The 55740-nt window shown below is 66.2% G+C and carries 53 protein-coding genes, 2 tRNA genes and 1 pseudogene (2 of these 56 running past the window's edge); 37 read left to right on the top strand and 19 right to left on the bottom strand.

The window, feature by feature from the left end:
* The 6 genes and pseudogenes from ACO2RV_RS11190 to ACO2RV_RS11165 form a co-directional block, all read left to right on the top strand.
* Positions 1-424: the 3' portion of a ubiquinol-cytochrome C chaperone family protein gene (locus ACO2RV_RS11190; protein WP_423292865.1), read on the top strand. Its footprint begins 140 nt before the window's first position; 424 of the gene's 564 nt are visible here — the last part of the coding sequence; its start codon lies beyond the left edge, outside the window; the stop codon is at positions 422-424.
* A complete protein-coding gene (locus tag ACO2RV_RS11185; RefSeq protein WP_423292863.1) occupies positions 421-960 on the top strand; it encodes a YceD family protein in 540 nt (179 codons plus the stop codon). The genes ACO2RV_RS11190 and ACO2RV_RS11185 overlap by 4 nt, the downstream gene beginning before the upstream one ends.
* A gap of 121 nt (positions 961-1081) precedes the next feature.
* Complete coding sequence (gene plsX, locus ACO2RV_RS11180; RefSeq protein WP_423292861.1) at positions 1082-2161, top strand: phosphate acyltransferase PlsX; 1080 nt, start codon at positions 1082-1084, stop codon at positions 2159-2161.
* On the top strand, positions 2158-3129 hold the full coding sequence (locus ACO2RV_RS11175; RefSeq protein WP_423292859.1) for a beta-ketoacyl-ACP synthase III: 972 nt from the start codon (positions 2158-2160) through the stop codon (positions 3127-3129). Before plsX ends, ACO2RV_RS11175 begins: the two co-directional genes overlap by 4 nt.
* Positions 3130-3226: 97 nt before the next feature.
* A complete protein-coding gene (locus ACO2RV_RS11170) occupies positions 3227-3538 on the top strand; it encodes an integration host factor subunit alpha (protein ID WP_423292857.1) in 312 nt (103 codons plus the stop codon).
* 23 nt (positions 3539-3561) lie between these two features.
* A pseudogene (locus tag ACO2RV_RS11165) lies at positions 3562-3802 on the top strand (MerR family transcriptional regulator); the annotation flags it as partial.
* An 817-nt stretch (positions 3803-4619) separates the two neighbouring features.
* Here ACO2RV_RS11165 and ACO2RV_RS11160 read toward each other — a convergent pair.
* The gene (locus tag ACO2RV_RS11160; RefSeq protein ID WP_423292855.1) at positions 4620-4958 is read right to left on the bottom strand and encodes a septal ring lytic transglycosylase RlpA family protein; all 339 of its coding nucleotides are present in this window, start codon (positions 4956-4958) and stop codon (positions 4620-4622) included.
* 382 nt (positions 4959-5340) lie between these two features.
* Positions 5341-5991: a nitroreductase family protein gene (locus tag ACO2RV_RS11155; protein ID WP_423292853.1), complete on the bottom strand. Its 651-nt coding sequence runs from the start codon at positions 5989-5991 to the stop codon at positions 5341-5343.
* A 117-nt stretch (positions 5992-6108) separates the two neighbouring features.
* Here ACO2RV_RS11155 and ACO2RV_RS11150 point away from each other — a divergent pair, with 117 nt between their 5' ends.
* The 3 genes from ACO2RV_RS11150 to ACO2RV_RS11140 all read left to right on the top strand — a co-directional run bounded on the left by ACO2RV_RS11150 (position 6109) and on the right by ACO2RV_RS11140 (position 8278).
* Positions 6109-6648 (top strand): GNAT family acetyltransferase, encoded by a 540-nt coding sequence (locus tag ACO2RV_RS11150; RefSeq protein ID WP_423292851.1) that lies wholly within the window; start codon positions 6109-6111, stop codon positions 6646-6648.
* Positions 6649-6669: 21 nt separating this feature from the next.
* Positions 6670-6747, top strand: a tRNA-Pro gene (locus tag ACO2RV_RS11145).
* 127 nt (positions 6748-6874) lie between these two features.
* The gene (locus ACO2RV_RS11140) at positions 6875-8278 is read left to right on the top strand and encodes a lipopolysaccharide biosynthesis protein (RefSeq protein ID WP_423292849.1); all 1404 of its coding nucleotides are present in this window, start codon (positions 6875-6877) and stop codon (positions 8276-8278) included.
* Positions 8279-8290: 12 nt separating this feature from the next.
* Here the strand turns inward: ACO2RV_RS11140 and ACO2RV_RS11135 are convergent, their stop codons facing one another.
* Positions 8291-8533 carry a DUF2842 domain-containing protein gene (locus ACO2RV_RS11135; RefSeq protein ID WP_423292847.1) on the bottom strand — a complete coding sequence of 81 codons (243 nt, stop codon included), beginning with the start codon at positions 8531-8533 and terminating at the stop codon, positions 8291-8293.
* Positions 8534-8747: 214 nt separating this feature from the next.
* Here ACO2RV_RS11135 and ACO2RV_RS11130 point away from each other — a divergent pair, with 214 nt between their 5' ends.
* The gene (locus ACO2RV_RS11130) at positions 8748-9812 is read left to right on the top strand and encodes a COX15/CtaA family protein (protein WP_423292845.1); all 1065 of its coding nucleotides are present in this window, start codon (positions 8748-8750) and stop codon (positions 9810-9812) included.
* 36 nt (positions 9813-9848) lie between these two features.
* Here ACO2RV_RS11130 and uvrA read toward each other — a convergent pair whose 3' ends face one another.
* Together uvrA and ACO2RV_RS11120 are read right to left on the bottom strand one after the other, a co-directional pair.
* Positions 9849-12752 (bottom strand): excinuclease ABC subunit UvrA, encoded by a 2904-nt coding sequence (uvrA, locus tag ACO2RV_RS11125; protein ID WP_423292843.1) that lies wholly within the window; start codon positions 12750-12752, stop codon positions 9849-9851.
* Positions 12753-12836: 84 nt separating this feature from the next.
* A complete protein-coding gene (locus ACO2RV_RS11120) occupies positions 12837-13004 on the bottom strand; it encodes a hypothetical protein (RefSeq protein WP_423292841.1) in 168 nt (55 codons plus the stop codon).
* Positions 13005-13284: 280 nt separating this feature from the next.
* Here ACO2RV_RS11120 and ssb point away from each other — a divergent pair, with 280 nt between their 5' ends.
* Positions 13285-13851 carry a single-stranded DNA-binding protein gene (gene ssb / locus ACO2RV_RS11115; protein ID WP_423292839.1) on the top strand — a complete coding sequence of 189 codons (567 nt, stop codon included), beginning with the start codon at positions 13285-13287 and terminating at the stop codon, positions 13849-13851.
* Between the two features lie 142 nt (positions 13852-13993).
* Here the strand turns inward: ssb and ACO2RV_RS11110 are convergent, their stop codons facing one another.
* A complete protein-coding gene (locus ACO2RV_RS11110) occupies positions 13994-14620 on the bottom strand; it encodes a MarC family protein (protein ID WP_423292837.1) in 627 nt (208 codons plus the stop codon).
* Positions 14621-14913: 293 nt separating this feature from the next.
* Here ACO2RV_RS11110 and gyrA point away from each other — a divergent pair, with 293 nt between their 5' ends.
* The 7 genes from gyrA to tgt all read left to right on the top strand — a co-directional run bounded on the left by gyrA (position 14914) and on the right by tgt (position 22364).
* Positions 14914-17667 carry a DNA gyrase subunit A gene (gene gyrA, locus ACO2RV_RS11105; protein WP_423292835.1) on the top strand — a complete coding sequence of 918 codons (2754 nt, stop codon included), beginning with the start codon at positions 14914-14916 and terminating at the stop codon, positions 17665-17667.
* Between the two features lie 123 nt (positions 17668-17790).
* On the top strand, positions 17791-18372 hold the full coding sequence (locus ACO2RV_RS11100; protein ID WP_423292833.1) for a TIGR00730 family Rossman fold protein: 582 nt from the start codon (positions 17791-17793) through the stop codon (positions 18370-18372).
* Between the two features lie 76 nt (positions 18373-18448).
* Positions 18449-18958 (top strand): pantetheine-phosphate adenylyltransferase, encoded by a 510-nt coding sequence (gene coaD / locus ACO2RV_RS11095; protein ID WP_423292831.1) that lies wholly within the window; start codon positions 18449-18451, stop codon positions 18956-18958.
* A 42-nt stretch (positions 18959-19000) separates the two neighbouring features.
* Positions 19001-19552 carry a peptidylprolyl isomerase gene (locus ACO2RV_RS11090; protein ID WP_423292829.1) on the top strand — a complete coding sequence of 184 codons (552 nt, stop codon included), beginning with the start codon at positions 19001-19003 and terminating at the stop codon, positions 19550-19552.
* A 45-nt stretch (positions 19553-19597) separates the two neighbouring features.
* Positions 19598-20056, top strand: coding sequence for a peptidylprolyl isomerase (locus tag ACO2RV_RS11085; RefSeq protein WP_423292827.1), 459 nt, complete (start codon positions 19598-19600; stop codon positions 20054-20056).
* Between the two features lie 80 nt (positions 20057-20136).
* Entirely contained in the window at positions 20137-21222 is a 1086-nt protein-coding gene (gene queA, locus ACO2RV_RS11080) for a tRNA preQ1(34) S-adenosylmethionine ribosyltransferase-isomerase QueA (RefSeq protein ID WP_423292825.1), read from the top strand.
* Entirely contained in the window at positions 21219-22364 is a 1146-nt protein-coding gene (gene tgt / locus ACO2RV_RS11075) for a tRNA guanosine(34) transglycosylase Tgt (RefSeq protein WP_423292823.1), read from the top strand. Before queA ends, tgt begins: the two co-directional genes overlap by 4 nt.
* A gap of 131 nt (positions 22365-22495) precedes the next feature.
* Here the strand turns inward: tgt and wrbA are convergent, their stop codons facing one another.
* Positions 22496-23095 carry an NAD(P)H:quinone oxidoreductase gene (gene wrbA / locus ACO2RV_RS11070; protein ID WP_423292821.1) on the bottom strand — a complete coding sequence of 200 codons (600 nt, stop codon included), beginning with the start codon at positions 23093-23095 and terminating at the stop codon, positions 22496-22498.
* A 271-nt stretch (positions 23096-23366) separates the two neighbouring features.
* Between wrbA and ACO2RV_RS11065 the strand changes: the two genes are divergently transcribed.
* Together ACO2RV_RS11065 and ACO2RV_RS11060 are read left to right on the top strand one after the other, a co-directional pair.
* Positions 23367-23442 (top strand) — tRNA-Lys (locus ACO2RV_RS11065).
* Positions 23443-23872: 430 nt separating this feature from the next.
* Positions 23873-25762: an acyltransferase family protein gene (locus tag ACO2RV_RS11060; protein WP_423292819.1), complete on the top strand. Its 1890-nt coding sequence runs from the start codon at positions 23873-23875 to the stop codon at positions 25760-25762.
* 293 nt (positions 25763-26055) lie between these two features.
* On the opposite strand, the gene ACO2RV_RS11055 is transcribed toward ACO2RV_RS11060, so the two are convergent.
* Positions 26056-26703, bottom strand: coding sequence for an alpha/beta fold hydrolase (locus ACO2RV_RS11055; RefSeq protein ID WP_423292817.1), 648 nt, complete (start codon positions 26701-26703; stop codon positions 26056-26058).
* Positions 26704-26830: 127 nt separating this feature from the next.
* On the opposite strand from ACO2RV_RS11055, the gene ACO2RV_RS11050 reads away from it, so the two are divergent.
* Positions 26831-27124, top strand: a complete 294-nt coding sequence (locus tag ACO2RV_RS11050; RefSeq protein WP_423292815.1) for a DUF2218 domain-containing protein — start codon at positions 26831-26833, stop codon at positions 27122-27124.
* Here the strand turns inward: ACO2RV_RS11050 and ACO2RV_RS11045 are convergent.
* A complete protein-coding gene (locus ACO2RV_RS11045; protein WP_423292813.1) occupies positions 27121-27381 on the bottom strand; it encodes a sulfurtransferase TusA family protein in 261 nt (86 codons plus the stop codon). The genes ACO2RV_RS11050 and ACO2RV_RS11045 overlap by 4 nt on opposite strands.
* Positions 27382-27519: 138 nt before the next feature.
* Here ACO2RV_RS11045 and mobB point away from each other — a divergent pair, with 138 nt between their 5' ends.
* Positions 27520-28056: a molybdopterin-guanine dinucleotide biosynthesis protein B gene (gene mobB, locus ACO2RV_RS11040; RefSeq protein WP_423292811.1), complete on the top strand. Its 537-nt coding sequence runs from the start codon at positions 27520-27522 to the stop codon at positions 28054-28056.
* Here the strand turns inward: mobB and mobA are convergent.
* The 3 genes from mobA to recG form a co-directional block, all read right to left on the bottom strand.
* On the bottom strand, positions 28041-28655 hold the full coding sequence (gene mobA / locus ACO2RV_RS11035) for a molybdenum cofactor guanylyltransferase MobA (RefSeq protein ID WP_423292809.1): 615 nt from the start codon (positions 28653-28655) through the stop codon (positions 28041-28043). The two genes, mobB and mobA, sit on opposite strands and share 16 nt — an antisense overlap.
* Positions 28652-29029 (bottom strand): YbaN family protein, encoded by a 378-nt coding sequence (locus ACO2RV_RS11030; RefSeq protein WP_423292807.1) that lies wholly within the window; start codon positions 29027-29029, stop codon positions 28652-28654. Before ACO2RV_RS11030 ends, mobA begins: the two co-directional genes overlap by 4 nt.
* A 70-nt stretch (positions 29030-29099) precedes the next feature.
* On the bottom strand, positions 29100-31181 hold the full coding sequence (recG, locus tag ACO2RV_RS11025) for an ATP-dependent DNA helicase RecG (protein WP_423293002.1): 2082 nt from the start codon (positions 31179-31181) through the stop codon (positions 29100-29102).
* Between the two features lie 193 nt (positions 31182-31374).
* On the opposite strand from recG, the gene ACO2RV_RS11020 reads away from it, so the two are divergent.
* On the top strand, positions 31375-31671 hold the full coding sequence (locus tag ACO2RV_RS11020) for a succinate dehydrogenase assembly factor 2 (protein ID WP_423292805.1): 297 nt from the start codon (positions 31375-31377) through the stop codon (positions 31669-31671).
* A gap of 13 nt (positions 31672-31684) precedes the next feature.
* Positions 31685-35200 (top strand): transcription-repair coupling factor, encoded by a 3516-nt coding sequence (gene mfd, locus ACO2RV_RS11015; RefSeq protein WP_423292803.1) that lies wholly within the window; start codon positions 31685-31687, stop codon positions 35198-35200.
* An 80-nt stretch (positions 35201-35280) separates the two neighbouring features.
* On the opposite strand, the gene ACO2RV_RS11010 is transcribed toward mfd, so the two are convergent.
* The gene (locus ACO2RV_RS11010) at positions 35281-35613 is read right to left on the bottom strand and encodes a hypothetical protein (RefSeq protein ID WP_423292801.1); all 333 of its coding nucleotides are present in this window, start codon (positions 35611-35613) and stop codon (positions 35281-35283) included.
* Between the two features lie 176 nt (positions 35614-35789).
* Positions 35790-37490 carry an extracellular solute-binding protein gene (locus tag ACO2RV_RS11005; RefSeq protein WP_423293000.1) on the bottom strand — a complete coding sequence of 567 codons (1701 nt, stop codon included), beginning with the start codon at positions 37488-37490 and terminating at the stop codon, positions 35790-35792.
* A gap of 320 nt (positions 37491-37810) precedes the next feature.
* On the opposite strand from ACO2RV_RS11005, the gene ACO2RV_RS11000 reads away from it, so the two are divergent.
* The gene (locus tag ACO2RV_RS11000; RefSeq protein WP_423292799.1) at positions 37811-38578 is read left to right on the top strand and encodes an invasion associated locus B family protein; all 768 of its coding nucleotides are present in this window, start codon (positions 37811-37813) and stop codon (positions 38576-38578) included.
* Positions 38579-38658: 80 nt separating this feature from the next.
* On the opposite strand, the gene hspQ is transcribed toward ACO2RV_RS11000, so the two are convergent.
* Positions 38659-38994 carry a heat shock protein HspQ gene (hspQ, locus tag ACO2RV_RS10995; protein ID WP_423292797.1) on the bottom strand — a complete coding sequence of 112 codons (336 nt, stop codon included), beginning with the start codon at positions 38992-38994 and terminating at the stop codon, positions 38659-38661.
* A 187-nt stretch (positions 38995-39181) separates the two neighbouring features.
* Between hspQ and ACO2RV_RS10990 the strand changes: the two genes are divergently transcribed.
* A complete protein-coding gene (locus ACO2RV_RS10990) occupies positions 39182-40141 on the top strand; it encodes an AEC family transporter (protein ID WP_423292795.1) in 960 nt (319 codons plus the stop codon).
* Positions 40142-40144: 3 nt separating this feature from the next.
* Here ACO2RV_RS10990 and ACO2RV_RS10985 read toward each other — a convergent pair whose 3' ends face one another.
* Positions 40145-41356, bottom strand: coding sequence for a UbiH/UbiF family hydroxylase (locus ACO2RV_RS10985; RefSeq protein ID WP_423292793.1), 1212 nt, complete (start codon positions 41354-41356; stop codon positions 40145-40147).
* 204 nt (positions 41357-41560) lie between these two features.
* Between ACO2RV_RS10985 and ACO2RV_RS10980 the strand changes: the two genes are divergently transcribed.
* The 8 genes from ACO2RV_RS10980 (at position 41561) to ACO2RV_RS10945 (ending at position 50897) form a co-directional block, all read left to right on the top strand.
* On the top strand, positions 41561-42310 hold the full coding sequence (locus ACO2RV_RS10980; RefSeq protein WP_423292791.1) for a CDP-alcohol phosphatidyltransferase family protein: 750 nt from the start codon (positions 41561-41563) through the stop codon (positions 42308-42310).
* Between the two features lie 32 nt (positions 42311-42342).
* Positions 42343-43320 (top strand): quinone oxidoreductase family protein, encoded by a 978-nt coding sequence (locus ACO2RV_RS10975; RefSeq protein WP_423292789.1) that lies wholly within the window; start codon positions 42343-42345, stop codon positions 43318-43320.
* Positions 43321-43505: 185 nt separating this feature from the next.
* Entirely contained in the window at positions 43506-45056 is a 1551-nt protein-coding gene (locus ACO2RV_RS10970) for an ABC transporter ATP-binding protein (RefSeq protein ID WP_423292787.1), read from the top strand.
* Entirely contained in the window at positions 45046-46122 is a 1077-nt protein-coding gene (locus tag ACO2RV_RS10965; protein ID WP_423292785.1) for an ABC transporter permease, read from the top strand. Before ACO2RV_RS10970 ends, ACO2RV_RS10965 begins: the two co-directional genes overlap by 11 nt.
* Positions 46115-47038, top strand: coding sequence for an ABC transporter permease (locus ACO2RV_RS10960; RefSeq protein WP_423292783.1), 924 nt, complete (start codon positions 46115-46117; stop codon positions 47036-47038). The genes ACO2RV_RS10965 and ACO2RV_RS10960 overlap by 8 nt, the downstream gene beginning before the upstream one ends.
* 102 nt (positions 47039-47140) lie before the next feature.
* Positions 47141-48223 carry a BMP family ABC transporter substrate-binding protein gene (locus ACO2RV_RS10955; protein ID WP_423292781.1) on the top strand — a complete coding sequence of 361 codons (1083 nt, stop codon included), beginning with the start codon at positions 47141-47143 and terminating at the stop codon, positions 48221-48223.
* Between the two features lie 176 nt (positions 48224-48399).
* Entirely contained in the window at positions 48400-49680 is a 1281-nt protein-coding gene (locus tag ACO2RV_RS10950) for an allantoate amidohydrolase (protein WP_423292779.1), read from the top strand.
* Positions 49680-50897 carry a M20/M25/M40 family metallo-hydrolase gene (locus ACO2RV_RS10945; RefSeq protein WP_423292998.1) on the top strand — a complete coding sequence of 406 codons (1218 nt, stop codon included), beginning with the start codon at positions 49680-49682 and terminating at the stop codon, positions 50895-50897. The genes ACO2RV_RS10950 and ACO2RV_RS10945 overlap by 1 nt, the downstream gene beginning before the upstream one ends.
* Positions 50898-50947: 50 nt before the next feature.
* Here ACO2RV_RS10945 and rimO read toward each other — a convergent pair whose 3' ends face one another.
* The 3 genes from rimO to ACO2RV_RS10930 form a co-directional block, all read right to left on the bottom strand.
* On the bottom strand, positions 50948-52306 hold the full coding sequence (rimO, locus tag ACO2RV_RS10940; protein ID WP_423292777.1) for a 30S ribosomal protein S12 methylthiotransferase RimO: 1359 nt from the start codon (positions 52304-52306) through the stop codon (positions 50948-50950).
* A gap of 119 nt (positions 52307-52425) precedes the next feature.
* Complete coding sequence (locus ACO2RV_RS10935; RefSeq protein WP_423292775.1) at positions 52426-52755, bottom strand: antibiotic biosynthesis monooxygenase family protein; 330 nt, start codon at positions 52753-52755, stop codon at positions 52426-52428.
* Positions 52756-52911: 156 nt separating this feature from the next.
* Positions 52912-53481 carry a hypothetical protein gene (locus ACO2RV_RS10930; protein ID WP_423292773.1) on the bottom strand — a complete coding sequence of 190 codons (570 nt, stop codon included), beginning with the start codon at positions 53479-53481 and terminating at the stop codon, positions 52912-52914.
* Positions 53482-54050: 569 nt separating this feature from the next.
* Here ACO2RV_RS10930 and ACO2RV_RS10925 point away from each other — a divergent pair.
* The 3 genes from ACO2RV_RS10925 to ACO2RV_RS10915 form a co-directional block, all read left to right on the top strand.
* Entirely contained in the window at positions 54051-54320 is a 270-nt protein-coding gene (locus ACO2RV_RS10925) for a hypothetical protein (protein ID WP_423292771.1), read from the top strand.
* Positions 54321-54522: 202 nt separating this feature from the next.
* A complete protein-coding gene (locus ACO2RV_RS10920; RefSeq protein WP_423292769.1) occupies positions 54523-55233 on the top strand; it encodes a hypothetical protein in 711 nt (236 codons plus the stop codon).
* 400 nt (positions 55234-55633) lie between these two features.
* Positions 55634-55740, top strand: partial view of a metal ABC transporter substrate-binding protein gene (locus tag ACO2RV_RS10915; protein ID WP_423292767.1) — the 5' end (the start) only. The gene runs 850 nt beyond the window's last position; 107 of the gene's 957 nt are visible here — the first part of the coding sequence; the start codon lies at positions 55634-55636; its stop codon lies off the right edge, out of view.

Below are 55740 nucleotides of genomic sequence, written 5' to 3'. Positions count from 1 at the left end.
GATCATCCTGCATGCCTTTCTGCTGTTTCATCGGCTGAAAGAGGAGGGCGACGAGCGGCGCCAGCTCGGCCAGCGCGTCTTCGATGCGTTCTGCATCGACATGGATGCCAACCTTCGGGAGATGGGTGTGGGAGACCTCTCCGTGCCGAAGAAGATGAAACGTGTCGCCGAAGCGTTTTATGGGCGCGTTGGCAGCTACGATGCGGCCCTCTCCGTACTGGACGACAGCGAGCTTACCGAGGCTGTGTTGCGCAACGTCTATGGGTCCAATCCGGGCCGTGCCGTGGAAGCGCAGGCCCTTGCGACCTATATCCGTAGCGCCGTCTCGGCGCTGAAGGCGGTTCCATTCGAAACATTCGCCAGGGGAGAATTCCCCCTGCCGCCGGCGAAAGATTCCACATTTGAGGAGAGCGTCGCACCATGAGTGATGTGCTGCCCCTGAGCCACCCAGTGCTGGTGGCGAGCCTGCCCGACACCGGCACGACCGTAAAACTGGCCCCCGATGCGGCGACGCGCGCCGCGCTGGCGGCCGATTTCGGCATTCCCGGCATTCCCGCGCTGACGGCCACCGTTAAACTTGTGCCGGGAAGCGGAGGAAGTGTTCGCGTCGAAGGGCATGTCGACGCCGTGGTGACGCAGAACTGCGTCGTCTCGCTGGAGGACTTCGACGCGCCGGTGTCCGAGGACATCGACATGCATTTCGTGCCGGGCGCCGAGTTGCCGGAAATCCGTCCGGGTGCCGAGATCGATGTGAGCGAGCTCGATCTGCCCGATCCGCTCATTGACGGTACGGTCGATGTCGGCGCGGTAGTGGCGGAGTTCCTTGCCCTCGGCCTTGATCCTTATCCGCGTAAGCCTGGTGTAGCGTTCAAGGGCGTCGAGGAACTGCCGGATAGCGAGGCATCGCCCTTTGCCGGGCTCGCGAAGCTGCGCGGGGATAGCGACAAGGGTGGTAACTAGGCGCGGCATTTTCGGCGAAAGCACACGACGCTATTGTCATCACCGCGTATCTGGGGCATGCCCTCTGCGCCCTGGCGGCCCGTTTCGGACCGCGCTCCCGAGTGAGAGACCGCACCACTAGATGTCTTCGACCGTCCGCATAGCGCTCGACGTCATGGGCGGCGACCATGGGCCGGACATCGTTCTGCCGGGAGCCGAGATCGCCCTCATTCGCCATCCGGACATCCAGTATGTCCTGTTCGGCGACGAGGCGCGTATCCGGGAGATTCTGGCGCGTCATCCACGGCTCGCCGCCGCAAGCCGCATCGTTCACACCGATGTGGTCGTGCGCATGGACGACAAGCCAAGTCAGGCACTGCGGCGTGGGCGTCGCGTCTCCTCCATGTGGCGGGCCATCGACGCGGTGCGCCTCGGCGACGCCGACTGCGCGGTCTCGGCGGGCAATACCGGCGCGCTGATGGCCATGGCCAAGGTCAACCTCAAGACCATGGCGGGAATCGATCGCCCGGCGATCGCCTGCCTGTGGCCGACCATGCGCGGCGAGAGCGTCGTGCTCGACGTCGGCGCGTCGATCGGAGCCAGCGCCCAGCACCTCGTCGATATGGCGGTGATGGGCGCGGCGATGGCACGTATCGTATTCGACATCGAACAGCCGACGGTTGGCCTGCTCAATATCGGCGTCGAGGAGATCAAGGGCGTCGAGGAGGTCAAGGACGCCGCGACGGCGCTGCGCGAGGCGTCCCATCCGGGGCTCGCCTATCACGGCTTCGTCGAAGGCGACGACATCGGCCGTGGCACGGTCGACGTGGTCGTCACCGAGGGGTTCTCCGGCAACATCGCGCTCAAGACCGCCGAGGGCACCGCCAAGCAGGTGGCGGACTATCTCAGGGCTGCCATCAATCGCAGTTTCATGGCCAAGATCGGCTACGTCCTCGCTCGCGGCGCATTCCGTGCGCTGCGCGAGAAGCTCGACCCGCGCAAGTCGAACGGTGGCGTCTTCCTCGGCCTCAATGGCGTGGTGATCAAGAGCCATGGCGGTACCGACGCCGAAGGCTTCGCCTCGGCGGTGGATATCGGCTACGACATGGTGCGCTATCAACTGCTCTCGCGCATTGCCGCGGGCATGAACAACCGTCCGCAAGTCGGCGCTGGCGTCGGCCGGGCGGTTCCCGTTACGGACGAAATGCAGGTTTCATCGTGAGTGCTATCCGTTCCGTGGTGCGCGGCGTCGGCGCCTATCTGCCAGCTCGCACCCTGACCAATGCCGATCTCGCCCTGATGGTCGACACTTCGGACGAATGGATCGTCCAGCGGACAGGCATCCGCGAGCGCCACATCGCCGCCGACGACGAGGTGACGTCCGATCTCGCGGTGAAGGCGGCCAAGGCGGCTCTTGCCGATGCGGGCCTGGAGCCCGGCGATATCGACCTGATCGTGGTAGCGACCTCGACGCCCGACAACACCTTCCCGGCGACGGCGGTGAGCGTGCAGGCGGCCCTCGGCATCACGCACGGGGCGGCCTTCGATCTTCAGGCGGTGTGCTCCGGCTTCGTCTTCGCGCTCGCCACCGCTGACAATTTCCTGAAGTCCGGCTCGTTCAAGCGTGCGCTGGTCATCGGCGCCGAGACCTTCTCGCGCATTCTCGACTGGTCCGATCGCACCACCTGCGTGCTTTTCGGCGACGGCGCCGGAGCCCTTGTCCTGGAGGCTGTCGAAGACGGCGAGGACAGGCGCGGGGTACTGACCACGCATCTGCGCTCCGACGGGCGCCACAAGAACAAGCTCTATGTCGACGGCGGCGTTTCCTCCACCCGGAGCGTGGGTTATCTGCGCATGGAGGGCCGCGAGGTCTTCCGCTATGCCGTCGGGATGATCACCGACGTCATCGAGGACGCCTTCAAGGCCACGGGCGAGACCGCCGAGACGATCGACTGGTTCGTGCCGCATCAGGCCAATCGCCGCATCATCGACGCCAGCGCGGTCAAGCTCGGCATTGCACCGGAGAAGGTGGTGATCACGGTCGACGGGCACGGAAATACGTCGGCCGCGTCCATCCCGCTGGCGCTGGCCTCGGCACGGACGGATGGGCGGATCAAGCGCGGTGATCTGGTGCTCCTGGAGGCCATGGGCGGTGGCTTCACATGGGGATCGGCGCTCATCCGCTGGTAGGGCATTCGATTGCAGCGATGCGCCGTTGACCGCGGCCGGTCGGGGCGCCTAGGCTTGCGGCTTGAAACAGAAAAAGTGACAGAGCAGGAGGCGGGCAATGGCGGGGCGCACCATAACGCGTGCGGATCTTTGCGAGGCGGTCTACCAGCGTGTCGGCCTGTCGCGAACCGAATCGGCCGCGCTGGTGGAAACCGTCCTGTCGGAGATCGCCGACTGCGTCGCGCGCGGGGAAACGGTAAAGCTCTCTTCCTTCGGCTCCTTCCTGGTGCGTCAGAAGGGCGAGCGTGTCGGCCGCAATCCGAAGACCGGCGAAGAGGTGCCTATCGCACCGCGGCGGGTGATGGTGTTCAAGCCGTCCAATATTCTGAAGCAGCAGATCAACGGCGACGCGGACGCCTCCGAGGCGTGAGCCGTCGCGAGGAGTAGCCGAGCGTGGAGAAGGGTCCCGACGCCTTCCGCACGATCAGTGAGGTCGCCGAAGATCTCGACCTGCCGCAGCACGTGCTGCGGTTCTGGGAGACGCGGTTCCCGCAGATCCGCCCGCTCAAACGGGGCGGTGGACGGCGTTACTACCGGCCGGACGATGTCGAGTTGCTCCGCGGCATCCGGCATTTGCTCTATTCCGAGGGCTACACGATCCGAGGCGTGCAGCGCATCCTCAAGGATGAGGGGCCGCGCTATGTGCAGGCCATCTGGCGCGATGTTGAAGCCGAGGAGTTTGGCGCTGCCGAATTCGACGAGGCCGAACGTCCCGCCGGCCGTCGCCCCGCGCGCGAGCCGGTCGATGCCGGGCATCCCGGAAGCGGCCGGGAGACGGAGGCCGTCCCGCGTTCAGGACCGCTCAGTGGTCTCCTGAATCTTCTGCCGTCGCGCCAGCGTGACGCGGCCGAGGAGCCCGCTCAGGCGCGTCGGGCGGCCACCAATCCCAAGCTGCGCCGGCCAGCCGACAGCGAGCCCGGCTTCATGGAGTTGCCGCTCTTGCCGGATCTCGCACCACAATCGCGACCGGCACGCAATGAGCCCTCGCGCGGTGAACTCCCGCGAGGGGAGCCTGCCCGTCGCCGTGAACCCGACGTGGCGCCTGCGGAAAGCCGGCGTGTGGATGTACCACCCGTGCCGCTCCGCCCCGCCGAGCCCCGTCCGAATTTCCCGTTCCGTGCGGTGACGCCGGAACCGGAGCCGGACGAGGAATATGAGGGGTATGAGGACGAGCCGGTGTCGGAGCCGCCGCGTTCGCGCGGTCCGGACGTGCCCCCGCCCGCTCGCCCGGTCGTGCTGCGTCCTGTCGAGGAGCCGGGAGCCCGCGTGACGGAACCGCTGCCGCCGGCGGGGTCACGCGCCCAGATTTCACCGAACGACGTCCAGCGCCTGCAGGCGACCCTGTACGAGTTGCAGGAGTGCCGGCGCCTTCTCGACGCCGCGCGCGAATAGTCGGTGCAGAGATTGGAGGGGACGGCCCAGTCGTGCCGGGCCGTACTCCTTGAGCCGTGTCAATCGACGACGGCGATCTCGACCTTTGCCACACCGCGCTTGCGAAAGCCGAGGCTGTCGGCGGCGGCGGTCGATACATCGATGATGCGACCGCGCACGAACGGGCCGCGATCATTCACGCGCAACACGATCGAGCGACCGTTCGACGCGTTGGTAACACGCACCCTGGTGCCAAAGGGCAGGGTACGATGAGCAGCCGTCATGGCCTGCGCATTATGTCGTTCGCCGTTCGCGGTGCGGCCGCCATAACCATAATACGACGCCATTCCGGTCGTCGCGAAACTCTTCTTCTGTTCAGCTAGCGCAGGTTTGCCGCCGGCGGCGAAGATGATCCCCATCGCGAGAGCCGCGGTGGCAATCCGTCCCGATCCCCAAGCCGTCAATACCTCTGTCCTTCTCCTGTTGCATCCTGCGAATCTGGATGGAAAGGAAATGTGGCGAGGGGATCACGGTTCAATGGCTAGAATGGGGATTCGACGTGTGCCGCATGTTATAATTCATAAGACATACGCCTCTGTCAGGATGCAGCTCGGCCACCTACACTGCAAGATGAAATGTCAACAATACTCACATTTTTACGTCTATACCCATGCCCGGACTGATTTTTCATCATCGACCCTGGAAGCCATTGGGGAATGTCAGGGGCTGATGCCGGCGGGCACGCCGTGGCGGGCTCAGGGGCGCGTCGTCCGCCATCGAAGGACGTCGACTGCAGGGCCTCTACGGCCTCCAGTGGCTGACGACGTTTTCAAGCGCTGGGCGCGGCCGGTCCTCGTTGATGCGATCCGGTCGACCGATATGAATGAACCCGGCAACCCTCTCGCCCGCCGTCACGCCCAGTAGCGCCGCGGCATCCGGATCGCGGCCGGGCCATTTCAGCAGCCACTGCGTAGCGAAGCCGAGCGCCGCTGCCGCCGCGGTGAGCGCCATCCCTGCGGCGCCCACGGAGAGAACCTGATTCCATTCCGGCACCTTGGCGGCGGGATCGGGACGGCTGACCAGCACGATGGTCAGTGGCGCGCGGCGCATGTAGAGCGTCCACATATCCGCCTTGGAATCCGGCAGGCTCGGATTCTGTAGTGCGTAGAGTGCGTCCAGTCGCTCGCCTAAGGCGCCGCGCGCCTCGCCCTCGATGACGACGAAGCGCCAAGGCACGAGCCTGCCGTGGTCGGGCACGCGCGTGGCAAGGCGCAGCAGGCAATCAAGTTCTTCCCGGTTCGGCCCCGGCTCGACGAGGCCGCGTAACGGCGCGGACCGGCGTGTCTCCAGTCGAGCCAGCATCTCCTGCAATGGCGGGATGATCCTTACCGACACCCCACCGGGCTCGAGGGCGGCACCGTGCGTGTGGTGGCCGTTAGAATGCTGGGTCATCACATCTCTCCACGACGGGACCGTAACTATAGTTCGAAGCCACGCAACATGCGGCGGCCTCGCTCTCTTGTCGGGCGCACGGCGCGACCTAGTTACCTCCCGGTCGTTTTCCACCGGGTGCCCCGCATGAGCTTTGTCATCCGCCTCGTCTTCGCCGTCGCCGCCTGTGCGATTATGGCCGTCGCCGCCGTGCTTCTCGTCTACGCGCCCTATGTCGTGCTGACCAAGGGGTTGGGTGAGGGCATGCCGCTGCATCAGGCGCTCCTTGAAATCGTCGGCTATCTCATCGTCGCCATCGCGCTTTTCGATGTGGCCAAATATTTCTTCGAGGAGGAGGTTCCCGCCGGCCGCGAGAAACGCACAGCTGCCGACACGCGGCGTGGGCTGACCAAGTTCGTCTCCACCATCATCATCGCATTGTTCCTTGAAGCACTGGTGCTGGTGTTCGAGACCGCGCGCGAAGACGCCGCCCATGTGGCCTATCCAGCGATTCTGGTTGCGGCGGCGTGCCTCACGCTGGTCGTGCTCGGCCTGTTCCAGCGCCTGAGCGCGTCGACAGAGAAAGAGATCGGCCCGGAGCCGGAAGGCGAACAAGAAAGTGGATTGCCGGAAAAGAGCCTAAAGCAGCGGCTTGCGTCGCGCGGCGCAAATGGCTAGACAAGCGACGCCTCACGGCGTCGGAGCGTAGCGCAGTCCGGTTAGCGCACTAGTCTGGGGGACTAGGGGTCGGAGGTTCAAATCCTCTCGCTCCGACCATTTCGAGCCTTCGCAAATTGCCGCTTTAACGCCGTGGAAACCACATTGAGCGCCTAATGGCGCCATGGTGCACGAGAGCAACATAGCGGTAGAGGTTTCTTCGGTCGTCGGGACTGAAACGGCATCGGTGCGCCAACGGGCACGCGCGCTGCTGGTCCGAAGCGGCCCCTATATGCGGCGCAACCTGCTGCTTCCCGCCTTCGCCGCGCTTCTCGCCAGTGGTGTCGCTCTCCAGATGGCCCCGCCGCGTTACGCAGCCGAGGCCCTCCTGCTCGCCGAGGGGCGCGGGGCCGGGGCGATGAGCAGCCGGTCGCAGATCATCTCCTCGCGCGAGTTTGCCCGACAGGTGTTGGAGGGCCGGGACCTGGGCGCTCGCCTGCTGTCGCCCCGACCCGATGCCAGCGGACGCTTCGCGTCGCTGTTCGGCTTGCCGGCTGCGGCGCCGGGCTCGGTCGATTCGCAGACCCTGCGGGCCGTCGAGAAGGGGTTGACGGTAACGGAGCGCCGCGATGGGCAGACCGCGATCAGTTTCATTGCCCCCGACCCGAAGCTCTCCGCCGATATCGCCAACGCCTTCGCCGACAGCTACCTGCGGCTGAGGCAGGAGAAAGGCGCTTTCAACATGGACCCTGCCGGCCCGATCGCGATGGCCGCGCGACCGGCCATGCGGGCGGTGCCTGCCGAGGCGCCGCTGGCGCCATCCCCCCGGGTGATCGGCCTAGCCGCCGCCGCCGCCGCTTTCGGGCTGGTGCTGGCGCTGCAGGCATTCGCCCGGCGCCGGCGCAATAGTGAGCCGGAAGCCTCGGCGACGCCGGCGGTGCCGCAACTGGCGTCCAACGAGCCGACGCAGCATCTTCCGTGGATCGGCGGTGCCAGTAACGACATCGTCAGTGACGAGGAGGCCGCTCCTGCGCCGCGCCGGCGAGTAGCGAGCGATGCCGAACTCGCTGACTTGTCGCGGTTGATCGAGCTGAGGGGCGATGCGGCACGGCTGGTCGTGGTGACGGGGCCCACATCCGACGAGGGAATTGCGCGCTGTGCGCTGTCACTCGGCCGTTCGCTTGCTTCGGTCGAGCGGCGCGTGGTGATCGTCTGTCTCGATATGCTGTCGCCACTCCTGGAGGAACTGACCGCAGATCCTCGCGCGCCGGGCCTCACCGATCTGCTGTTCGGCGTCGCAAGCTTCTCCGACGCCATTCACCGTGAAGCCGCCTCGCGCTGCCATGTCATACCGCCCGGGCGCGGCGCGCGCGACGCGAATGGGCTCATCGCCACGGATCGGCTGACGCTCATCCTCAGCGCGCTGGAGCAGACCTACGACCATGTCGTGGTCGCGGCGCCACCGCTCGGCGGTGCCGAGGGGGCGGAACGGCTGGCCAGTCTCAAGCCGACACTTATTCTGGTGACGCAACCCGGCATGCCGGCCACCGATGCAGTCGAGGCGTTCGACGAACTGGCGGCGGCAGGCTTCAGCGACATCGCCATGGTGACGCTGGCCCCGCCGGATGCCGCGCTTCCCCGCGCGGCCTGACCGACCCGCAATTCAGAGGTTTTCCGGCTTGCGGTCGTATTTCTGCATCCATCGGATCAGCACGCCCGCCGGCAGGATCCAGCCCACGCCCAGCACCACATAGGCGAAGAACTGCCAGGTCGCGGGCAGGGTGGTGACACGCCCCTGCGCCAGCGCCATGGCGCCGAGCGCCCAGCAGATGACCAGCACGAACATCGCGACCGTGCCGATGAACTTGCGCAGGCGCGGGGACAGGCCGGGGCGGGAACTCTTCACGGGCGAACTCCGACAGATGTCGCGGGGCGGTGCTATCCGGTCACGGGACAAAGAGTCTCGTTGCACCCGGCGCCCGGCCTCTATATCGCTCGCCGCGCCGGCACGGAAGCCGACCGGCGCACGGTGCCCGAGGCTGCGGCGTTTCCGGCCGCTGGGGGGCTAGGGATACCGTCACAACGGACGCCCGTGACGGGCGCCTCTGGGAAACGCATTCATGGCCCTCGATCGACTTGCCCTGCCGGACGACGGCATTGCCCACACCGCCGACCACCTCCGGCCGGTGCGGCTGTGGCTCTATGTGGTGGCCGCGATGATCGTGCTCATGGTGGTGGTGGGCGGCGCCACGCGCCTGACCGAATCCGGCCTCTCCATCACCGAATGGAAGCCGGTGACCGGCACATTGCCGCCGCTGAGCGAGCAGGCTTGGCAGGTGGAATTCGAGAAGTACCGCCAGATTCCGCAATACCAGCAGATCAACCGGGGGATGAGCCTCGGCGAGTTCAAGCACATCTTCTGGTGGGAATGGGGCCACCGGCTGCTGGGACGGCTGATCGGCTTCGTCTTCCTGCTGCCCTTCCTGTTCTTCCTCTGGCGCGGCCTGATCGACCGGCCGCTCGGCTGGAAACTGGCGGGATTGTTTGCCCTGGGCGGGTTGCAGGGCGCGGTCGGCTGGTGGATGGTCGCCTCGGGGCTGGTGAACCGGGTCGATGTCAGCCAGTACCGGCTGGCGACACATCTTACGCTGGCTTGCATCATCCTCGCCGCGACCGTGGCGGTCGCCGTGACGCTGAAGCCGACGCAGGATCGGCGGGCGGCACCGCAATGGCTGCGCGGCCACGCCCGCCTGCTCTTTGCCCTCGTGTTGATCCAGATTTTCCTCGGGGGGCTGGTGGCCGGCCTCGATGCCGGGCTGACCTACACGACCTGGCCGCTGATGGACGGGCACCTTGTGCCGCCAGTGGCGGATTTGCTTGTGCAGCAGCCGGTTTGGCGGAATTTCTTCGAGAATGTTCTCACCGTCCAGTTCAACCACCGGCTCGGCGCCTATGTGCTGCTGGCCTTCGCACTGGGGCACTGGCTGAGCGCACGGCGGCTGCGTGGCGCGGTCAGCCGGCGAGCCCTGCTTATCCTGGCGCTGGTCTCGGCGCAGGCCTCGCTAGGGATCATGACGCTGGTGCACCAGGTGCCGATCGACATCGCGCTGGCGCATCAATTCGGCGCCACGCTCGTCTTGATCGCGGTAACGGTACATCTGGTGCGGCTGCGTCAGGAGGCTTGAACCCCGCTCCGCCCCCCCCTTCAATGGGGGCGGAGCCTATTCCGCCGCGCTGCGCGGCTTGAGAGGGCGGCGGGCCAGCACCTCGGCAAGGAAGCGGCCGGTGTGGCTGCGCTCGGCCTTGGCGACCACCTCCGGCGGGCCGGCCGCGACGATCTCGCCGCCGCCGTCGCCGCCTTCCGGACCGAGATCGATCACCCAGTCCGCAGTCTTGATGACCTCGAGATTGTGCTCGATCACCACCACCGTGTTGCCCTGCTCGACCAGTTCGTGCAGCACTTCGAGCAGCTTGGCGACATCGGCGAAATGCAGGCCGGTGGTCGGCTCGTCGAGGATGTAGAGCGTGCGCCCGGTCGCCCGGCGCGACAGCTCCTTGGAGAGCTTTACGCGCTGCGCCTCGCCGCCAGAGAGCGTGTTCGCCTGCTGACCGACCTTGATGTAGTCGAGACCGACGCGCGACAGCGTCTCCAGCTTCTCGCGCACTGCCGGCACCGCCTTGAAGAACTCCGCACCTTCCTCGACCGTCATGTCGAGCACGTCGGCGATGGATTTGTTCTTGAAGGTGACATCCAGCGTCTCGCGATTGTAGCGCTTGCCCTTGCAGACATCGCAGGTGACGTAGACGTCGGGCAGGAAGTGCATCTCGATCTTGATGACGCCGTCGCCCTGGCAGGCCTCGCAGCGCCCGCCCTTCACGTTGAAGGAGAAGCGGCCCGGCCCATAGCCGCGCGCCTTGGCTTCCGGCAGGCCGGAAAACCATTCGCGGATCGGCGTGAAGGCGCCGGTATAGGTCGCGGGATTCGAGCGCGGCGTGCGGCCGATCGGCGACTGGTCGATGTCGATGACCTTGTCGAGGTGCTCCAGACCCTCCAGCCCGTCATGCGCCAGCGGCGGCTCGGAGGCGCCGTTCAGCCGGCGCGCGACGGCCTTGTAGAGCGTGTCGACCAGCAGGGTGGACTTGCCGCCGCCCGACACGCCGGTGACGGCGGTGAACAGACCGAGCGGGATTTCCGCCGTGACGTTCTTCAGATTGTTGGCGCGGGCATTGACCACGCGCAGCATGCGCTTGCGATCCGGTTTGCGGCGCTTGGGCACAGGGACGGTGAGTTCGCCGGTGAGATATTTTCCCGTCAGCGAGTTCGGGTTGGCGAGGATTTCCTTCGGCGTGCCCTGGGCGACGATGCGTCCGCCATGCACGCCGGCGCCCGGTCCGACATCGACCACATAATCCGCCGCGAGAATGGCGTCCTCGTCATGCTCGACCACGATTACCGTATTGCCGAGATCGCGCAGCCGCCGCAGCGTGCCGAGCAGGCGCTCATTGTCGCGCTGGTGCAGGCCGATGGAGGGCTCGTCCAGCACATAGAGCACGCCGGTCAGGCCCGAGCCGATCTGCGAGGCAAGGCGGATGCGCTGGCTCTCGCCGCCGGACAGGGTGCCGGAGGCGCGGGCGAGCGTGAGATAGTCCAACCCGACATCGAGCAGGAAGGCGAGGCGTTCGCGGATCTCCTTGAGAATCCGCACCGCGATCTCGTTCTGCTTGTCCGTGAGCTGGCCGGGCAGCGAGCCGAACCATTCCAGAGCATTGCGCACGGAGAGCTGGGCAGCCTCGCCGATGTGCCGGCCGGCGATCTTCACCGCCAGCGCCTCGGGCTTCAGTCGGTAGCCATGACAGGCGGCGCAGGGCACGGCGGAGAAATATTTGCCGATCTCCTCGCGCGCCCAGTCACTCTCGGTCTCGCGCCAGCGCCGCTCCAGATTGGTGATGATGCCCTCGAAGGTCTTCGAGGTCTCATAGGCGCGTATGCCGTCGTCATAGACGAAGCGGATGGCCTCGCTGCCCGAGCCGTGCAGGATGATGTCCTGCGCTTTCTGCGGCAGGTCCGCCCACGGCACGGAGAGCTTGAAACCGTAATGGCGAGCGAGGGCATCCAGCGTCTGGCCGTAATAGGGCGAGGATGACTTCGCCCAGGGAGCGAGGGCGCCCTGCTTGAGCGAACGTGCCTTGTCCGGCACCACGAGGTCCGGGTCGATCTTGCTCTCATGGCCCAGCCCGTCGCACACCGGGCAGGCGCCGAACGGGTTGTTGAATGACAATAGCCGCGGCTCGATCTCGGAAATGGTGAAGCCGGAGACCGGGCAGGCGAATTTTTCCGAGAACAGGATGCGGCGGGCATCGCCGCTCTCTTCCTTCTCGTCGGCGAATTCGAGCACGGCGATGCCGTCGGCAAGGCCGAGCGCGGTCTCCAGCGAATCCGCCAGGCGGCTGGCGATGTCCGGGCGCACGACCAGGCGGTCCACCACCACGTCGATGTCGTGCTTGAACTTCTTGTCGAGCGCCGGCGCATCGGCGATCTCATAGAACTCGCCATCGATCTTGACGCGCTGGAAGCCCTTCTTCTGGAACTCAGCCAGTTCCTTGCGGTACTCGCCCTTGCGCCCGCGCACCACCGGCGCCAGCAGGAACAGCCGGGTCTTCTCCGGCAGTAGCAGCGTGCGGTCGACCATCTGGCTGATGGTCTGGCTCTCGATCGGCAGGCCGGTGGCCGGCGAATAGGGCACGCCGACGCGTGCCCAGAGCAGGCGCATGTAATCGTAGATCTCGGTGACGGTGCCGACCGTGGAGCGCGGATTCTTCGAGGTGGTCTTCTGCTCGATGGAGATGGCCGGCGACAGGCCGTCGATCTGGTCGACGTCCGGCTTCTGCATCATCTCCAGGAACTGGCGCGCATAGGCCGACAGGCTCTCGACATAACGCCGCTGACCCTCGGCATAGATGGTGTCGAAGGCGAGCGATGATTTGCCGGAACCGGAAAGGCCGGTGAACACGACCAGACTGTCGCGCGGGATTTCGAGGTCGACGTTCTTGAGATTGTGCTCGCGCGCGCCGCGTATGGTGATCGAACGTGCGTCGCGGCGCGGGAGGTCCACGCGGTCCTTCATTCCGAGCTCTTTTCGCCGGTAAGTGTCAAACGGGCGGCTATACCGCAATTCTCATCGCGGGGCGGCCGCCCGTCCCGGCGAAGCTCAGAAACCCTGCCACGAAAAGCCGTGCCACATGGCGCCAAGGCCAGCGGCGGCGATCAGTCCAGCCGATACGGCCAGGATGGCCCGACGGATCATCGTCTGGCGGGCGTCCTCCAGCTGGAGGGCGATGGCACGGGCACGACGGCGACTGCGCGGATCGTTGTTCATGGCACGACGCTCTGTGTTGTTCACGTCGATAACATAGTGCTCGTCCTGCGCTGCGCAATCGCGCGAATCCGTATGTTGTGCCGAGCTAGCCACAATGCTAGGAACATAACAAGAACATTATTTGGAAATGAAGCGCTGGGCGACGGCGGCGGGTTCCCTGGTGCCGGCGGCAATGTGTGGACAAGCAAGCGGCGGGGTGCGCGGGACCGCGCCAGTGGGATAGAATGCAATCTTTGATAGAGCGCGCGCCGCGGCGGGCGTCCGGATTTCGGAGGATGTTATGGCGGGCAGCGTCAACAAGGTGATCTTGGTCGGCAATCTGGGTCGCGATCCGGAAGTGCGTACGTTCCAGAACGGCGGACGGGTCTGCAATCTGCGCATCGCCACCTCCGAGACCTGGCGCGACAAGGCCTCCGGTGAGCGCCGCGAGCGCACCGAGTGGCACAGCGTCGTGATCTTCAACGAGAACTTGCTGCGCGTGGCCGAGCAATATCTGCGCAAGGGCAGCAAGGTTTATATCGAGGGCCAGCTGGAGACGCGCAAGGCGAGTGACCAGTCCGGCGGACCCGAGCGCTATTTCACCGAAGTCGTGCTGCGCCCGTTCCGCGGCGAATTGACTATCCTCGACAGCCGCAGTGGCGGTTCGGAAGGCGGCGGCGATGACTTCGGCACCGGTGCCGGCGGCAGCGACTTCGGTGCGAGCGGCGGCTATTCCGGCGGTGGTTCCAGCGCCTCCTCGGGCGGTGGGCGCTCCTTCGGCGGCAGCGACCGCAAGCCGGCCTCGGTCGGCGGCGGCAAGTTCGGCGGCGGCGGTGGCGGCGATCTCGACGACGAGATTCCATTCTGATCCACGCCGGCGGCGCGGGATTCCGCCCTGGGTGGGATCCACGTCGCCATCGCCTGATGGGCCAGGATGCCCCGTCAGGCGAGAGCGGTAGTCTCGCCTGCGGACGTGTCAACACACGCAAACGTGGCCTCTCGGTCGCCGATCAGCTCAAGAAGCCGGCGCGGATGCCGTCCATCACGAACTGCACGGCAAGTGCCGCCAGCACCACACCGAGCAGGCGCGACAGGATGGCGTTGCCGGTGACGCCGAGCCAACGATTGACCCGCTCGGCGGTGAGGAAGACGGCGAGGCAGCTCGCCAGCACCAGCAGGGTGATGACGAACAGCACCGCGAGCCGCGCGGGGTCGCGCTTGGCTTCGCCGGCCAGCAGCAGCATGGCGGTGATGGCGCCGGGCCCCGCCATCAGCGGGATGGCGAGGGGAAATACCGCCAGCATGCGCAGCGCCTGCTCACGCAGCGAGGCCTCGCTGGCGTCGAACTTGCGCTCGGTGCGGCGGGCGAACACCATTTCGAACGAGATGGTGAACAGCAGCAGCCCGCCGGCGATACGGAAGGCGGGGAGGGTGATGCCGAGCGCGGCGAGCAGCGGCGCACCGGCCAGCCCGAACAGCACCAGGATAGCGAGCGCGATCGCACAGGAGCGCAGCGCGACGAGGCGCCGCTCACTGGTCGATAGGTCGCTCGTCACCGCCACGAAGATCGGCGCCAGCGCGATCGGGTCGATCACCACCAGCAAGGTGACGGCAGCGGAGAACACATAGTCGAGCATGGGTGCATCCTGGCCGCGATCCCATGATCTGCACATGCGCGGGGCCGGCGCGCAAGTGCTCGGTCGGGGTCTCGCGGGTGGCGGCTGTCGCGCCGTGCGGAGGTCCGCAACGACGGCGCTGGAGTACCTTTGCGCCACGCTTCCGCCATGTTTCTCCACAGGCGGCAAAACAATCGCATAACGTGTTGATTTATAATATGTTTTAAGGTCACCGAAATGCCGCCCGCGCTGGCGCTTGCCTGCGGAATCGGCTAGACAGGGCTACCTGTTCGGCAACTGCGGAAAGTGGTTCCTTGTCCGATTCCGATACTTTGAAGCCGGAGGGCGGCGGTCCTTCGGACATCCGGCCCGTCTCGATCACCGAAGAGCTGTCGCGCAGCTATCTCGACTACGCGATGAGCGTGATCGTCTCGCGTGCGCTGCCCGACGTCCGCGACGGACTGAAGCCGGTGCACCGGCGCATCCTGTTCTCCATGGCCGAGAACAACTACACGCCCGAGCGGCCCTACAACAAATCCGCGCGCGTCACTGGCGACACGATGGGCAAGTACCATCCGCACGGCAATCAGGCGATCTACGATGCGCTGGTGCGCCTGGCGCAGGATTTTTCCATGCGCCTGCCGCTGATCGACGGGCAGGGTAACTTCGGCTCCGTCGACGGCGATCCGCCCGCGGCCGAGCGTTACACCGAAGTGCGCCTCGCCAAGCCGGCAATGACGCTGCTCGACGATCTCGACAAGGACACCGTCGACTTCCAGGAGAACTATGACGGGCGCGAGCAGGAGCCGACCGTGCTCCCCGCCCGCATTCCCAACCTGCTGGTCAACGGCGCCGGCGGCATCGCCGTGGGCATGGCGACCAATATACCGCCGCATAATCTCGGCGAGGTGGTCGATGCCTGCGTCGCGCTGATCGACGATCCCGAGATCGACATCGAAAAGCTGCTGGAGCACATCCAGGGGCCGGACTTCCCGACGGGCGCGTTCATCCTCGGCCGCAGTGGCATTCGGCAGGCCTATCTGACCGGCCGCGGCTCCGTGGTGATGCGCTCGCGCGCCACCATCGAGGAGTTGCGCAAGGACCGCGATGCCATCATCGTCACCGCCATTCCCTATCAGGTGAACAAGGCGACGATGATCGAGCGCATCGCCGAGCTGGTGCGCGAGAAGCGGCTGGAAGGCATCGCCGAGATCCGCGACGAATCTTCGCGCGAGGGCCTGCGCGTGGTGTTCGAGATTAAGCGCGACGCCCAGGCCGACGTCGTGCTGAACAATCTCTACCGCATGACGGCGCTGCAGACCTCGTTCGGCGTCAACATGGTGGCGCTGAATGGCGGTCGTCCGGCGCTGATGACGCTGCTCGACCTGCTGACTGCCTTTGTCGCCTTCCGCGAGGATGTCGTTAGCCGACGCACTAAATTCCTGCTGCGCAAGGCACGCGACCGGGCGCATGTCTTGGTTGGCCTCGCCATCGCCGTCGCCAACATTGACGAGATCATCCATACCATCCGCACCTCGCCAGATCCGGCAACCGCCCGTGAGGCGCTGATGACGCGCCACTGGCCCGCCATGGATGTGGCGCCACTGATCGCGCTGATCGACGACCCGCGCCATCTCCTGGCCGAGGACGGCACCTACCGGCTCTCCGCTGAGCAGGCCCGCGCCATTCTCGAACTGCGCCTGCAACGCCTCACCGCGCTCGGCCGCGACGAGGTGGCGGACGAGCTCGACAAGATCGCCGTGGAGATCCGCGAATATCTCGACATTCTCGGCAGCCGGGAGCGCATCCGTACCATCATCAAGGACGAACTCCTTGCGGTGAAAGCGGAATTCGGCACCCCCCGCAAGACCGAGATCATCGAGGCGGAAGGCGATTTCGAGGATGAGGACCTCATCGCCCGCGAGGACATGGTCGTCACCGTCTCGCATGCGGGCTATGTCAAGCGCGTGCCGCTGTCGACCTATCGGGCACAGAGGCGCGGCGGCAAGGGCCGCTCCGCCATGCAGACCCGCGACGAGGATTTCGTCACCCGGCTGTTCGTCGCCTCGACGCATGCGCCGGTGCTGTTCTTCTCGTCCAAGGGGCAGGTCTACAAGCTCAAGGTCTGGCGCCTGCCCATCGCGGCACCGCAGGCCCGCGGCAAGGCACTGGTCAACATCCTGCCGCTGGACGCCGACGAGCGCATCACCTCGATCATGGCGCTGCCGGACGAGGAGACATGGAGCCGGCTACAGATCATGTTCGCCACCACCGGCGGCACGGTGCGGCGCAACGAGCTGTCCGACTTCACCAATGTCAACCGCAACGGCAAGATCGCCATGAAGCTGGAAGAGGGCGAGGCGATCGCCGACGTCCAGCTCTGCACCGAGCAGGACGATGTGCTGCTCACCAGCGCACGGGGACAGTGCATCCGCTTCCCCGTCACCGAGGTCCGCGTGTTCAAGGGCCGTGATTCCATGGGCGTGCGCGGCGTGCAGCTGGAAGAGGGCGACAAGCTCATCTCCATGGCGATCATTCGCCATATAGAGGCGAGCGCCGAGGAGCGCGCAGCCTATATTAAGCTGGCCAATGCGGTACGCCGTGCGCAGAGCGGCAGCGAGACCGGCACGGATGAGGCCGAGCCCGCGGTCGAGGCCGATGCCGAGGAGGCGGTCGCCGCCCCGGCCGACATCGATCAGGCACGCTACGTGGAGATGGGTGCGGCGGAGCAGTTCATCCTCACCGTCTCGGAGAACGGCTACGGCAAGCGCACCTCGTCCTTCGAGTATCGGACCACGCGGCGCGGCGGCAAGGGCATCGTCGCCATGGCGGTGAACGAGCGCAACGGGCCGCTGGTCGCCTCCTTCCCGATCGAGGAATCCGACCAGATCATGCTGGTGACCGACGGCGGCCAGCTCATTCGTTGCCCCGTGAACGGCATCCGCATCGTCGGCCGTGGTAGCCAGGGCGTCATCGTGTTCGACACCGCCGCCGACGAGAAGGTGGTTTCGGTCGAGCGGGTGACCGAGGAAGAGGGCGAGGACGCGGACGAGGGCGGCGAGGGCTGACCGCGTCCGGCACGCTCCAGATGACAGTGGCAATCGCGACGGCGCCCCGGGTGGCGCCGTCGCAGTTTCACGCAGCCGTCTCAATTCAGGTTTCCACCGGTGGTGAACAGCGGGATCAAGGGCATGCGTCGCATCTGCGTCTTCCTCGGCTCGAATGGCGGCCGCCGCACGGCCTATATGGACGCCGCCACCGCGCTCGGGACGCTGCTGGCCCGCGAGGGCATCGGCCTCGTCTATGGTGGCGCCTCGGTGGGGCTGATGGGGGCGCTGGCCAATGCGACACTGGAGGCCGGGGGCGAGGTCACAGGCATCATCCCGCAGCGGCTGGTGGAGAAGGAGATCGCCCATCGCGGACTGTCCGACCTGCGCGTCGTCGGCTCCATGCACGAGCGCAAGGCGCTGATGGCCGAATTGTCGGACGGCTTCGTCGCGCTGCCGGGCGGTATCGGCACGCTGGAGGAGCTGTTCGAGGTGTGGACCTGGGCGCAACTCGGCAGCCACGGCAAGCCCTGCGCCCTGCTCAACACCGACGGCTATTACGACCCCATGCTGAGCTTTCTTGACCATACGGTCGAGGAGGGGTTCATGCGCCGCGCGCATCGCGACATGCTGCTGGTGGCGCAATATCCCGAGCAACTGCTGGCGCGGATGCGCGATTACCGGGCGCCCAACGTCATCAAATGGATCGAGCGCGGCGAACGGTGAGCGGCGCAGACGCGCCTCGTCGCTTGCGTCAAGGCGCCGACGCGGCTAACGCTTTCCGCGCAATGAGAGACGGCTCATGAGCGCGACGCGCATCGCCTTCTATCCCGGTTCGTTCGACCCGCCGACCAACGGCCACCTGGAAGTCGTCCGCGCCGCCGCGCGCTTGGTCGACCGCCTCGTCGTCGGCGTCGGCATTCATCCCGGCAAGACGCCGCTGTTCACGGCGAGTGAGCGGCTTGACCTGCTGCGCGAGGTGTTCGCGCCGATCGCCGCGGAGGCGGGGGCCGCGCTCGACTGCGTGACCTTCGACAATTTGGTGGTCGACGCCGCCGAGGAGCAGGGCGCCAGCCTGCTCATTCGCGGCCTGCGCGACGGCACCGATCTCGACTACGAGATGCAGATGGCCGGCATGAACGCCACGCTGAAACCCGGCGTGCAAACGGTTTTTCTGCCAGCCTCGCCCATTGCCCGCCCCATCACCGCCACTCTGGTCAGGCAGATCGCCGCCATGGGAGGCGATGTTTCCCCCTTCGTGCCACCCGCTGTGCTGATCCGGCTCAAGGCCCGCTTCGGCCATGCCGGCTAGGCACGGGTGCCCGCCCGCCTTCGCTCAACGGAGTTCATATCGATGATCCGCAGCCTTTTCGCCGCTCTGGCCCTGACTGTCGCGCTGGCGCTGCCGGCGATGGCGCAGGCGCCGAAGCTGCCGCCGAATGTCGACCCGCAGAACACCATCATCATGGACACCACCAAGGGTCCGGTGATCTTCGTGCTGCGCAACGACCTTGCCCCCCAGCATGCCGAGCGCATCAAGACGCTGGCGCGCGAGGGTTACTACAATAACGTGCCGTTCCACCGCGTGATCGAGGGTTTCATGGCCCAGACCGGCGACGGCCAGTACGGCAACGGCACGGGAGGCTCTCGCTACCCCAACCTGCCGGCGGAATTCTCCAACGTGCCGTTCAAGCGCGGCACGGTGGGCATGGCCCGCGCTTCCAGCCCGAACAGCGCCAACTCGCAGTTCTTCATCACCTTCGGCGACGCCTCGTTCCTGAACGGCCAGTACACCGTGATCGGCCAGGTGGTCTCCGGCATGGAGAATGTCGACAAGATCAAGCGCGGCGAGCCGGTACAGAACCCCGACAAGATCGTCTCGATGAAGGTCGCCGGCGACAAGTGATCGCGTTCGCGCGCCACTGATTCCAGAATTTCCAAGGAGGTATTCATGTCTGACACCGCCAATTTCCTGCTGCTCGAAACCACGCAGGGCCCGGTCAAGATCAAGTTCCGCCCGGATCTCGCGCCCGGCCATGTCGCGCGCATCGCCGAGCTGGCCTCGTCCGGCTTCTATGACGGCGTGGTGTTCCACCGCGTGATCGAAGGCTTCATGGCCCAGACCGGCGATCCCACCGGCACCGGCCGCGGCGGCTCGGGCAAGAACCTGAAGGCGGAATTCAACAAGGGCCGGCATGTGCGCGGCGCCGCCTCGATGGCTCGCGCTCAGCATCCCGATTCCGCCGACAGCCAGTTCTTCATCGTCTTCTCCGACGCCTCCTTCCTCGACGGCCAGTACACCGTGTGGGGCGAGGTCGTTGAAGGCATGGAGAATGTCGACAAGATCAAGCGTGGCGAGCCGGTGCAGAACCCCGACAAGATCGTCAAGGCGAGCGTCGCGGCCGCCTGATCGGGCCACAACGAACAAGGCGTCATCCCGGACGTGCGCGAGCACGCTCCGGGATCGCTGTTTCTGGAACACTCAATCCCATGCGTGTCGACCTGTTCGATTTCGAGCTCCCGCCCGAGCGGATCGCGCTCCGGCCCGTCGTGCCGCGCGATGCGGCTCGCCTGCTCGTGGTGCGTCCCGGCACGGCGCGGGAATTGACCGACGCCCATGTCCGCGACCTGCCGGAGCTGCTGGCGCCCGGCGACGCGCTGGTGGTGAACGATACCCGCGTCGTGCCGGCGCGGCTCGACGGCATCCGCCGGCGTTCCTCCTCGCAGGGCGCGGGCGTGCAGGTGGAGGCGATGCTGCACAAGCGCATCGGTCCCGATAGCTGGCTCGCGCTGGCGCGCCCCGGAAAGCGGCTGGCGCCCGGCGACACCATCGAGTTTGCGCCGCCGCAAGGTGCACAGCGCCTCGTCGCGGTGCTGGAGGACAAGGGCGAGGGCGGCGAGGTGACGCTGCGCTTCGCGCTGTCGGGCCCCGCGCTCGACGCCGCCATCGCCGCCATCGGCCATATCCCGCTGCCGCCCTACATCGCCGCCAAGCGCGCCGACGATGCGCAGGATCGCGCCGACTACCAGACCATCTTCGCCAGCCATGAAGGCTCGGTCGCCGCTCCCACCGCCGGGCTCCATTTCACGCCGGAACTGATTTCCCGGTTGGAAGCGCGCGGCGTCGAGACTCACCGCGTGACACTCCATGTCGGCGCCGGGACGTTCCTGCCGGTGAAGGGCGACGACACCAGCGGCCACCGCATGCATGCCGAATGGGGCGAGGTTTCCGCGCAGACTGCCAATGCGCTGAACGCGGTGAAGGCACGCGGCGGGCGGGTCGTCACCGTCGGCACCACGGCAACGCGGCTGATCGAGAGCGCGGCATCCGAGGATGGCACGCTCGCGACATGGCGCGGCGAGACCGACATCTTCATCACGCCCGGCTATCGCTTCCGCTTCATCGACGGCATGCTCACCAATTTCCATCTGCCCCGCTCGACGCTGGTGATGCTGGTCGCCGCCTTCATCGGCCATGAGGCGCAGAAGCGCGCCTATGCCCACGCGGTTGCGACCGGCTACCGCTTCTATTCCTATGGCGATGCCTGCCTTTTGCTGCCACAAGCCCGCCCATGACCGACCAGACCCCGACAGACTTCCATTACCGCCTGAAGGCCACCGACGGCGCTGCGCGCCTCGGCGAGGTCGTGACCCCGCGCGGCATCGTCAACACGCCGGCTTTCATGCCGGTAGGCACCGCCGCCACGGTGAAGGGGATGTACCCTCATCAAGTGCGCGAACTCGGCGCCGACATCGTGCTCGGCAACACCTATCATCTGATGCTGCGCCCGAGCGCCGAGCGCGTCGCGGAACTCGGCGGGTTGCATGAATTCATGCGCTGGCCGCACCCGATCCTCACCGATTCCGGCGGCTTCCAGATCATGTCGCTGGCGGCCCTGCGCAAGATGAACGAGAAGGGCGTCACCTTCCGCTCGCATATCGACGGCGCCTATCACGAGCTCTCGCCCGAGCGCTCGGTGGAGATCCAGGGCCTGCTGGGTTCTGATATCCAGATGCAGCTCGACGAGTGCGTGCGGCTGCCCGCCAGCCGGGAAGAGATCGCCCGCGCGCTGCGCCTCTCGCTGCGCTGGGCCGAGCGTTCGAAGAAGGCATTCGAGAAACAGCCGAAGGGCCGGGCTCTGTTCGGCATCGTGCAGGGCGGCGACGATGCCGAGCTGCGCGAGGAATCCGCGCGCGGCCTGGTCGATATCGATTTCCCCGGCTATTCCATCGGCGGGCTCGCGGTCGGCGAGCCGCAGACGGTGATGCTGGCCATGATCGAGGCGGTGAACCCGATCCTGCCCGTTGGCAAGCCGCGCTATCTCATGGGGGTCGGCACGCCCGACGACATCATCGAGAGCGTGGCGCGTGGCGTCGACATGTTTGACTGCGTGATGCCGACCCGCGCCGGCCGCCATGCGCAGGCCTTCACCCGCTTCGGCAAGATTAACCTGAAGAATGCGCGCCACGCCAATGATCCGCGTCCGCTCGACGAGGAGAGCGATTGCCCGGCCGCGCGCGACTATTCCCGCGCCTATCTGCATCACCTCATCCGTTGCGACGAGATGCTGGGCTCCATGCTGCTGACCTGGGTCAATCTCGCCTATTACCAGAGCCTGATGAAGGGCATCCGCACCGCGATCGGGCAGGGGCGCTTCGAGGCGCACAAGGCCGAGGTGAAGGAAGGTTGGGCGAAGGGCGACATTCCCGCCCGCTGATCGCCGCACGTGGCCGCGCGCATCGCCCCGAAAAGTCATGGCCGGACCTTTCAGCCCGGCCGTCCAACTGCTCTGGGGGAGAGGAGCATGGATGCCCGGCGCGAGGCCGGGCATGACGTCGGTTCGGCGGATCAGCCGTGCAGCTTGCCGGCGATGGTCGCGACATGCTTGCCCTGGAAGCGGGCGCCGTCGAGCTCGACCTGCGAGGGCTGACGCGAGCCGTCGCCATCGGTGATGGTCGAGGCGCCATAGGGCGAGCCGCCCTTGATCTCGTCGACGCCCATCTGGCCCTGGAAGGCATAGGGCAGGCCCACGACGATCATGCCGTGATGCAGCAGAGTGGGGATGAAGCCGAGAATGGTGGATTCCTGCCCGCCATGCTGGGTGGCGGAGGAAGTGAACACCGAGCCGACCTTGCCAACCAGCGCGCCGGTGAACCACAGGCCGCCGGTCTGGTCGATGAAGCTGCGCAGCTGTGAGGTCACCGTGCCGAAGCGGGTGCCCGATCCGAAGATGATGGCGTCGTAGTTCTTCAGCTCGTCGACCGTCGCGATCGGAGCGGCCTGGTCGAGCTTGAAGTGGCTCGCCTGGGCGATCTCTTCCGGCACAGTCTCGGGAACGCGCTTCACGTCGACGCTGGCACCGGCCTCGCGGGCGCCCTCGGCAACCGCATGGGCGAGGGACTCGATGTGACCGTAGGAGGAATAATAGAGGACGAGAACTTTGGCCATGTGACCCACTCCTTGCATCGGATTGCCGGGCCGCCGCGCGGCGCCGCCCGAATTCATGGGGAAAGCTAGTCCCGCCCCGGAGCCACCGGAAGCGGTATGATCGACAGGGCGATCTTGCGATAATGCAATGTGGCAACCGAGCGGGGGAATGGGAAACCTGCTTGTCCCGTCCTGTATGCGGACCGATGTCCCTGAGCTGTGCGTGAGGACCGGCATGGAACATCGGCCGGCTTGCCATCAGCGCGTGAAACCCTTAAGCCCCCTGACGTGGGAGCCCGTAGCTCAGCCGGTAGAGCACGTGACTTTTAATCATGGGGTCTCGGGTTCGAATCCCGACGGGCTCACCACCTTACAAGTCTTTAATACTGCTTACATATCCACCATCGGCGCGACCTCGCAGAATGAGAAGATGCGACGTTTCGTAGGGGCGCGCACGGTCGCACATGCGACTTCTGTTCTCAGACGCAATGATTCTGCTCGTCCATCAGGGACGGCAGTCGGCTCATGTCGCTTCTTCCACCACCGCGGCTCGGTGAAATCGGCTGTTGCCGCTCTGGTCGTGTCAAGTCACGGCATTGCCGGCGCGGGCAATGGCGGCCTGGGGGGGGGGGCCGGGCCATAAGCCATGGCGAGCGGCTCCTGTGGATGGAGCCAGAATGCGCCGGGGCGGGCAGGGGCGACCGTAGAGCGTCTTTGCTTGCCTTCCGGCTACGCTTTACATCTAGCTGAGCGGCCACCAAACTCGCCGCGAAAATCAAGCTGAGGCCACCGTCTTCCATGCATTCTCGTCTTCATTACCGCGCCCACATCGATGGGCTGCGCGCTATAGCGGTGCTCGGCGTCGTCATTTTCCATTTCGGCGCGACCTGGCTGCCCGGAGGATTTATCGGGGTAGATGTATTCTTCGTCATATCTGGATTTTTGATATCTAAATCATTATACCGAGATATATTGGATGGAACATTCTCTCTTTCCGCTTTCTATGAGCGGCGCGCTAGACGCATAGCGCCAGCCTTCATTGCTGTTACGCTTTTAACCAGCATAGCAGCATTCTTTATATTATACCCTTGGCAGTTGTCGTCATATTCCGTATCGGTGATGTTTTCATCACTATTTTCAGCAAATATATATTTCTACTTGAAATCGGACTATTTCGCCCCCGCCGCTGAGGAGCTTCCCTTGCTCCATTATTGGTCGCTCGGTGTAGAGGAGCAATTTTATATATTCTTTCCGTTTATCGTCATCTTGTGTTGTAAATTCGCCCGGCGCGCGCTACCTCATGTATTGCTGGCACTGTTCTTAGCGTCGCTGGTTGCGTGCGAGGTATTCATAACGCGCGATCCGTCGGCGGCGTTCTATCTGCTACCATTCCGTGCATTCGAACTGCTGATCGGCGCCATGCTGGCGCTGCCGGCGGTGCGATTTACTGAAAGCCAGACGATGGGGGCGGCTGCGGTTACCGCCGGCACGGCCCTTATCCTGGTCGGCATGATGTTATTGACGAACAAGTCTCACTTCCCAGGGGCCACAGCACTCGTGCCCTGCATAGGCGCTGCGCTGCTGATTTGGGGAGGCGAGCGATCGGAGAACATTCCCGCAAAGCTACTCAGCACGCCCGTCATGCGGTTCTTCGGCCAGATCTCGTATTCGCTCTATCTCGTGCACTGGCCGCTTGTCGTCTTCTCGCGGATGCTCTGGCCTGATCTGAGTGGGCTTGTCTTCCTCATCGGCGGTTGTGCCGCGTCTGTCATTCTAGGTTGGCTCTCCTGGAAATTCGTAGAGCAGCCGCCGCGTCGAAAAGGGGGATTGTTCTTCCCGCGGCGAGCGATATTAGGCCTGACGGCAGCCGCAATGGTCACTTTCATTGGCGCCGCCGGCGTGATCCGGATGGCAAACGGCTTTCCCGGGCGCATGGCGGTCGAGGTGCAGCAGATTCTCGCATTCGGCAATTATGCCTATCAGCCGGTCTTTCGCGAAGGCACCTGCTTCCTTCGGCCGGAGCAGGGCCCCGCAGATCTGGATACCATTTGTCTATCCGAGGATCGCCCGGACGTTGTACTGTGGGGCAGCAGCCATGTTGCGCAGTTTTTTGGGGGGCTGGAGCCCGCCCTCCGCAAACGTGGATACGCCTTGGGGCAGATCACCGGTTCCGGCTGTATACCACTCGTCGACTACGATAACCCACAACGGCCGAATTGCCGGGCACTCAACGCTTTTGCACTCGAGTGGATACTCGCCAACCGTCCGTCGATTGTCGTGATGGGTGGCGATCCAATTACTGATCCGGTCATGCTCGCCCTGTTCGATGCCTCCGTGCAAAAGCTGCACAAGGCTGGTATCGACGTTGTCGTACTTGGTCCTGTTCCCTATTTTCGACGGACGGTACCTGTCATCCTGGCCGAGCGGCTGGGCCGGGGAGATAACGACATGATGTCCGACGGCGAGCTTCTTCCGATCTCTTCTGCCGCTGATAAGTTCCTGGCTGACTATTATCGAACGCATTCCGACGCGCGCTATATTTCGTTCATCGAGGCGATGTGTCCGAACACGCGGTGCAGGCTTGAAGTGGGGATGAAGCCACTTCACTTTGACACGGTGCACTTCACCGCGATTGGCTCGGAATATTACGGCAGCAGGATTGTCGATCTGATAATAAACAGGCATTGAACGGTCGGCTCAGATGACCTCTCTGCTGGTCTCAAACTATCCTGTTTCCGTCGATACAAGCGTTAAAATATCGCACCGCAGGTGCCGAGAAATCCGCACTTCTGGCAAGCGCGAGGTTCACACTGTAAATGAGTGTAGGGGCATTGATAAACAGAGGGATGACGGTCTGCCCGGTGTAAAGAGCAGATCTTCCAATTCGCGCGTGGGCGGCCGGACCGCACCTTCGAGTCGCCCCCCATCGGATGCGCTCGGCCCGGCCCACGCGGCGCAGCACTAGGGGCGTGGCCCACCCTTCACTTGCTCGTCATTCTCTCCAGCGTCTTGATGATGAACTGATGGAACTTGTCCATCGTGTCGATGCTGGTGTGGCTGATGTTCGGATCGCCCGACAGGTCGAAATTCTCCAGCTGGCCAGTATAGCCCGCTACCGCACTGACCGGCTTGCCGAAGCCATCCTGCGCCCAGAAATTATAGAACACAGCGACGTTCTCCGGCACCGGGCCCGGATCAGTGGCATCGAAGGTGACGCCGAACACGATCGGGATGTTCTGCGCCTGCACGGTGGTGGCGACATCGATGACCGCATTGGCGCCGAGCGAATGGCCGATCACCACCACCGGGCCTGTGTGGCCGTTCTGGAAGCGGGTGGAAATCTGCTGCACCACCTTCTGCGCCTCGTCCCAGCCGTAGATCTCGGCGGTATAACCCTGCTCGACCAGTTCCTGCGACAGGCTGTCCATGCCGAGCGAGAATACGCCGAACAGGCCGCGCAGAAGATAGACATGGGTGTCCACGCGCGTCGGCAGCGGGCCATTGCCCTTCTGCGTCACCGGGGCGGCGGCCCATGGCGGGCGCGGCGAGGTCTGGGCGAAGGCGCCCTGTCCGGCGAGGAGGCCGGCCAGCAACAGAACGGCGGCAAGGAAAAAGCGCGGCAGTTTCATTCCATCCCCCCGAGGCGCCGGGCGTTTCCATCCGGTACCGGCGCCCCCACATAGAAGCGGGAGCGCGCGAACCTGTCCACCGCTCCCACCGACTCTAATACCATCGCATCCCGCTGGAGAAGAACTCATGGTGACGACCGAGGCGCATGTGCCCACAAGCCATGGCAGCCGCTATCTGCAACAGCTCTGCAAGCACTGGGCGCACAAGCTGGAGGTGGCGTTCACGCCCGAACATGGGAAGGTGAAGCTGCCCGATGGCGCCGTAGCCGACATGCGCGCGGCGGCCGACGCACTCGAGGTGCGCCTTACGGCGCCGGATACGGAGATCCTCGAGCGGATGAAGGGCGTCGTGGCCCGACATCTCGACCGCTTCGCGTTCCGCGAGGCACCGTTACCCTTCGAGTGGCGGGATGGGGTCTAGCCGCCCGACCGACGGATGCGGAACACCAGCGGCAGCGCCGCCGTCTCCTGTCCCTCCAGTTCGTCGCCGAGCTGGCGCACGAGATGGGGAATGTCGATCACCGTCATCGGATCGGTGCATTCGACGACGAGCCGGGTACCCGGCGCGGCACGCTCCAGCGCCCGGCGGGTGTGCAAGGCGGGCAGGGGGCATTTGAGCCCCCTGAGGTCAAGCCGGACCGGCTGATCCGGCGCGGTCTCACGATCGCTGGCCTGCATGTTCGCCATCTCCTCCCACCCTGCTAGGACGGCTTCCCCGCGGCGGCAAGTGGAAAGCGCGATCGCATCATGCGCCGGGCCGGCTTGACTTCGTGTCTCCCGGACACGAACTGGAACAGTAGGAACGGGGAGGCGAGGATGCGGCTGATCGGCTTTGCGGGATGGAGTGGCGCCGGCAAGACCACGTTGCTGGCGCGGCTGATCCCGGCGCTGGTGGCGCGGGGGCTCGCTGTCTCCACCATCAAGCACGCGCACCACAATTTTGATATCGACAAGCCCGGCAAGGACTCCCACACGCACCGGCTCGCCGGGGCGAGCGAGGTGCTGGTCGCCTCCGCCAATCGCTGGGCGCTGATGCATGAGCTGCGCGGCGCGCCGGAGGCGGAACTGCCGGAGCTGGTGGCGCATCTGTCCGAGGTCGACATCGTGCTGGTCGAGGGCTTCAAACGCGACCACCACCCCAAGATCGAGATCCACCGCGCTGAGGTCGGCAAGCCGTTTCTTCATCCCGACGATCCCTGTATCGTCGCCATCGCTTCGGATGCAGCCTTGCCGGAGGCGTCGCTGCCGGTGCTGGATCTGAACGACATCGAGGCGATCGCCGACGCGGTGGAGCGGCATGCCGCGCCGGCAGCGACGATAGAATGGCGGCCGGTCGATCAGGCCGTCGGATAGTGCCTCAGGATTTGCTCCGCCTCGGCGAGGTCGCCCGGAGTGTTCACGTTGAAGAACGGGTCATAGGGCTCGGCGGGCCACTCCACCGTCGCGGTGCCGGCCCGCTCCAACCAGCCATCGACCCGGCGAATGCCTTCATCCACCAGCAGACGCCGAAGTTCGTGGCGGGACGCCACTGGCCACACGCCTATGACGCCATGTATCCGTCCGCCGGAGGAAGCGCAGGCAGAGCCGGCGCGCCCTGTCGCAGCGGCGAGGCGGGCGACGAGATCGTCCGGCAGGAAGGGGCAGTCGGCCGGGACGGTGAGAACATGGCGGACGTCCGGATTGTGCACTGCTGCATGGTCGAGACCGGCGAGAATGCCGGCCAGCGGCCCTGGCGCGTCGGGAACGCTGTCCGGCACCAGCGGCAGGTGGAGGCCGAAGCGCTCAGCCGGGCCGTTGGCGTTGAGCCATAGCTCACTCACCTGCGGGCCGATGCGGCCCACGATGCAGGCGAGGATGGCTGTCCCCGCCAGCCGCTTCAGCGCCTTGTCGCCCCCGCCCATGCGGCGCGACAGCCCGCCGGCGAGGACGAGGCCAATCGGCTTGACCCTCATGAGGTCGGCCGGGTGAGCAGATAGGCGGAGACCGCGACGAAGGTCACGGCGATGATGCCGAGCACCGGCACCGACAGGCCCATCAGCACCAGCACGCCGAAGCTGCCGGCCATGCTGCCGGTGGCGACGAACTGCGCCCAGCGGGGCACGGCGCCGCTCTGACGCCAGGCGACGACCGACGGGCCGAGGCGCGGATGGGTGAGCAGCCAGTTCTCGAAGCGCGGCGAGGAGCGTGAGAACAGCCAGGCGGCGAGGATGAGAAACACGGTGCCAGGCAGGCCGGGCAGGATGATGCCGACAATGCCGATGCCGACGCATACCCAGCCGAGCGTGAACGTCACCCAGCGCGCGGGTGACGCAGCGGAAGACATCATGCGTCGCTTTTCGTCGGTCGGGTTCATCGAAGCCGCGAGGGCAAGTCTTTCCATGGTCGTCATGCAATAATCAGCCGGCGCTCAGGAGATTCACGGCGACGTCTCGCTCAAAGATATGTAGCAAAATCCGCAGCGCCACTCCACGTTCCCCGATCAGATCGGAATCGTTCTGAACGATATCTAGCGCCTCCGCCCGCGCCCGCGCGAGCAGGTCGCCATGTACATCCAGCCGGGCGAGGCGAAAGCCCGGGAAGCCGCTCTGGCGCGTGCCCAGCACGTCGCCCTCGCCGCGCAGCCGCAGATCCTCCTCCGCCAGGAAGAAGCCGTCCTCCGAGGAGCGCAGCGCTTCCAGCCGCTGACGGGCGACCTCGCCGAGCGGGCGGCGATAGAGCAGGATGCAGGTCGAGGCAGCATCGCCTCGGCCGACCCGCCCGCGCAGCTGGTGCAACTGGGCGAGGCCGAAGCGCTCGGCATGCTCGATGACGATGATGCTCGCTTCCGGCACGTCGACGCCGACCTCGACGACGGTCGTCGCCACGAGGAGCTGGGTCTCGCCGGCCGCGAAGGCGGTCATGGCGGCGTCCTTCTCCGCGCCCTTCATCTTGCCGTGCACGAGGCCGACCTTGTCGCCGAAATGCATGCGCAGCTCGGCGAAGCGGGCCTCGGCGGCGGCGAGGTCGGAATTCTCCGATTCCTCGACCAGCGGGCAGATCCAGTAGGCGCGCCGTCCCTCTGCCAGCGCCGCGCCGAGCCGGGCGACGATTTCGTCGATGCGGTCGGAGGGAACGGCGCGGGTGTCTATGGGTTTTCGTCCGGCGGGCTTCTCGCGCAGCTCGCTGGAATCCATGTCGCCGAAATAGGTCAGCACCAGCGTGCGGGGAATCGGCGTCGCCGTCATTACCAGCACATCCACCGCCTCGCCCTTGGAGGCGAGCGCGAGGCGCTGGTGCACGCCGAAGCGGTGCTGTTCGTCGACGATGGCGAGGGCGAGATCGCGGAAGGCGACGCCCTCCTGGAACAACGCATGGGTACCGATGACCAGATCGACCTCGCCCTGCACCAAAGCGGCCAGTAGAGCTTCGCGCGCGCGCCCCTTCTCGCGGCCGGTGAGCAGCGCCACGCGCAGCCCGGCGGCCTCGGCCAGCGGAGCAATGGTCTTCATGTGTTGGCGGGCGAGGATTTCCGTCGGCGCCATGATCGCGGCCTGCCGTCCGGCCTCGATCACCGTGGCGGCGGCGAGCAGCGCGACCACCGTCTTGCCCGAGCCGACATCGCCCTGCAGCAGGCGCAGCATGCGGTCGTTGGAGCCGATATCGGCGCGGATGGCGGTGAGCGCCGAGACTTGCGAGCCGGTGAGCGAGAAGGGCAGGGCGGCCTCGATGGCGCGCGCGATCCGCCCATCGCCGAGGCTGGGGCGCCCGACCTGCTTCGTTGTGCGCGCCCGCACCAGCGCCAGCGCCACTTGTCCGGCAAGAAGTTCGTCATAGGCAAGGCGACGCCAGGCCGGGCCTTCGGGCGCGGCATCCAGCGTGTCGTGCGGCTGGTGCACCTTGCGCAGCGCTGCGTGGAAGCTCACAGGCGGTGTCCCGCGCTGCCATTCGGGTAGCTCGCCGGTATGGCCGAGCGCTGCTTCAACCGCGCGGCGCACATGGCCATGGCCGAGCCCCTCCACCAGCGGATAGACCGGTTCTATCGGCGGCAGCTTGGCCAACCCGGCGGCGTCGACCACCCGGTCGGGATGCGTCATCTGCGCCATGCCGTCGTAAAGCGTGACGGTGCCGGAGATCCAGCGGGTCTCGCCGATGGGGAGCAGCCGCTCCATCCAGCTGCGCTCGGCCTTGAAGAAGGCGAGCACGATGTCGCCTGTCTCGTCATGGGCGTAGACGCGGTAAGGCGCGCGCGAGCCGCGTGGGATCGGCACGTGGCGGTCGACGATGATTTCCAGCGTCACCACCGTGTCCGGCACCACTTCCGACAGAGTTGGGCGCGCGCGCCTGTCGATGGTGGAGGCGGGCAGGTGCATCAGCAGGTCGAGTATGCGCGCGCCATCCTCCCGCCCGAGCAGGCGGTTGAACGGCTTGACCAGCTTCGGGCCGATGCCGGTGAGGCTGGTGATGGGCGCGAAATAGGGGTTGAGAATGTCGGGCCGCATGATGCGGGGAAGGTGAACGAAGGCGGCGCGCGGCGCAACGTGGCAGGGCAGGTTGGATGTGGAGGGGGGCACCTCGGTTTTGTGTCAGTGAGGCCATTGCCAGCCCCCGCCCAATGCCTACCTGACAGCGGACGCGTGGCGCGCTAAACACACCGCTTTCCATGGCCTTGAGCCATCGGAGCACAGGACCCATATGACCGGAACAACCCGTTCGAGCGCGGGGCTCGATGCCCGCCGCCGCCGCATTCTCTACCGCTCCTGGCACCGCGGAACCCGCGAGATGGACCTGCTCATGGGCCGTTTCGCTGATGCCCTCATCGGCGATCTGAGCGAGGACGAGGTCGCCGACTTCGAGCTGCTGATCGAGGTCGAGGACCCAGACCTGTTCGGCTGGCTGAACAGCGGGCAACCCGCGCCCGAGTTCGATACCCCGATCTTCCACCGCTTCCGGCAGTTTCATTTGTCGGGCGAGGGCGTTCCCGAGATATGAAGACCGCTGACCTATGAAGACCCCGCATGCTGCCATCACCGCCCGTCTCGCGCCGGGCCGCACGCTGACGTTCGCCAATGTGCCTACCGGCATGGAGGGCCTGGCCGTCGCCGACCTCGCGCGCGCCATCGCCGCCCGCGACGACGCGCCCTGGCCGACGCTCATGGTGATCTGCCGCGACACCGAGCGCATGGGCGAGCTGGAGCGGGCGTTGTCCTTCTTCGCGCCCGGCGTCGAGGTGCTGCCGTTCCCGGCCTGGGACTGCCTGCCCTATGACCGCTCCTCGCCGCATGGCGACATCGTCGCGCGGCGCATGACGACGCTGGCCCGTCTCGCCCGCGTGAAAGGGCGCGAGGCTGGCTCCATCGTGCTCACCACGGTGAATGCGGTGATGCAGCGCGTGCCGCGGCGCGAGCTGGTGGCGACGCAGTCCTTCTCTGCCGCGCCAGGCAACGCGCTGTCGCTGGACGAAGTGGTCGCCTGGGCCGAGGTGAACGGCTTCATGCGCAATTCGACCGTGCGCGACACCGGCGAATACGCGGTGCGCGGCGGCATCGTCGACCTGTTCCCGCCGGGCCTCGCCATGCCGGTGCGGCTCGACTTCTTCGGCGACACGCTGGAATCCATCCGCTCCTTCGACCCCGAGACGCAGCGCACGGCGATGCAGCTGCGCTCGCTCGATCTGGTGCCGATGAGCGAATTGCAGCTGACCACCGAGACCATGCGCCGCTTCCGCATGGCCTATGTCGCGCAGTTCGGCGCCGCCCAGCGCGGCGACCTGCTGTATGAGGCGGTGAGCGAGGGCCGGCGCTATCCCGGCATGGAGCACTGGCTGCCGCTGTTCCATGACGGGCTCGACACGCTGTTCGACTATGCTCCCAACGCGCCCATCGTCATGGAGGCGCAGGGCGGCGAGGCGGCGACGTCGCGGCTGGAACAGATCGCCGACTATTACGACGCCCGCCGCGAAGGGCTGGAGCATGCGGGTTCCGGCACGCCCTACAAGCCGCTGTCGCCCGAGAAGCTCTACCTCACCGCCGAGGAATGGGAGCACCGCCGCGCTGCCGCCACCGGCATCGCTATTTCCGGCTTCGCCCTGCCCGAATCGAAGGACGTCATCGACCTCGACGGGCGCCCGCCACGTTCTTTCGCTCCCGAGCGCGCCGACCCGGAAGCCCAGCTGTTCGACATCGCGGTCGAGTATCTGCGCGATCTCGCCAAGAAGAAGCGCACCATCCTGGCCGCCTGGTCGGACGGCTCGCGCGACCGGCTGTCCACCGTGCTGGCCGACCATGGGCTCAAGGGCACGCAGACCATCGGCACGCGCGACGCCGCCGAAGCGCTGCCCAAGGGCGTCATCGGCCTTGCCGTGCTCGGCATCGAGAGCGGCTTCGAGACCGACCAACTCGCGGTGATCGGCGAGCAGGACATTCTCGGCGACCGCCTCGTGCGGCCCAAGCGCAAGGCGCGCCGGCCGCAGGACGTCATCGCCGAGCTGACGTCGCTGACCGCCGGTGACCTCGTGGTGCATGTCGACCACGGCATCGGCCGCTTCATCGGGCTGAAGACCATCGAGGCGATGGGCGCGCCGCACGATTGCCTCGAAATCCACTATGCGGAGGGCTCCAAGCTCTTCCTGCCGGTGGAGAACCTCGAGCTGCTGTCCCGCTACGGCTCGGAGGACACCGAGGCGCAGCTCGACCGGCTAGGCGGCGGCGGATGGCAGACCCGCAAGGCGCGGATGAAGAGCCGCATCCGCGAGATGGCGGCCGAGCTGATCAAGATCGCCGCGCAGCGCCAGCTGCACGAGGCGCCACGCCTGGTGCCAGCGAGCGGGCTCTATGACGAGTTTCGCGCCCGCTTCCCCTATGAGGAGACCGAGGACCAGGATGCCGCCATCGAGGCGGTGTTCGATGATCTCGGCTCCGGCCACCCGATGGATCGGCTGGTATGCGGCGATGTCGGCTTCGGCAAGACCGAGGTGGCGCTGCGCGCCGCCTTCGCCGTGGCGCTGAACGGCAAACAGGTGGCGGTGGTGGTTCCGACCACGCTTCTGGCGCGCCAGCACTTCAAGACCTTCTCCGAGCGCTTCAAGGGGCTGCCGGTGAACGTGCGTCAATTGTCGCGTCTCGTGACCGGCAAGGAGATGTCCGAGACGAAGAAGGGCCTCGCGGACGGCACCGTCGACATCGTCGTCGGCACCCATGCGGTGCTCGGCAAGGCGATCTCGTTCCGCGATCTCGGCCTCGTCATCGTCGACGAGGAGCAGCATTTCGGCGTCGGCCACAAGGAACGGCTGAAGCAGCTGCGCGCCGACGTGCATGTGCTGACGCTGACTGCCACGCCCATTCCCCGCACATTGCAGCTGGCCATGACCGGGGTGCGCGAGCTCTCCATCATTGCCTCGCCGCCCGTCGATCGCCTCGCGGTGCGCAGCTTCGTCACCCCGTTCGATCCGTTGATCGTGCGCGAGGCGCTGCTGCGCGAGCGCTATCGCGGCGGCCAGAGCTTCTATGTCTGCCCGCGCATCGAAGACCTCGGCGAGGTGAAGGACTTCCTCGACAAGCAGGTGCCCGAAGTGAAGGTGGCGGTGGCGCACGGCCAGATGGCGGCGACGCAGCTCGAGGAGATCATGTCCGCCTTCTATGACGGGCAGTTCGACGTGCTGTTGTCGACGACCATCGTCGAATCCGGCCTCGACATCCCGACGGCGAACACGCTGGTCATCCATCGCGCCGACATGTTCGGCCTCGCCCAGCTCTACCAGTTGCGCGGGCGCGTCGGCCGCTCGAAGACGCGCGCCTACGCCATCTTCACCCTGCCAACCGAGAAGGCGCTCACCACCCAGGCCGAGCGCCGCCTCAAGGTGTTGCAGTCGCTGGATACGCTGGGCGCCGGCTTCCAGCTGGCCAGCCACGATCTGGACATTCGCGGCGCCGGCAACCTGCTCGGTGACGAGCAGTCTGGTCACATAAAGGAAGTCGGCTACGAACTTTATCAGGAGATGCTGGAGGAGGCGATCACCAACCTGAAGGCGGGCATCACCGCCCCGGTTGCCGACAAGTGGTCGCCGCAGATCTCCATCGGCACGCCGGTGCTGATCCCGGAAGACTATGTCGCGGACCTGCATGTCCGGCTCAGCCTCTACCGTCGCCTCGCGGACCTTGAGACGGATGGCGAGATCGAGGCGATCGGCGCCGAGCTGGTGGACCGCTTCGGCCCGCTGCCGGAGGAAGTCGAGCAACTGCTGAAGCTGGTGGCGATCAAGGCCTTCTGCCGCCGGGCCAATGTCGAGAAGGTCGATGCCGGCCCGCGCGGCGCGGTGCTCACCTTCCGCGAGGGGCGCTTCCCCAATCCGGCGGGGTTCATCGCCTATGTCGGCAAGCCGCATGTCATCGCGAAGATGCGGCCCGACGGCAAGGTGGTGTTCTCCGAGGACTGGCCTAACGCAAATGCCCGGCTCAAGGGCACCTCGCAGATTCTGAAGGAGCTGGCGAAGATCGCCGAGCAGGGCGCAAGGGCGGCGTAGGCCGAAAAGCGCGGCGCAACGTCCCGGACGGCCACCGGCCCGTCCGGGATCGCTCTATCGCCGAGGCGAGGGCAACAGCTTCAGAACGGCGTGCCGGGGATCGGGCCGTTATAGGCGCCGTCGCTGTCAGGCAGGATATCCGCGTCATTGTCGGAGCCGGGGCCGGACATGTCAGGATCGTTGCCTCCGGCCTGGTTCATGTAGTCCTGGCTCTTATCGGCACCGGGATTGTCCGGCAGCGGGCCGTAATCGAGGTAATTGGGGTTGTTGATCGGCGGGATCTTGATCTCCAGCCCGCCTTCGCCACCGACCTGCGGCTGCTGCTTGGGGTGGACCGTGACCGATTGCTGGGCGCTGGCGGGAAGCGCACCGGCGGCGCAAAGCCCGATCACGAAAAGCGCAGCGTAACGCATGGACGAACTCCGAAATGATCCTTTGGGGCGGCGCGGACTCTGCCAGACGGTGTCCGGCAGTTGCGAGGCAGCCCGCCCTTAAGGAACCTTTTCCGCCGGGACTGTCCAGCGTTTCGTGCGGGCAAGGTCAACGAAACCGGCAGACTCCGGCGGCCGGTTTCGCAGCGCGCGGGCACTCAGATTCCAGGCGCCCGCCACCAGCTTTCCGCCAGCGTGCCGGCGAGCGCCAGCTGTTTCGGCCGCTCGATCTGCCGCCAGCGGGCGATCCACTGGCCCGGCGTATAGAACAGCGGCAGCGAGAAGCGCGCGGAGATCAGCACGCGGTCGAGCGCGCGCACCGCCTCGACGAAATCCGTCCGCTCGCGCGCCGCCAGCAAAGCGGCGATCATCGCATCCGCCGCAGGGCTCTTCAGACCCATGAAATTGCGCGTACCCGGAGTGTCGGCGGCGGCCGAGCCGAAATAGAACGCCTGCTCGTTGCCGGGCGAGAGCGACTGGTCCCAGATATAGGGCACGATATCGTAGTCGTAATTCTGCTTGCGGCTTTCGAACTGCACATTGTCGACGAGCCGGATGTTGAGCGTGACGCCGGCACGCCGGAGCATGTTCTGGTAGGCCAGCGCCAGCCGTTCCTGGTCCTTGGTGCCGACGACGATTTCAGGTGCGAAGCGGCGGCCGTCCTTCGCCGTGAGCGCGCCCTTGTTCAGCTCCCAGCCCGCCGCAGCGAACAGCTCCAGCGCTCGCTTGAGCTGCGTGCGGTCGCGCCCGGAACCGTCGGAGCCCGGCGGCAGCCATGTGCCGTCCATCACTTCGGGCAGCACCGCGTCGGGGAAGGGGGCGAGCAGTTCGCGCTCGCGCGCACTTGCCGGCCGGCCGCGCGAGGAGAGCTCCGAGCCGTCATAGAAGCTGCCATTGCGGCGGTAGAGGCCAAAATACAGGTTCTGGTTGGCCCAGTCGAAATCGAACAGCTCGACCATTGCCTGGCGCACGCGGGCATCCGCAAAGATGTCGCGCCGCATGTTGAAGATCAGCGCGGAATAGGGCTTGGGCGTGCGGGTCTCGATCTCCTCCTTGACGATCCTCCCGTCGCGCACGGGGGGAATGTCGTAGCCGGTCTTCCAGCGGCTTGGATCGGTCTCGAAGCGTATGTCGTAGAGCCCGCGCTTGAACGCCTCGAACAGGCTGTTCACGTCGCGGTAGAAATCGTAGCGCAGCGTATCGAAATTGAAGTTGCCACGGTTCACCGGCAGGTCGCGGCCCCAATAGGCCGGGTTGCGTTGAAGAACCACCGTCTCGCCGGGCTTCACCTCGGCGGTGCGATACGGGCCGCTGCCCAGCGGCGCGGTGAAGCTGGTTTGATCAAAGGTCGCCGGGTCGACCGCATGGCGCGCCAGCACGGGCATCAGGGCGAGGATCAGCGGCAATTCGCGATCGACCACGCCGAAATCGAAATGGATGGTCAGCGGGCCAGTCACTTCGGCTTTCGCCACCCGGCCGTAATAGCTGCGGTGGTTCGGCCGTCCCTTGGCCCGCAGCAATTCGAAAGAGAACAGCACGTCGTCCGCCGTCACCGGCCGCCCGTCGGAAAAGCGGGCGCGCGGGTCGATCTCGAAGGTGGCGTGGGTCCGGGCGTCGTCGGTCTCGATGGAGCGTGCCAGCAGGCCGTAGCAGGTGAACGCTTCGTCGGGAGAGCGCGCCATGAGGCTCTCCACGATGTTCCAGCGCACGAAGGGCAGCGCCGTGCCGCGCACCACGAAGGGGTTCAGGCTGTCGAACGCGCCGACCGCACCCTGCACCAGCCGTCCGCCCCTGGGAGCGTCGGGATTAACGCTGGCATAGTGCTGGAAACCGGCGGGATAGAGCGGATCGCCATGCATCGCGATGCCGTGCCGCGCCGGTCCGCTCCCCTGAGCGGCGGCATCGCGTGGGAAGGCCGGCCCCAATGTGACGGCAGCGCCGGCAAATACAGCATTGCGTATGAAGGCGCGGCGGGCGATATCGGTCACGCTTACGCTCCCAGGCCACCACAGAATCGACTCGCGCACAGGCCAACATGTCTAGCACGGACGGATGTCTGGATATGACCAAGGGTCACTGTCTCGCCTCAATTGGGCATGAGACAGCCCAAGGTCCCATGCTGGCGCCGAGACGTCCGCCAACCACACTCCCGTTGCGGGCCGAACGACAGGATTTCGATATGACCAAACGCTCGACACTCGCGCGCTCTGCTGCCGGCGCCATTCTCGCGCTGGCGATGCTCGGCACCGCGGCCAACGCGCAGTCCCAGCAGCCGGCAAAGCCCGCCAAACCCGCGGCGCCCGCCGCCGCGCCGGCTGCGCCGCAACAGGCCGCCCCGGCCGCCGGCCAGCAGGCTGCCAACCAGCAGATTCCCGCGATCCCGATTCCGTGGGTGAAGCGCTGCCAGGAAGAGCCGGCGATCAAGAAGGAGGTCTGCAACATGGAGCAGACCATCATCACCGACACCGGGCAGTTCCTCGTCCGCTTCGGTATCTTCGAGATCAAGGACGATCCGAAGAAGGCCTTCATCGTCTCCTTCCCGACCGGGCTGCTGCTGCGCAACGGCTTCCGTGTCGCGCTGGCCAACGAGCAGCCGGTGCTCGGCACCTTCATCATGTGCGACCAGCAGGTCTGCCGCGGCGATATCCAGGTCGACCAGGCGTTCGTCGACCGCATGAAGAAGGCCCCGGGCCTGACGCTGCAGGTCGCTAACGCCGTCGGCCGCCTCATCTCCTACCCGATCGGGCTCGGCGATTTCGCCAAGGTCTATGACGGTCCGCAGACCGACCCGAAGGTCTTCGACGAGCAGGTCAAGAAGATCCAGGAACAGGTGAAGGCCCGCCAGGACCAGCTCCGCTCGGAAGCGGCGGCCCGCGAGCAGCAGACCAAGGCCGGCCTCGAGAAGCTCGGCGCCGAGAAGCTCAAGGGCGCGCAGCCCGCGCAGTGAGCGGCGCCCGCCACTAAAGAAACGCCCGGCCAAGTGCCGGGCGTTTTCATATGGAGCGCTGATGCGAACGCCGGAGGCGCCTATTGCAGGCGCTCGCTGCGCACCCGCCAGCCGCCGTCGCCGTCGGCGCTCAACATCTCCTCGACCTGCGGATGACGCACCGGCTCGCCGGAGGTGTCCGGCTCCAGGTTCTGCTCGGAAACATAGGCGACGTATTCCGTCTCCGAATTCTCCGCCAGCAGATGGTAGAACGGCTGATCCTTGGTCGTGGGGCGAATGTTCTCCGGGATCGACTCCCACCACTCATCGGTGTTGGAGAATTCGGGGTCGACGTCGAACACCACGCCGCGAAATGAATAGAATCGATGGCGCACGACCTGCCCGATGCGGTACTTCGCCTGCCGCTCCTTCATCATGCCATGCGCCTTTCCCTAGGGCGCGACCCGTAAGGGCCGCTCGGAGGCCTGTCAACCGCGCGTGCCGCTGCGCGCGGCAAAGCCGCCGTGCCATGTGCGCATCATGCAACGACTATGCCCCGGGCGAGAAGGTGGCCCTTCGAAAAGACCGATTGACCCTCTTCCGGCGAGTCGGTAGCCAACAGCCATGGCCGAGGTCCTGGCGCTAGCGCTTCCCTTTTTCGGTGTGATCTTTCTCGGGCTGGGATGCGGCCGGCTGGCGCGCATTCCCGAGAGCGGCCTCGCCTGGCTCAGCTTCTTCATCATCTATGTCGCGCTGCCGGCGCTGTTCTTCTCGCTGGTGGCTCGCACACCCTTTCATGAGCTGACCAACGGGCGCTTTATCGCCGCGACCACGCTTTCGACGGCGGCGTGCTTCGCGCTGTCGCTCGCCGTTGGCCTGTCGCTGCGCCGCGGCAACCTGCCGGAAGCGGCCATCGCCGCCATCGTCGGCTCCTATTCCAATGTCGGCTATATGGGCCCCGGCCTGACGCTTGGCGCCCTCGGGGCAGGGGCCTCGGTGCCGACCGCGCTGATCTTCGTGTTCGACAGCCTGTTCTTCTTCACCATCATACCGATCATGATGGCCATCGGCGGCCGCGACCGGCGTAGCGTTGGCGCGACGGCGTGGCTGGTGGTGCGCCGGGTGGTCACGCACCCGTTCAATGTCGCGACCTTCCTCGGCGTGTTCGCCGCTTATATCGAGTTCCACCCGCCGGGGGCGATCGAGAAGACGCTGGAGTTCTTGCGCAACGCCGCCGCACCCTGTGCGCTGTTCACGCTCGGCGTCTCGGTGGCGCTACGCCCGATGGACCGCATGCAGAGCGAGGTTCCCGCGCTGCTGCTCGTCAAGCTGCTGGTCCATCCCGCGCTGGTGTGGCTGGTGCTGACCACGGTCGGGGGCTTCGAGCCGGTGTGGATCGCCACCGCCGTGCTGATGGCCAGCCTGCCGCCGGCGCTGAACGCCTTCATCATGGCCAAGCAGTACGAGACCTATGTCGATGGGGCTTCAGGCGGGGTGCTGATCGGTACGGTCGTGTCGGTCGTCACCGTCACGCTGATGCTCTACGCCTTGCAGCACGACATGCTGCCGCACGGCCTGCGCTGACTCTTAGAGCCGCTCCCCGGCCAGCAGGCGCGGAACATCGCGCGTCGGCCCGACGCCCTCGCGCATGACGGCGCGGCGCAGCAGCGGCGAGCGCCCCAGCAGCCAGAGGCCGAAGCCACGCAGCCCGGCCAACGGCACGAAGCCCGACAGCAGCGAGCGGTTGAACAGGTCGACCGCGAAGCTGCGGCTCTCCACATCCGCCCGGCGGCGGCGCTCATAAGCCTCCGTGACGCTGGCGCCGCCGATGTCCTCGCCGCTGTTTGCCGCCGCGCTGGCCAGCTCGGCCAGGGTCGCCGCGTCGCGAATGCCGAGATTGAGGCCCTGCGCGCCGATCGGCGGGATGATGTGCGCCGCCTCGCCGATCAGGGCGATGCGCCCTCGGGCGAAGCTGGTGGCGGTGCGGGAGCTGAGCGGGAAGTTGCCGCGCGGCGAATCCAGCCGCATGGCGCCGAGAATCGAGTGAGCCTTGCGCTCCATCACCCGCGCGAAGGCGTCAGCATCGAGCGCCATCAATTGCTCGGCCTCGCGCGGTGAGACGACGCAGACGACGCTGGAGCGCTCGCCCGGAAGCGGCACCAGCGTGAACGGTCCGGTCTCGGTGTGGAACTCGGTCGAGATGTCGCCATGGGGTCGCGCATGCGCCAGCGTCGCGGTGACAGCGACCTGGGGATATTCGCGCATGCGCATCTCGATGCCCGCCGCCCGTCGGCAGGGCGAATTGCGCCCGTCCGCCGCCGCAACCAGCGCGACGTTGAGGACGCGCCCGTCATCGAGTTCGATCCGTACGGCATCGGGCCCGTCCGTCACCGTCACGACGCTGGCCTCGATCCGCTCGATTCCGGCGTGTCCGGCGACGGCCGCGTCCAGCGCGGCGAGCAGCGGCTCGTTCTCGAGGTTCCAGGCGAAGGCGTCGAGCCCGAGTTCGCCGGCGCGGAAGTCGACTTCCGGGGCCCGCAGCAGCCGCCTCGTGCCATCGATCAGCCGCATGACGCGCAGCGGCGCCGCGTTCGGCAGCAGCGCCGGCCACACGCCGAGCGCCTGCAGCGCCTTGACCGAACCGTCCATCAGCGCGGTGGTGCGCGGATCAGGAGCCCGGCGGGGCGCGACGAACGTCACATGCAGCCCGCCGGCGGCGAGGGCGAGGGCGGTGACCAGCCCGCTTGCGCCGCCTCCGACGACCGCGACCGTCCTTCCGGCGTTGAAACGAGATGCCATGCCGACCTCCTGCGTCGCTTCACTGCGCATAGGCCAATTGCGTGCCCGCCAATCGCTTGCGGGACTATAAGCCTGCGCAGGAGTGTGGGATAAGCAGGGCCGCGTGGTCTGGCAATGCGGATCAATGCGGGCGTGTGCTATATGCTTGACGCGGAACAAGCGAAAGACGACCCGGCCGATCCGGCGGGCGCGGGAGGAGATGCGATGGCGGTAACGTCGAAATCGCTGGTGGAGAAGGCGCTGCACGAGCGCCCGACCCGTCGGCAGACGGTTGCCTTCGCCGTGCATCTGTTCACCGCGTCGGGCGCGGTGTTCGGCCTGCTGGCACTGATCGCCGCGGTCGAGGGCAACTGGGCGCTGATGTTCACCTGGCTCGGCGCCGCGCTGTTCGTCGACGGCATCGACGGCAGCATGGCCCGCAAGGCGCGGGTGTGGGAAGTGCTGCCGCGCTGGTCCGGCGAGACGCTGGATCTCGTCGTCGACTATCTCACCTATGTGCTGGTGCCGGCCTTCGCCGTGGCGACCAGCGGCATGATGCCGGCCTGGCTGGCGGTGCCGGCGAGCGCCGCGATCCTGCTGACCAGCGCGCTCTATTTCGCCGACACTGAGATGAAGACCGACGACCTGTATTTCCAGGGCTTTCCGGCGGTGTGGAACCTCGTCGTGTTCTACTTCTTCCTGATCCCGATGAGCCCGTGGATCATCGCCGCCATCATTGCCGCGCTGTCGATCGGCACCTTCCTGCCGATCAAGTTCGTGCATCCTTTCCGCGTGGTGCGGCTGCGCCTCATCACCATTGCACTCCTCGCCGTGTGGGCGGTGCTTGGCATCGTCGCCGTGGTGGATGGGCTGCGCCCGCCGACCTGGGTCATCGTCGCCTTGGCCGGTTGCGCGCTCTACTTCCTGCTGTTCGGCCTCATTCCGTTCCGCCGCAAGACGCCGGCGGCGGACTGAGGCTTATCTTCCCCGAAACGTAAGAGACCGACATGCCGTCTGCAGTGCGGATTCATGAACTCGGCGGGCCCGAGGTACTGAAGTTCGAGGAGATTGCGGTCGGGTCTCCCGGCCCTGGAGAGGTGAAGGTTCGCCACACCGCCATCGGCCTCAATTTCATCGACACCTATTTCCGCAGCGGGCTCTACCCCGCGCCGAACGGCCTGCCGTTCATCCCCGGCAACGAGGCTGCCGGCGTCATCGTCGAGGTCGGCGCGGGTGTGACGGATTTCGTCCCCGGCGACCGCGTCGCCTATGGCACCGCGCTCGGCGCCTATTGCGCCGAGCGGGTGATGTCGGCCGCGCCGCTACTCAAGCTGCCAGCCTCGATCCCCGACGAGACCGCGGCGGCGATGATGCTGAAGGGCATGACCGCCCGCTATCTGCTGCGCCAGACCTATCCGGTGAAGGCCGGCGATACGATTCTGGTGCAGGCCGCGGCCGGCGGCGTCGGGCTCATTCTCTGCCAGTGGGCGTCGCATCTCGGCGCGACGGTGATCGGCACGGTCGGCTCCGCCGAAAAGGGCGAACTCGCCCGCGCCAATGGCGCGACCTATGTGATCAACTACCGTGACGAGGATTTCGTGGCGCGGGTGAAGGAGATCACCGAGGGCGCGCTGTGCGACGTCGTCTATGACGGCGTGGGGCAGGCGACCTATCCCGCGTCGCTCGACTGCCTGCGCCCGCGCGGCATGTTCGTCAGCTTCGGCAATGCCTCGGGCGCCATCCAGAATTTCAGCCTGCTGGCGCTGTCGCAGAAGGGCTCGCTCTACGCCACGCGGCCGACGCTGTTCACCCATGTCGCCACACGCGACGCCTTGGTGGCGAATGCGAAGGACCTGTTCGAGGTCGTCGGTTCGGGCGTGGTGAAGATCGCCGTCGACCAGCGCTACAAGCTCGCCGACGCCGCCGAAGCGCATCGCGAACTCGAGGCGCGGCGCACCACGGGCTCGACCGTCCTGCTACCCTGAGATACCTGCCGATGGCGCGAAACGCGCCAGAATTCGGACCGGATGGACCAGAGTTTAGGCTTGCTCCGGAAACGGAGCATGCCATGCTTCGCGACAGTCCCTCCGCCCCCCGCGAGACCGCATGAATCGCGTGCCGCACCCCGAGCCCCGCCCCTCATCCGCCCTGGCTCTGCGAGGTGCATGGCATGGCTGAGCATGGCGTGCCCGCCTCCCTTCTCGAAGCGGTGGGCCTGACCAAGCGGTTCGGCGCCCTCGTCGCCAATGACAATGTCAGCCTCGCCATCCGCGCGGGCGAGACCCACGCGCTGCTGGGCGAGAACGGCGCGGGCAAGTCGACGCTGGTGAAGATGATGTGCGGGTTGCTGCAGCCCGATTCGGGCGAGCTGCTCTATGACGGCGCGCCAATCGTCTTCCCCGATCCCGCCACCTCCCGCGCCAGGGGCGTCGGCGTCGTGTTCCAGCATTTCGCGCTGTTCGACGCGCTGACCGTGGTGGAAAACGTGGCGCTCGGCCTGCCCGGTCACGAACCGCTGCCGGCCCTGGCCGCGCGCATCGACGAGTGCGTGCATCGCTATGGGCTGTCGGTCGAGCCCTGGCGCCGCGTCGGCGAATTGTCGGTCGGCGAGCGCCAGCGGGTCGAAATCGTGCGCTGCCTGCTCGGCGATCCGCGCGTGCTCATCCTCGACGAGCCTACTTCCGTGCTGACGCCGGACGAATCGGAAGGGCTGTTCCGTACCGTCGACCTGCTGACCGGCGAGGGCCGCGCGGTGCTATTCATCAGCCACAAGCTGGACGAGGTGCGCCGGCTCTGCCACCGCGCCACGGTGCTGCGGGCTGGCCGGTTCATCGCCGAGGTCGATCCCAAGCTGGAGACCTCGTCAAGCCTCGCCCGTCTGATGGTGGGGGCCGAGGTGCCGCGCACGCCGCGCAACGTGACGCATGAACTGGGCGAGCCGCGCCTGCTGGTGCGTGGGCTGAACGTCGTGGGCGACGGCTCGCGCGGCTCGGCGCTGCACGACATCAATATCGAGATCCGGGCGGGCGAAATCGTCGGCATCGCCGGTGTTGCCGGCAACGGGCAGACCACGCTGTTCGAGTCGCTGTCGGGTGAGAAGCTTGCCAAGGACCCCGAAAGCATCGTCATCGACAAGATTCCCGCCGGCGCGCTGGGGCCGACCCAGCGGCGTGCGCTCAAGGCTGGCTTCGTCCCCGAGGAGCGGCTCGGCCATGCCGCCGCGCCCGACATGCGCCTGTCCGACAACGTGCTGCTGACAACGCATGGCGACGGCGAGATCGTGAAAATCGGCGTGATCCGCCGCTCCGTGCTGTTCGCGCGCTTCCAGGAGATCGTGAAGCGGTTCGATGTGCGCTTCGGCGGCAAGGATCCCAAGGCACGCCGGCTCTCCGGCGGCAATCTGCAGAAATTCGTCATCGGCCGCGAGGTGCTGCGCGAGCCGGTGTTGATCGTCGTCGACCAGCCGACCTGGGGCGTCGATGCGGCCGCCGCCAGCTTCATCCGCACCACGCTGCGCGAGAAAGCGGCGGAGGGCTGCGCCGTGCTGGTGATCAGCCAAGACCTCGACGAACTGCTCGAATTCACCGACCGTATCGCGGTGATGAGCGAGGGGCGCCTGACGGTGCCGGTGCCGGTCGCCGAGACCTCGCGCGAAGCGATCGGCCTTGCCATGGGCGGCGCCCATCACAGCGAAGCCGGGGAGGGCGCCAATGCCGCTTAGGCTCGAACGGCAGGAGCACGTCTCCGGCCTGCGGCTGGCGGCGGCGCCGCTGCTGGCGCTGGTGTTCACGCTGATCGTCGGCGCGGTGATGTTCGTCGCGCTCGGCCACGATCCCGTGCGCGCCTTCACCATTTATTTCGTCGAGCCGCTGCTCGACCCCTGGACGTTGCAGGAGTTGGTGGTCAAGGCCAGCCCGCTGCTGATCATCGGCATCGGGCTCGCCTTCTGCTACCGCGCCAACCGCTGGAACATCGGCGCCGAAGGGCAGTATGTCGCCGGCGCGGTGGTCGGGTCCTGGCTGGCGCTGGCGACGAACGGCACCGAGGCGGGCCCGTGGGTGCTGCCCGCCATGCTGGTGCTGGGGGCGCTCGGGGGCGCGCTGTGGGGGCTGATTCCGGCCTTTCTGCGGGCGCGCTTCGGCTCCAGCGAGATCCTGACCTCGCTGATGCTGGTCTATGTCGCCCAGCTCGGGCTCGACTATCTCGTGCGCGGCCCCTGGAAGGACCCCGCGGGCTTCAACTTCCCGCAGAGCGTGACCTTCGACCCTGTCGCCACCGTGCCGCTGCTGATGGAGGAGGGGCGTATGCATGGCGGCATCCTCATCGCGCTCATCGTCGTCGCGGTCGCCACCTTCGTGCTGGGGCGCACGCTGATCGGCTATTCCATCGAGCTCGGCGGCTCGGCACCGCGCGCGGCCGCCTTCGCCGGCTTCGACGAGCGGCGCGTGACCTATGGCGTGTTCGCCGTCTCCGGCGCGCTGGCGGGGCTTGCCGGCATCATCGAGGTGGCCGGGCCGATCGGCAATCTGCAACCCTCCATCTCGCCGGGATACGGCTTCACCGCCATCATCGCCGCGATGCTCGGGCGGCTGCACCCGGTCGGCATATTGGTGGCGAGCCTGGTGCTGGCGCTGACCTATATTGGCGGCGAGGCGGCACAGATTTCCATGCGGCTGCCCTTCGACGTGACGCGCGTGTTCCAGGGCACGCTGCTGATCGCCATTCTCGCCGCCGATGTGCTGATCCGCTACCGCATCCGCCGTGTGGAGGGGACCAGCCATGCTTGATGCCGCCATCATCGGAGCCGTCCTCGCCAGCGTCGTGGCGGCGGCGACGACGTTGCTTCTGGCCTCGCTCGGCGAACTGGTGGCGGAGCGGGCCGGCACGCTCAATCTCGGCGTCGAGGGCATGATGATCGTCGGCGCGGCGGTCGGCTACGCCACGGCCTATGGCAGCGGTAGCCTGCTGCTGGGCACGCTCGCCGCCGTTCTCGCCGGCATTGCGCTCTCGCTGGTCTTCGCCGTGCTCGCGGTCTGGCTGGCGACCAACCAGGTTGCCTCCGGCCTCGCCACCACCATCCTCGGCCTCGGCGTGGCCGGGCTCATCGGCTCGCCCTTCGTCGGAACGCGCATCGATGCCGCGCCCGCGCTGTCCATTCCAGGATTGAGCGATCTCCCCATTGTCGGGCAGGCGCTGTTCGGCCAGGACGCTTTCGTCTATGCCTCGATCGCGCTGCTCGCACTCGTCACCTACGGCCTTGCCCGCACCCGCGCCGGACTGGTGCTGCGCGCGGTTGGCGAGAGCCATGTCGCCGCGCATGCGCTTGGCCATCCCGTGCGCAGGATCCGCACGCTGGCGGTGATGTTCGGCGGCGCCTGCGCGGGGCTCGCCGGTGCGCATCTCTCGCTTGCCTACACCCCGTTCTGGGCCAGCGACATGACCGCGGGACGGGGCTGGATCGCGCTGGCGCTGGTGGTGTTCTCCGCCTGGAAGCCGCTCTGGCTCCTGGCCGGCGCCTATCTCTTCGGCGCGGTATCAATCTTGCAACTGCATGTGCAGGGCTTTGGCCTCGGCATTCCCTCGCAGCTGCTGTCGGCGCTGCCTTATCTCGCGACGATCGCGGCGCTGGTCGTCATCTCGGCGCTGAAGCGCGGGCAGGGCGCGCCCGCCTCGCTCGGCGTGCCTTTCGTGCCCGATCGCTGACGGGCAATCCACCTCCGGCCGCTCCCGCGGCCTCCCGACGCGCGTCGCGGCCGCGCCCGGTGACAGTGAAAGCCGCAGGTGAAGACGGGAGCTGAGACGTTCATGCGCAAGATTCTTTCAATGGCGGTCGCCGTCGCCGCGGGCCTCGGGCTCGTCGGCATCGGGCAGGCCAGCGCGCAGGAGAAGCTCAAGGCGGCGTGGGTCTATATCGGCCCGGTCGGCGATTTCGGCTGGACCTACCAGCATGACCAGGGCCGCAAGGCGGTGGAGAAGGAGTTCGGCGACAAGGTCGAGACGACCTATGTCGAGAACGTTCCCGAGGGCCCGGACGCCGAACGCGTGATCGAGCAGCTCGCGCGCGCGGGCAACAAGCTGATCTTCACCACCTCCTTCGGCTACATGGAGCCGACGCTGAAGGTCGCCAAGCGCTACCCCAAGGTCTATTTCGAGCACGCGACCGGCTACAAGCGCGCCGCCAATGTCTCGACCTACAATTCCAAGTTCCATGAGGGCCGCTATATCCTCGGCCAGATCGCGGCCAAGACCTCCAAGACGGGCACGATCGGCTACATCGCCTCCTTCCCGATCCCGGAAGTCATCGCCGGCATCAACGCGCTGGTGCTCGGCGCGCAGTCGGTGAACCCCGACATCAAGGTCAAGATCGTCTGGGTGAACTCCTGGTTCGATCCGGCCAAGGAGGCCGACGCGGCCAAGGCGCTCATCGATCAGGGCGCCGACGTGATCTCCCAGCACACCGACAGCCCGGCCGCCATGCAGGCCGCAGAGCAGCGCGGCGTCAAGGCGTTCGGCCAGGCCTCCGACATGATCGCCTTCGGGCCGAAGGCGCAGCTGACCTCCATCGTCGACAACTGGGCGCCCTACTATATCGAGCGCGTCAAGGCGGCGATGGACGGCAGCTGGAAGTCGACCGACACATGGAGCGGCATGAAGGATGGCGAGGTCGTCATGGCGCCCTACACCAACATGCCGGACGACGTGAAGGCGATGGCGCAGGCGACCGAGGCCAAGATCAAGTCCGGCGAACTGAACCCCTTCAAGGGCCCGATCTATGACCAGTCCGGGAAGCCGGTCGTCAAGGAGGGCGAGGTCCTGCCCGACAAGGACATCCTGTCGATGAACTGGTACGTGAAGGGCATCACCGACAAGGTGCCGGGCTCCAAGTAGGCACCGCGCACGCGCGATCCGGACGGCGGCGTTCCCATGGGCGCCGCCGTTTCCGTTTCTGCCGCCGGTCGCGCCTGCGTTGCCAAAGCGGCGCTCATGTGCGATTCCGCCAGACGGGGCAGCGAGGGGCCGCGGATTCACCGGCTTCCGCACGGCCGGAGGCTTGAAGCGACACCATGAGCGTTCCGCTGGACATCGCCGCGCTTGGGGCGCGCGCGGCGGCGATGATCGAAGAACTCGGCGCCATCTCCGAAAGCCCCGATCACCTCACGCGCTTCTTCCTGACGCCGCAGCACCGCCGCGCCGCCGATCTCGTCGGCCGCTGGATGCGCGAAGCCGGGCTCGATGTCAGCGAGGACGCGGTCGGTACCGTGCGTGGCCACTGGCACCCGGCCGGCGCGGACGCCCCCCGCCTGCTCATTGGCTCGCATATCGACACCGTCGGCAATGCCGGCAAGTACGACGGCGCCATGGGCGTCATACTCGGCATTCTCGCGCTCGACACGATCAGGGCGGCCGGGGTAACGCGCCCCTTTGGCATCGACGTGCTGGCCTTCGGCGACGAGGAAGGCACCCGCTTCCCGAGCACGCTTTCCGCCTCGGCCGCTGCCGCCGGCATCTTCTCACCGGCCACTCTCGCCATGCGCGACGCCGACGGCATCAGTTACCACGACGCGTTGATCGCCTATGGCAAGAACCCCGACGATATTCCTGCCGCGGCCTATGACCCCAGCAAGGTCATCGCCTATATCGAGGCGCATATAGAGCAGGGTCCGGTGCTGGAAGCCGAGGGCGAGCCGCTCGGCGTCGTCACGGCCATTGCCGGGGCGACGCGGCTGTCCGTCACCGTGACCGGCGAGGCGGGCCACGCCGGCACCGTGCCGATGCGCATGCGTCACGACGCGCTGCTCGGCGCTGCCGAGATGGCGCTGGCGGTCGAGCGCATCGCCAAGGCGGACCGGCACGGCATGGTGGCCACCGTCGGGCGGATGCATATCGACCCCGGCTCGATCAACGTCATCCCCTCGCGCGTGGTGTTCACCGTCGACCTGCGTTCGGGTTCCGACATGTCGCGTCGCGAGGCACTGGAGCGCTTCGAGCGCGAGGCGCACCGCATCGCCGATTTGCGCCATCTCGGCGTGGTGATCTCCGCCTTCCACGAGGTTGGCACGGTGCCGTGCTTCCGCGACCTGCAGCTGCGACTGCGCAACGCCATCGCCGATCTGGGCCACAGCTCCGTATCAATGGCCTCGGGCGCCGGCCATGACGGGCAGGCGATGTCGAAGCTGTGCCCCATCGGCATGCTGTTCGTGCGCTGCCGTGGCGGCATCAGCCACAACCCGGCCGAATATGCCTCGCCTGAAGACATGGGGCTGGCCGCCGCCGCGCTGGTGCGCTTCATCGAACGCTTCAAGCTCCCGCAGATCGGCGACGCCACGGGCGGAGTACAGACGTGATGCCTCCTGCCGACGATGACGCGCAGCTTGCGCGCGAGGTCGCCTTCCTCAAAGCTCTGGTGCGCGTGCCGAGCGACAATCCGCCCGGCGACTGCGCCCCGCACGCCGAGGTGACGGGACGGCTGTTGGAAGAGCTCGGCTTCACCGTCGAGCGGCATGTTGTGCCGGAGCCCTTCGTGAAGGCTCATGGCATGAAGTCGGTGGTCAATCTCGTCGTGCGCGAGCGCTTCGGCGCCGGCGGCCCCGTGATCGCGCTCAACGCCCATGGCGACGTGGTGCCGCCGGGCCAGGGTTGGACCTTCGATCCCTATGGCGCGGAAGAGAAGGGCGGGGCGATCTATGGGCGCGGCGCCGCCGTGTCGAAATCGGACGTCGCCACCTACGCCTTCGCGCTGCTCGGTCTGAAGCAGCGCCCGGAAGGGCTGAAGGGCACAGTCGAGCTGCATTTCACCTATGACGAGGAGGCCGGCGGCTTCCTCGGACCGAAATGGCTGCTCGAGCACGAGATCACCCGGCCCCACTTCGCCATCTCGGCGGGCTTCTCCTACGCCATCGTCGTCGCCCATAACGGCGCGCTGCATCTTGAGATCGTGGTGCGCGGCAAGCAGGCCCACGCGGCCCTGCCCGAGACTGGCGCCGACGCGCTGGAGGCAGCCAACGCGATCCTCACAGCGATTTATGCCGAGCGGCGGCGGCTCTATGGCTTCACCAGCCCGACGCCGGGCATCGGCTCGCCGAAGATCACGGTCGGGCTGATCTCCGGTGGCATCAACACCAACGTCGTGCCCGACCGCATCAGCCTGCGCATCGATCGCCGGCTCACGCCGGAAGAGGATGGGCTTGTCGTCGAGGCGGAGCTGACCCGGCTGATCGAGGCCACCGTGGCGGGTCGCGAGGGCATCGAGATCGAGTGCCGGCGGATCATCCTCGCCGAGCCGCTGCGCACGCTGCCGGGCACCGAGAGGCTGGTCGAGCCGCTCCAGAAGCACGCGGCCGAGATACTGGGCGAGACGCCGTCGGCGACCGCCGTGCCGCTCTATACCGACGCCCGCCACTACACCGCGGCCGGCATACCGACCGTGCTCTATGGTGCGGGACCGCGCTCGATCCTCGAGGCGAACGCGCATGCGGCGGACGAGCATGTGCGCATCCGCGATCTCGACGCGGCGACGCGGGTGATCGAGGCGACGCTGCGGGATTTGTTGAGGGCGGAATGACGACCCTCTCGGGCGTCATCCCGGCCAGCCGGGATGACGCTGAAAGATAGCTAGAAGCCGACTACCGTGCCGTGAAGGTCATAGGCGTCGGCGCGCTCGATCTTCACCGTGGCGATCTCGCCGACCCGCAGGGGCCGGCGCGAGGCGACATGGACCACACCGTCGATTTCCGGCGCATCCGCCTTCGAGCGGCCGATGGCCACGGTCGGGCCGACGGAATCGATGATCACCTGCTGGCGCGTGCCGACCTTGCGCTTGAGGCGCCGCGCGCTGATGCGCTGCTGCACCTCCATGAATCGGTTCCAGCGCTCCTGCTTCACCTCGTCCGGCACGGCCGCGCCAAGATCGTTGGCCGGAGCGCCGTCGACGGGCTCATATTTGAAGCAGCCGACGCGGTCGAGTTCGGCCTCGTCGAGGAAGGAGACCAGCTCCTCGAACTCAGCGTCGGTCTCGCCGGGAAAACCGACGATGAAGGTGGAGCGCAGCGTCAACTCCGGGCAGTCCTGCCGCCATTTCAGGATGCGGGCGAGGGTCTTCTCGTTCGAGGCCGGGCGCTTCATGCGCTTCAGCACGGTCGGCGAGGAATGCTGGAAGGGAATGTCGAGATAGGGAAGGATCACGCCGTCCGCCATCAGCTGGATCACTTCGTCGACATGCGGGTAGGGGTAGACATAGTGCATGCGCACCCAAGCCCCTAACGTGCCGAGCTCGCGGGCGAGATCGAGGAAGCGGGCGCGGACCTCCCGGTCCTTCCACTGGCTCGCCGCGTATTTCACGTCGACGCCATAGGCCGAGGTGTCCTGCGAGATGACCAGAAGCTCCTTCACCCCGGCCGCCACCAGTCGCTCGGCTTCGCGCAGCACGTCGGCGGCGGGCCGGCTGACGAGATCGCCACGCAGCTTCGGGATGATGCAGAAGGTGCAGCGATTGTTGCAACCCTCTGAAATCTTTAGATAGGCATAGTGACGTGGCGTGAGCTTGATGCCCTGCGGCGGCACGAGATCGACGAAGGGATCGTGCGAGGGCGGCACCGCCTCATGCACAGCCGCCAGAACGCTCTCATATTGCTGCGGCCCGGTGACGGCGAGCACGCCGGGATAAGCGGAGCGGATCTGCTCCGGCTCGGCGCCCATGCAGCCGGTGACGATGACCTTGCCGTTTTCCTTAAGCGCATCGCCGATGGCGGCAAGGCTCTCGGCCTTGGCGCTGTCGAGGAAGCCGCAGGTGTTGACGATGACGACGTCCGCGCCCTCGTGACGGCGCGAGAGTTCATAGCCCTCCGAACGCAGGCTGGTGATGATGCGCTCGGAATCCACCAGCGCCTTGGGGCAGCCCAGCGACACGAAGGACACGCGCGGCGCATCGGAGCGCACGGAGGAAAAGGCGTCGGACGCCGCAATGTCGGCCATGAGCGATCGGGACCCGCGATTTTCAGGATCGCGAGCGGTTACGGCACGCCGCGGCGTCCGTCAACTCTGCAGCCCGTCGCCCAGCCTTGCATGACCTGCATGTGAAGCGCCGGACGCGCTCAGGCCGCCTTGTCGTCGACCGCGAGTGCGATGACGCTGTCGAACAGCTCGACCTCGGGATGGCCGACATAGAGCGGCTTGTTGCCGCCAGCGCTGCGATGGGCGAGGCGGAAGGCTTCCGAGCGGGTCCATTCCTCGAAATCGGCGCGCGAGTTCCACACCGAGTGCGAGGCGTAGAGCGTGTGGTCGTCCTTGGAAGGGCCGCGCAGCAGGTTGAAGGCCTTGAAGCCCGGCACAGTCTTGAGGTGGCTGTCGCGCTCACGCCAGACGGTCTCGAACTCGGCTTCCGATCCGAGTTTCACCTTGAAGCGGTTCATCGCGAGGAACATGGCTTTCTCTCCTTGGTCTGCCCGGCCAGGCAGACTTAGACCATCGCGAGTGCACGGTCGATGCGACGTGGACGCATCGGCGGCGGCGACCACCGGAAAAAAGAGGGCGGCTTTCGCCGCCCGCCGATATCCGGGGAGAGACGACCGGAACCGGTGTTACTTCAGCTTGCTCACATCGATGCCGAAGGTGGCGGCACCGATCGCTCCGTCCTTGTCGGCGATGGTCACGCTGACCTGGGCGATCTTCTTGCCGTCCTCTTCCTCGACCTTATCGACGAAGATGGTGCCGGGGCCGACCGCGTAGGTCTTCTGCCACTTGGCCTCGTCGGCCTGCCACAGATCCGACGTACCGTCGGTCTGGCCGACGTTCAGGCCGCGATTGTCCATGACGAAGACTTCGGTGATGACGCCGCCGGAAGCCTCCTTCTTCTGGATCAGGAACTCGGAGAGCTTATTCTTCCGGATGCTGTCGATCAGCGCCGGATCCTTGGCAACCCATGCCTTGTCGAGCGCGGCGATGTCCTCCTGCATGAGCCGGCGGTGCTGCTTGTTGGACTCGATGACCGCGGCGACGATCACCGGATCGCTGAGCCAGGGCTCGATATTCTTCTTCACATAAGCCGTTGCCGGCTTCACATGGGCCGCTTCTTCCTGCGCCATAGCCGGCGCGAAGCCGAGCAGGCTCACCGCCGCGGCGAGCGCCGCGACCTTGATACGGATGTTCATGGCGTTTCCTCCTCAGACGGTCTTCGTGCCGTCCAAACCTAACGTAACATGATGCGCATGCGTTGATGCAATATGTATTCGTTGCTGCATGGCAGCAATGAATACATCTTCATCTCGCGTCTGCAAAATTTTGACCGTTGCCGATGTATAGATAATGTTTATCTTAATCAAATAACTGTCTTGATTCTGGCATACCACGAACATGGCGCTGGGGTGACGGCATTTATACGTTTAGAGTTTTGAACACGTGTCTACATATTGCGATATATGAACGATGAATTTGCTTTGACCATTCGGGCGGCGGCGTGCGTGCTAGGAAATTCACTGGAATGCCAAATGCCATGTACGATGTTCCATATTCTTCATGTTGAACATCAACATCGATCACCGAAAGGTGTTGAACGGATGGGCAGCCGGCCGTATATCTTAAATCAGCGCTGAATCAATTTCCTTGACAGTGTCATTTTAATGCCACGCCGCGTTGCTAGCGTTCCAATGATCGCAGTCTCTGCCGGCCAGGCCAGGCGAAGCACCCAATAAAAATCGCCGCTTCGATAGGGAGATCCAGCATGTCAAACCACACCACCACATTCCAACCCTCGCCGCTGATCCTGCGTGTCGGGAACGAGGAAATCCCGGTCGCGACTCTGGACTGCGCGATCAGGCTGATCCGCTCGCTGCGTCATGACCGCCTCGGCCGTTTCGCGGAGATGCTGCTCGCCCAGATGGAGGCCGCGCGCGACGACCACCAGCAGCACGATGCCTGGGTCGCGTTCGAGACGTGGTCGGTCGCCTGTGGGCTACAGCCGCACCATCCCGGCTGGCGGCACGCCGCTTGAGACCAGTGCCATGACCGGGCAGGGCGGCGAACGCATCCCTGTCCCCGGATCGCTCGACAGATCGATGCTGCTTGCGGTCGGGTCCTGTTTGCTGTCGGGTTTCGCCGTTCCGCCATGAAATTGCCTCCCGTCCTCCGCATGGCTACCTGCCTGAACGGAGGCCGGTCCCGGCCGGAGCGAGCGGCGAGGCATCGAGAGCTAAGTGACGACGCGCAAACTGGTATCTGCAGCCTTCGCAGCGACTTTCGTCGTTGCGCTTGTTTCTGCGACGCATGCACAATCGACGGTCCAGGGTGGCGAGACCGCACCCGAGGCGACACGCCCTCTCGTTCTGTTGTTGGACGGGCTCGGCGTGTATGTCGAAAACGACTATGTCGGCGTGTCGGCACTCGCGCGCCCGCTGCAACAGCAGGGGTTCCGCACACTCACCGATTCTCACCTGATGACCCGCACCAATGGCGTGGCGCCCGACATCATCATTGGCCACTCCATGGGCGGGGAGACGGCGTTGCGCTATGCTCGGGCGCTCAAGCCCGCGCCGCTCGTCATAACCATCGATGCCGCCCCGGCGCCGCCGGCCTGCAAGGTGCCGCGCTGCATCAACATTCATGGTCCCGGCTTCGCCAATGTGAGCGGCGCGACCAATATTGATGCCTGGGCCTCCGGTGCTCGCTTCGTCAGCCATGCGCAGTTGCCGACGGCGCCGGTCGTTCGCGACATCATCCTCGATCAGACGCAGGCCTTTCTGGACGCACGCAAGAGCGTGGCCGCTGACAGGCCGGTGACGTCGGCCGATTCTGCATCACCCCCGCCGAGCGGCCGGAGCTCGCGGACACCAATGCAGATGTGGTCGGTGCCGGGCTGGACGCTGCCTGAATGGAAGCCGCTCAGCCCGTGGCCCAAGGGCGGCTAGAGCGACGCGGCAGAAACGGCGCCCGACGCGAATCGCATACCCCAGCCCCAACGAAGCAATGCTGAGGGCGTGTGGATTTTTAGTACGATTTTCGAAGTATTATACCACCGCCGGCCGGCGAATAGCGGCAACCGGACCGTTAAACACCCGGCCGTGGCTTCCGCTAGGGCGCCACGCCGCAATCTCAAGCTGTTTCCTGCTCAAAACTTGCCACAATTACGATAAGTCCTTTTGATCGAGGGCCGTTCCAACTAATGTGACGCGGCAGTTCGACGTCTGTCGGCCGCGGAGGGGCACGTGCGGGATTGCCTCATTTCCGTTTGGCGGCAAGGCGAAATCGTGACTTCATTGAGGCGCAGCGCCATTTGCGAGGGCGTTGTTCTTTCGGGGGATAGAACGGATGAAGACAGTTGCGACAGCGCTAGTCGGCGCGGCGCTCGCTCTCACGGTCGGAACAACCGCAGCCAAGGCGGCGCCGCCCGAGGTGTTCGCCTGCGTGCCGGAATG

Origin of the sequence: Ancylobacter sp. VNQ12, assembly GCF_049445835.1 — a bacterium.
Lineage (GTDB): Bacteria > Pseudomonadota > Alphaproteobacteria > Rhizobiales > Xanthobacteraceae > Ancylobacter.
The sequence above is the reverse complement of the archived record's forward strand: the minus strand, read 5'-3'. Positions and strand labels throughout refer to the sequence as shown.

Excerpts from the sequence above, each read along its gene's own strand:
- ACO2RV_RS11185 (WP_423292863.1), top strand. The coding sequence starts at position 421 with ATGAGTGATGTGCTGCCCCTGAGCCACCCAGTGCTGGTGGCGAGCCTG.
- plsX (WP_423292861.1), top strand. The coding sequence starts at position 1,082 with ATGTCTTCGACCGTCCGCATAGCGCTCGACGTCATGGGCGGCGACCAT.
- ACO2RV_RS11170 (WP_423292857.1), top strand. The coding sequence starts at position 3,227 with ATGGCGGGGCGCACCATAACGCGTGCGGATCTTTGCGAGGCGGTCTAC.
- ACO2RV_RS11160 (WP_423292855.1), bottom strand. The coding sequence starts at position 4,958 with ATGGGGATCATCTTCGCCGCCGGCGGCAAACCTGCGCTAGCTGAACAG.
- ACO2RV_RS11155 (WP_423292853.1), bottom strand. The coding sequence starts at position 5,991 with ATGACCCAGCATTCTAACGGCCACCACACGCACGGTGCCGCCCTCGAG.
- ACO2RV_RS11130 (WP_423292845.1), top strand. The coding sequence starts at position 8,748 with ATGGCCCTCGATCGACTTGCCCTGCCGGACGACGGCATTGCCCACACC.
- uvrA (WP_423292843.1), bottom strand. The coding sequence starts at position 12,752 with ATGAAGGACCGCGTGGACCTCCCGCGCCGCGACGCACGTTCGATCACC.
- ACO2RV_RS11120 (WP_423292841.1), bottom strand. The coding sequence starts at position 13,004 with ATGAACAACGATCCGCGCAGTCGCCGTCGTGCCCGTGCCATCGCCCTC.
- ssb (WP_423292839.1), top strand. The coding sequence starts at position 13,285 with ATGGCGGGCAGCGTCAACAAGGTGATCTTGGTCGGCAATCTGGGTCGC.
- ACO2RV_RS11110 (WP_423292837.1), bottom strand. The coding sequence starts at position 14,620 with ATGCTCGACTATGTGTTCTCCGCTGCCGTCACCTTGCTGGTGGTGATC.
- ACO2RV_RS11100 (WP_423292833.1), top strand. The coding sequence starts at position 17,791 with ATGCGTCGCATCTGCGTCTTCCTCGGCTCGAATGGCGGCCGCCGCACG.
- coaD (WP_423292831.1), top strand. The coding sequence starts at position 18,449 with ATGAGCGCGACGCGCATCGCCTTCTATCCCGGTTCGTTCGACCCGCCG.
- ACO2RV_RS11090 (WP_423292829.1), top strand. The coding sequence starts at position 19,001 with ATGATCCGCAGCCTTTTCGCCGCTCTGGCCCTGACTGTCGCGCTGGCG.
- ACO2RV_RS11085 (WP_423292827.1), top strand. The coding sequence starts at position 19,598 with ATGTCTGACACCGCCAATTTCCTGCTGCTCGAAACCACGCAGGGCCCG.
- queA (WP_423292825.1), top strand. The coding sequence starts at position 20,137 with ATGCGTGTCGACCTGTTCGATTTCGAGCTCCCGCCCGAGCGGATCGCG.
- tgt (WP_423292823.1), top strand. The coding sequence starts at position 21,219 with ATGACCGACCAGACCCCGACAGACTTCCATTACCGCCTGAAGGCCACC.
- wrbA (WP_423292821.1), bottom strand. The coding sequence starts at position 23,095 with ATGGCCAAAGTTCTCGTCCTCTATTATTCCTCCTACGGTCACATCGAG.
- ACO2RV_RS11060 (WP_423292819.1), top strand. The coding sequence starts at position 23,873 with ATGCATTCTCGTCTTCATTACCGCGCCCACATCGATGGGCTGCGCGCT.
- ACO2RV_RS11055 (WP_423292817.1), bottom strand. The coding sequence starts at position 26,703 with ATGAAACTGCCGCGCTTTTTCCTTGCCGCCGTTCTGTTGCTGGCCGGC.
- ACO2RV_RS11050 (WP_423292815.1), top strand. The coding sequence starts at position 26,831 with ATGGTGACGACCGAGGCGCATGTGCCCACAAGCCATGGCAGCCGCTAT.
- ACO2RV_RS11045 (WP_423292813.1), bottom strand. The coding sequence starts at position 27,381 with ATGCAGGCCAGCGATCGTGAGACCGCGCCGGATCAGCCGGTCCGGCTT.
- mobB (WP_423292811.1), top strand. The coding sequence starts at position 27,520 with ATGCGGCTGATCGGCTTTGCGGGATGGAGTGGCGCCGGCAAGACCACG.
- mobA (WP_423292809.1), bottom strand. The coding sequence starts at position 28,655 with ATGAGGGTCAAGCCGATTGGCCTCGTCCTCGCCGGCGGGCTGTCGCGC.
- ACO2RV_RS11030 (WP_423292807.1), bottom strand. The coding sequence starts at position 29,029 with ATGATGTCTTCCGCTGCGTCACCCGCGCGCTGGGTGACGTTCACGCTC.
- recG (WP_423293002.1), bottom strand. The coding sequence starts at position 31,181 with ATGCGGCCCGACATTCTCAACCCCTATTTCGCGCCCATCACCAGCCTC.
- ACO2RV_RS11020 (WP_423292805.1), top strand. The coding sequence starts at position 31,375 with ATGACCGGAACAACCCGTTCGAGCGCGGGGCTCGATGCCCGCCGCCGC.
- mfd (WP_423292803.1), top strand. The coding sequence starts at position 31,685 with ATGAAGACCCCGCATGCTGCCATCACCGCCCGTCTCGCGCCGGGCCGC.
- ACO2RV_RS11010 (WP_423292801.1), bottom strand. The coding sequence starts at position 35,613 with ATGCGTTACGCTGCGCTTTTCGTGATCGGGCTTTGCGCCGCCGGTGCG.
- ACO2RV_RS11005 (WP_423293000.1), bottom strand. The coding sequence starts at position 37,490 with ATGCATGGCGATCCGCTCTATCCCGCCGGTTTCCAGCACTATGCCAGC.
- ACO2RV_RS11000 (WP_423292799.1), top strand. The coding sequence starts at position 37,811 with ATGACCAAACGCTCGACACTCGCGCGCTCTGCTGCCGGCGCCATTCTC.
- hspQ (WP_423292797.1), bottom strand. The coding sequence starts at position 38,994 with ATGATGAAGGAGCGGCAGGCGAAGTACCGCATCGGGCAGGTCGTGCGC.
- ACO2RV_RS10990 (WP_423292795.1), top strand. The coding sequence starts at position 39,182 with ATGGCCGAGGTCCTGGCGCTAGCGCTTCCCTTTTTCGGTGTGATCTTT.
- ACO2RV_RS10985 (WP_423292793.1), bottom strand. The coding sequence starts at position 41,356 with ATGGCATCTCGTTTCAACGCCGGAAGGACGGTCGCGGTCGTCGGAGGC.
- ACO2RV_RS10980 (WP_423292791.1), top strand. The coding sequence starts at position 41,561 with ATGGCGGTAACGTCGAAATCGCTGGTGGAGAAGGCGCTGCACGAGCGC.
- ACO2RV_RS10975 (WP_423292789.1), top strand. The coding sequence starts at position 42,343 with ATGCCGTCTGCAGTGCGGATTCATGAACTCGGCGGGCCCGAGGTACTG.
- ACO2RV_RS10970 (WP_423292787.1), top strand. The coding sequence starts at position 43,506 with ATGGCTGAGCATGGCGTGCCCGCCTCCCTTCTCGAAGCGGTGGGCCTG.
- ACO2RV_RS10965 (WP_423292785.1), top strand. The coding sequence starts at position 45,046 with ATGCCGCTTAGGCTCGAACGGCAGGAGCACGTCTCCGGCCTGCGGCTG.
- ACO2RV_RS10960 (WP_423292783.1), top strand. The coding sequence starts at position 46,115 with ATGCTTGATGCCGCCATCATCGGAGCCGTCCTCGCCAGCGTCGTGGCG.
- ACO2RV_RS10955 (WP_423292781.1), top strand. The coding sequence starts at position 47,141 with ATGCGCAAGATTCTTTCAATGGCGGTCGCCGTCGCCGCGGGCCTCGGG.
- ACO2RV_RS10950 (WP_423292779.1), top strand. The coding sequence starts at position 48,400 with ATGAGCGTTCCGCTGGACATCGCCGCGCTTGGGGCGCGCGCGGCGGCG.
- ACO2RV_RS10945 (WP_423292998.1), top strand. The coding sequence starts at position 49,680 with ATGCCTCCTGCCGACGATGACGCGCAGCTTGCGCGCGAGGTCGCCTTC.
- rimO (WP_423292777.1), bottom strand. The coding sequence starts at position 52,306 with ATGGCCGACATTGCGGCGTCCGACGCCTTTTCCTCCGTGCGCTCCGAT.
- ACO2RV_RS10935 (WP_423292775.1), bottom strand. The coding sequence starts at position 52,755 with ATGTTCCTCGCGATGAACCGCTTCAAGGTGAAACTCGGATCGGAAGCC.
- ACO2RV_RS10930 (WP_423292773.1), bottom strand. The coding sequence starts at position 53,481 with ATGAACATCCGTATCAAGGTCGCGGCGCTCGCCGCGGCGGTGAGCCTG.
- ACO2RV_RS10925 (WP_423292771.1), top strand. The coding sequence starts at position 54,051 with ATGTCAAACCACACCACCACATTCCAACCCTCGCCGCTGATCCTGCGT.